The sequence below is a fragment of the Stenoxybacter acetivorans DSM 19021 genome (genome assembly GCF_000745895.1).
Taxonomy (GTDB): domain Bacteria; phylum Pseudomonadota; class Gammaproteobacteria; order Burkholderiales; family Neisseriaceae; genus Stenoxybacter; species Stenoxybacter acetivorans.
This window is the reverse complement of sequence record NZ_JQKE01000012.1, coordinates 1-57671: the sequence shown is the minus strand read 5'-3', so window position 1 is coordinate 57671 and position 57671 is coordinate 1. Positions and strand designations below refer to the sequence as shown.

Sequence of the window (57671 nt, the reverse complement as noted above, 5' to 3'; positions counted from 1 at the left end):
TGTTGTCGCTCACCCCTGCCAGCCACAGCACAAAAACCACCCACAACACACCGGATAATCCGCGCTCAACACCACTGCTAAACCATGTACCCGGAAATACTTCACGCAATATTGCCACGGCGATGCGCAAAAAAATCATCCAACGCGCCGCCATTGCCAACAGCAGCAGCCAAGCAGCCAAATGCCCTGTAAATCGCCACAAATAAATGGACAATACCGCACCAACAAGCAACAACACCGGCCACACCAAAAGGCGCGCCAAATGATACACAAACGGCCAGCGTACGGACTCTTTATTTGCAGACAGCCAGCGGCGGATAACAAGCTTGCCTGCATAAAAAGACAACACCAACACCGCCGCGCACACCGCCAATTCAATCCAGCCGCTCACGCTGTGAAAATTGCGCTCCAGCAGATGAGAAAACAATTGTTGCCGCGCAAATAAATCACCAAAAAACGAACTGACATGCTCTTCGGTTTGCGCCAATAATTGTTCTTTTTGTTCTGACAAATCAGCCATGCTGTTTTTTCTTTCTTACTTAAAAATAAAATGCTCAACTGCAAATTTAGAACCCATGTTCAAAAAAATTCTTAATAAAATCATATGATGTCAAAAAACGACTCAATCATCGCCCATTGGCTATCTGTCAAATCACTCGGGTACATAAAGGATTACCTACTATCTTGGTTTATCTGCTAATTATACGCCATATGATTTTATTAAGAATTTTTTGAATATTGGTTCTTAAATATTATTGAACATAGGTTCTTATGTTTAATCCCGCCTTATTCTAACAAAAATTACCGAAGTGACGATATTTCGGTTGCAGCTGAGGTAATGGGTTTATTTATTTTTTTCGGCAAAATCAGTAAAGATGAACCCCACTGTTTTTCACTCTTGTTTTAATTTTTTTTCAGCCTCGCCCAGCCGCTTCGAGCTTTGCACCATGCCTTGGATTTTTTTATCACCCGTGCCGATAAGGCTGTTACCAACACGTTTATAGCAGCCGTTCAGCTTCAGCGAAAACTGCGCAGAAGCCTGATTCAGCAGAGCGCATACCCAACGACACACTTAAAGAAGCCGCATTTGCCATAACATCCAACCATAAAAAAACCTGTCCCAAAGGACAGGTTTAATGATTTTGAAATTAAATTGGCAATAATTAAATTGGCAATATAAAATTAATTTAATAATTTAGATATTAAATGGGACACCACCACCCAAACAATAACCAACGGTACCGCCCAAGCAATAAGCAAACAGATAAGAAAACACACAAAGCGCATGACAAACACAATAGGATTAATTTTTTGGTTTTCCTTTTTCCCAATCCACATTTCATAAATTTTCATGGCAATATCTCTTTCATTTCATTCAGCCTGCCATTTTCCCGCCGAGCAGTGAAATATCGGAATCAGAACAAAGCAGCCGCATTGCCCGCACCTGTCCATTTTACCCACACCAACCTTCCCAGACAAGGAATTAAATCATTTAAAATCAATGTAATAATAATAGAAACAACCATAAAAAAATCAGAAGCCCCACATACAGCGGGTGTCGTGTACAATAGTCGCCCGTTTTCACGGTAATTTTTTATTTTCAGGCAGCCTGTTTACCAACAACAGGCTGCCTGAAAAATTGTTGGGCTATTTGTATGACAAAATTGGCTTTTTTCTTTTTGTACTGTTTGCACTTCCTGCCCTTGCGCCTGATTCACCTATTGGCACAAGGATTGGGGCGGCTTGCTTATTATGCCGTAACCCCGCGCCGCAAAATCGGCTTGACTAATCTCGGATTGTGTTTCCCCGAATGGACAGAAAAACAACGCCGCAATTTGCTGAAACAGCATTTTATCCACATGGCAATGTTGGTATTGGAATATGGTGTCTATTGGTACGGCAGTGCCACACGTTTAAAAAAAATGGTGCGCTATCAAGACAAACACCATTTGGACGATGCTTTAAACAACGGCGAAAAAGTGATTTTACTGTATCCGCACTTTACCGCGTTTGAAGCGGCGGTATATGCCTTAAATCAAGACGTGCCGCTCATCAGTATGTATTCGCACCAAAAGAATCCAACCTTAGACGCACAAATTTTAAAAGGGCGGCATCGTTATCATAATGTGTTTTTACTGGGGCGAAACGACGGTTTGCGTGCCATTATCAAGCAAATCAAAGCGTCGGCTGCACCATTTTTATACCTGCCCGACCAAGATTTTGGGCGCAAAGAATCAATATTTGTTCATTTTTTCGGCATTCCCACCGCCACCATTACCGGTTTAAGCCGCATTGCCGCCCTAACCGGCGCAAAAATTATCCCTGCCATTCCCATGCGTCATGCAGACGGCTTGGTAACACTGCGCTTTTACCCGCCTTGGGACGCGTTTCCGAGTAAAGATGCCGCCGCCGATACACAGCGCATGAACGACTTCATTGAAGCTCGAATTCGTGAAATGCCGGCACAGTATTATTGGCTGCATAAGCGTTTTAAAACGCGCCCTGAAGGTGAGCATTCTTTTTATTAAACCATTCATTTAATATATTTCCATAAGGATTTAAATACATGACTCAACAAACTGCTGAAACAAACTTAGCGCAAATGGTAGCCATTGCCGTTGCCGCTTTAGAAGACATCAAAGCCAAAGACATTTTGGTATTGGATACGGCGAAACACACACCATTATTTTCACGCATGATTATTGCCAGCGGCGACAGCACACGCCAAGTGAAAGCATTGGTCAATAATGTGGCGGTGGATTTAAAAGCCGCCGGTTTTGACATTCTCAGTACCGAAGGGCTGGAAAGCGGAGAATGGGCGTTGGTGGACGCGGGCGATGTTGTGATTCACGTAATGCAGCCCGCAGTACGCGATTATTACGACATTGAGGCACTGTGGGGCGGCGAAAAACCGTCTTCACCCAACAATGCCGCCAAACCGTGGCACGCAGCAGACTAATGACAAAAGCTGCCTGAAAGTGTTTCAAAACAGTCTTTGCCACCAATAAAGCAAAAAAAATATTCTGAAACCCTTGCCAAAAGATTATTTTTTTGTTTTAATAGCGAACTTAATTCGGCCAGATAGCTCAGTCGGTAGAGCAACGGACTGAAAATCCGTGTGTCGGCGGTTCGATCCCGCCTCTGGCCACCATTTACACCCAATTGAGTAATGAACGCATTGCTCAATATTTAAAATTTGAGCCGGTATAGCTCAGTTGGTAGAGCAGCTGACTTGTAATCAGAAGGTCCCGAGTTCGACTCTTGGTGCCGGCACCAAAATAAAAATTAAGTCAATCATTTGGTTGGCTTATTTTTTTGCCCATACAATATTGACGATATCTCACCTGTGCCGAATTTGCGCCGCGCTGACATCAATCTGCATTGATTTTCTGCAAGTATTCATAATCTGCGCCCGCCAATTGCACCAATCAAAATTCTCAATCTCTATATTGCAGTTTACTGCCTTTTAAGGTGTGCTTGATGTGCATCTAAATCCACGCATTGGCTAATGCCGATTGCCTTTAAAAAATCGGCATTGTGGGAAATCACCAGCATCGCGCCCGGATAGGCATTTAATACTTGAATCACATGATTTTGTGTTGTCAAATCAAGATTATTGCTGATTTCATCCAATAACAACAATTTCGGTGTTTTTGCCGCCAACAAAGCCAACGACAGCCGCGCCCGTTCGCCGCCGGATAAATATTGATTTTTCCGCTGCACTTCTTCGTTACGGCGGAATAAAAAATCATTCAAAAATAATCGGATTTCTTGATGACTGTATTGAGGAAGCACTTCGCTGATGGTTTCCAATACGGTTTTATTGTCGTCTAAATCTCGGTAATGCTGGTCCAGATAACCCACATCATTGTTGCTCGGTGTGTGCCATACGCCGCCTCGTGTCATGTCAGGGCTGTTTAATAAGGCTTGGAATAATGTGCTTTTGCCCGAACCATTGCTGCCGCCGATGCCCAGCCGTTCCCCGCCGGATAAAGACAGATTGATGTTTTGCAAAATCAGCCGATCCTCACGGGCAACGCTGCCGTCAATCACCGACACCAGCATTTTGCTGCCAATCTCTTTTGCCGTGAGTGAAAATTTGGGTGTTACGGTTTCAGGCAGCCGCACAGCGGATAACCGCTCGTTTAGGGCATGCCTTTTATCATTCAATTGATTGTTGTTTTTACCGCCCGCTTTTTCGGCAGCATTTTGCTTTAAATCACCCACAGCCGGCAGCCACCGCTTGTTTGCCACCATTTTTTCACCGTGTTTTTTACTTTTTGCCGCCCGTTCTTGCTCTTTCATCAACGCCTGATGCGCCGCTTGTTTTTCTCGGCGCAGACTGCCCAATTCACGCCTGATTGCGACATGTTCCTGACTCAGTGTGTTTTGGTAGTCATCGTATTGCCCGTGAAAAACACGGACTGTACCGTTGTCAATGTGCCACAGTGTATCCACACATGTACGCAGCAGTTCTTCATCGTGCGAAACCACAATCAGCGTACCAATATAGCCGTTTAACATTCTCATCAGCGATTGGCGGTTTTTTCGATCCAAATGATTGGTGGGTTCGTCCAGCAGCAAAATATCGGGCTCTGCCGCCAATGCCGCGCTGAACACCCGATGAAACCGCTCTGCACCGCTGATTTGTGCATATTCGCTTATCAACTGCGGCACTCGTCCGAAAACCACTTCGCCGCTTCGGTGAACCTCGCCCTCGCTTGGCTCAATATCGCCTTGAATGATGCGCAAAAGCGATGATTTACCCGCGCCATTGTCTCCGATAACGGCAATACGCATTCCATTGCGAATGGTGGTGCTGAAATCTTCAAAACAAATTTTATTGGGGTAATGCAAACCAATTTGTTCTAACACAATGGGTTTATGCATCAAATCACCTCCATTGCAAGGGCGCGGCAATCATGCCGAAACCAAAAACACGGCGTTCCTGTACTGTAGCATAATCAATCGTAACCGCGTTATAATCAAACAATATAATTTTCAAGTGGAGACAAAAATATGGATACTATTCGTGTTTATCGCTTTCATGCTCAATTACTTGATTATTGCTCGCCAACGTGGCGGCGTTTTGAAATTGACAGTGGCAAAACCGTGGCAGAGCTGGCTTATACCTTAATGAGCTTATTCAATATGAACGGCTCACACTTATTTTCGGTTAATGAAATTTTACAGGAATCAGCCAACCCACCGCGTTACCAATTGCCTTATGACCCTGATGAAGATATTTTTGATAATGAAGAATACTTCCGTGCTGACCAAATTACGCTGCGCGAAATCGAACGTGCCGACAATTGGCAACTGACCTTTTGCTACGATTTCGGCGATGATTGGCAAGTATTGCTGAAATTGGAAAGTGCAGAAGAGCGTGAAGCCGCGCTGCAGGATTTTCCGATGGTGTCAGAAGGCAAAGGTTGGGGTATTATCGAAGATTGCGGCGGTACATGGGACATGGAAGAATTACTGGAAAATGCCAAACAAGGTGATGAAGACGCACGCGAATACCTCAGTGTGTATCTGGATATGACAAAAATCAATTGGGCATCAATCGATTCTTATTTCATGCAGTTTGATAAAGATGAACACAACAAAAACATACAAGAGAATATTGAAATACTAAAAACCCATTATGAAGCAGATTTACCAAAACTGTTGCGTCAATAGGTAATTGAAAAGATGGTCAAACAACGAGCAATTCAAATAATAACACCATTGCCCTCATTGTAAGAATCAGCGAAGCAATCCGGATAAAAACTGCTCAGCACAGTAACAGCCGGATTGCCGCTTTTTACTCGTTATAAAGAATCTCTTTAATTTCACTCAGTATTTATACTCACTCGTCTTAATTTTTGAAAAAACCGCACACAAATATTTACCCATACCGTTTAAAATAAACAAGCAGATAAATAATCGCGTTTATTTTAAGCCGAAGCCGCATAAAACAAAACGGAAATCATGAGCGCAATTTTGCACCCGTGTTTTGGGCTGCCTGAATCAATTGCTGCACAAAAGCATCAACCGATTCATCGGTCAGCGTGGTTTCATCGTCTTGCACAATCACGCTCACTGCCATGCTTTTCATGCCTTCTTCAATGCCTGCACCGCGATATACGTCAAAAACATCAATACAGCGAACACGCTTATCTGCCGCACCGCGCAAAGCAGCCAGTAGTTGCCCTGCGGGTATATTTTCAGGCAGCACAAACGCCAAATCACGGCGTACCGGCTGGAATTTGGATACGGTTTGACAATGCACCGGTGCGCTTTGCAGCACCGCATTTAAATCAATTTCAAACACAATCGGCGCTTGCGGCAAATCGTATTGCTGCAACCATTGCGGGTGTAATTCGCCCAGCACACCAACCACTTGATTGTTCACCAACAGCTCAGCGGCGCGCCCCGGGTGTAAGGCAGGGTGCTGTATCGGACGGCAAACGACTGCGGCATGATTAAGTAAGGCAGCCACATCGGCTTTCACATCGTAAAAATCAATATTGCGGCTTTTTTCCGCCCATTGCTCAGGCAACGCCAAACCATATGCCAAGCCTGCCGCTTTTTCGGTTTGCACATATTCACCACCCGCTTGTTTACGAAATACGCGGGCAATTTCAAACACGCGGACACGGCTGTGTTTTCGGTTGAGATTGTATTGCAGGGTTTGGATTAAGCCGCCGATTAATGTAGAACGCATCACACTCATTTGACTCGCAATCGGGTTTTGCAAGCGAATCGGATCGGCATTGGCAGCAAAATCCCGCTCCCACGTCTCATCAACAAAGGCGTAATTCACCACTTCTTGATAGCCGCGCTGCGCCAGCTGCTGATAAACGGCAGCCCGCGGTTTTTGGGTTTCAGGCAGCCCAATCATTGACAATTGCCCGGCAGTGTAATCATCGGGAATATTTTCGTAACCATATACTCTGCCGATTTCTTCGATTAAATCTTCTTCAACGGCGATGTCAAAACGAAAACCCGGCGCGGTAACCACAAAGCCGTCTGCCGCTGCTTTCGGCTGTAAACCCAAATGACGCAAAATGGCTTCAACTTGCTCTGCTTTAAGGGATACGCCCAATATTTTTTCAGCGCGTGATAAGCGCACCGATACCTGACGCGCAGCAGGCAATTCACCCAATGCCTCACTGATTTCACCGACTTTACCGCCGCAAACATCAACAATCAAAGCCGTTGCCCGTTCAATGGCTTCGCGCTGTAATGTGCTGTCCACACCGCGCTCATAACGAAATGAGGAATCTGAACCAAAACCGTATTGACGCGATTTGCCCGCAATAATGTCGGGCACAAACCACGCACATTCCAAAACCACGTTTTCGGTATCTTCATTGACCGCGCTTGCCGCGCCGCCCATTAAACCCGCCATACTCAAGACTTGCGCTTCATCGGCAACCACCAAAGTATTGTCTTGTAAAATAACGGTTTTATCATTTAAACACACCAGCGTTTCGCCGTTTTCCGCACGGCGCACAATCAGGCTGCCTGAAAGTTTGTCTGCATCAAATACGTGCATCGGCTGACCCAATTCCAACATCACATAATTGCCGATGTCCACCAATGCACTGATGCTGCGCACACCGCTGCCCGCCAGCCGTTGACGCAGCCACAGCGGCGTTTGCGCCCGTGCGTTCACACCTTTAATCACACGGATCAGAAAACGGCCGCAATCGGCGGGTGCATCAATACGAATGGCTTGCGTGTCGTTAATATCCGCCGCTGCCGCTGTCATCACAACAGGCGTTACCGCTTGCTGCGTCAGCGCACCCACTTCGCGGGCAATGCCTTTGATACTCAAACAATCGGCACGATTTGGGGTGATTTTCAGCGTAAACAGGGTGTCGTCCAAATCCAAATAATCACGGATATTCTGCCCAATCGGCGCATCAGACGGCAATAACAGCAAACCGTCTTCGTTTTCAGGCAGCCCAAGTTCTTTGGCAGAACACAACATGCCGTTTGACACTTGTCCGCGCATCTTGGTGGGCTTGATTTTAAAGTTACCCGGCAACACCGCACTCGGCAAAGCACACGGCACTTTCACGCCCGCCGCCACATTGGGCGCGCCGCACACAATCTGAATCAACTCACCCGTACCGGCATCAACTTGGGTGATGTTCAAGCGGTCGGCATCAGGGTGTTTGGCAACGGATTTCACCTCCGCCACCACCACACCCGAAAACTCGGGTGCGGCAGGAGCGGTTTCTTCTACTTCCAAACCCGCCATGGTAAGCAGATGTGCTAATTCGTCGGCAGAAAGATTTGGGTTTACCCAAGTGTTCAGCCAGTGATAGGAAAATTGCATAAAAACTCCAGTTTTTATTTATATTTTAATTATTTAAATTTTTAAAAGATAATTCTACTATTATCAAAGTATTCATAGTATTACTGAAATGAATAAATATGATAAGTCTCCAGTATTACCGAAATCAACAAATACGATACCCAAAATGAAAATACCATCCATACCGCATACCCTGTTGTTGCCAAAATAGCAGAAATAGGAGATTGATTGTATTTAGCCTCTTTGTTCAATGACAAACGAGATATTATCGAAAAAATTAAATTCAATAAAGCTGATAACACCGTTGTAATGATATAAAATAATATAATCAGAAAATCAGCCCTTTCGCCGATTGGTCTAACAAATAGAAAAAACCCCCATAAAAAAAGCCAACAAACGGAAAGAACTACTCCGGCAGATACCGCTGCCGGCCGAAGAATCAGCATTGGCACAGCTGGCAGAAAAATAAATGGTGCATAACGCAGACCGCCCAGAGAGAAAGAATAACTATCTTCTAACAAATAACCTTTACCACTGATAACAGCGACAATTAATGGAAACTCCAGTATCAGAATAAAACAAATAAGCACTAAAGCAATGGCACAACGCTTTTCCGCTTTTGAATAAACAATATTACTTGTTTCTTCTTTTATCTTAACCACAGACATATTCACCTCCATGCTTACAAGCATATAAGCAGCAGCGACTGGGAAATTGTACAACAACACCAACTTTTTATTTATATTTTTAATTTACCCTTAAACTTCTAAGGATAAACTGCACCAATGAATACGACACAGTAAACGACAATACTGCCCAAACAACATATGATATCGCCGCCGTAATGGCAGCAGAGAACTGATTAAATTCACTCCTTAATGACAGCCAATAAACCACAATCGAAAAAATTAAATTCAATACAGCGGACAATACAACAGGGATACAAAATCAGAAAAACCGATCCACCACCAAAAGGACAACTTGTACCAATAAGTATGACACAGCAAACGACAATACCGACCAAACGGCATATATCGCCGCCGCAATGGCAGCAGAGGATCGATTGAATTCATTTCTAAACAACTGCCGATAAACCACAATCGAAAAAATTAAATTTAATACAGCGGACAGCACAGCAGGGATGATATCAAACAGTAGCATCATAAAACCAGATCCATCATTTGGCGTAACGATTAAATACCAGTGCCACAAAGAAAACCAACCAATAGAAACAATAGCCTCAGCAGACACCGCTACCGGTCGAAGAATAATCATGGGTACAACAGGCAGCAGGATAAATAAAACCTCCCACATAGCCGCAGACAAATATACCGAATAATTACTATCCAAAATATAATCTTCACTAACAATAGCGGCAATTAATGGATATATCAGCACCAGAATAAAACAAATAAGTATCAAGGTAATGGCGCAACGTTTTTCCGCTTTTGAATAATCTTTGTTACTTATTTCTTCTTTTATCTTAACCGCAGGCATATTTACCTCCATGATTATCAACAACAAAGAAACTTATTCATCAGCCTAAATTATGCAAATAGAGGAGGACTGAAAGCAGAACAAGCACCGTAAGCACAGCGGTAATCGCAGTTATTTGTATTGCGGGGGTCTCTGCTTGATTAAATACACTGTTTTTCAGCACAAATGCACCACAAAAATTGATTATTGCTACCGGCAGCAGTGACAAACCATAAAACCAGATTAGAAACCACTTATAAGTTTCTTCATCGGCATTCCAAAAAAGAAAAAAAATACCTGCCAATGACACCAGCAATACACCTGACATTGCCGCCGCGCGAACACCAACCATCGAATAAGGAACAGCAGGAAAAATCAGTATCATGGCATGAACAATTGACACAAGTAAGCTAAAAATCACACCTCCCCCATTATCAATACACCACCAAAATGATGTCGCATAGCAGGCAAATAACAATATATTTTTTAGCCGCCGCTCTATTTTTGAATAAGAGAACGATGTTGTTCCTTGTATCTTATTGTTCATTTTATACCGCCAAATCCTCGCTTCACATGCACCATCAGCAACGCCACCGCCGCAGGGGTAATGCCAGAAATTCTGGCGGCTTGTCCTACAGTTTCGGGGCGGTGTTGATTGAGTTTTTGCTGTACTTCTGCCGATAAGCCCTTAACTTGAGCGTAATCCATGTTTTCAGGCAGCCGAAGGTGTTCTAAATCGGCACGGCGGTTAATTTCTTCGTTTTGCCGCTCAATATAACCTTGATATTTAACTTGAATTTCTACCTGTTCTGCAACTTCTTCGTCCAATTCAGCCGTTTGGGCATTGGGTAAAGTCATTAAACCAACATAATTGACGTTGGGGCGGCGCAGTAAATCATGCAGACTGGCTTCTTTAGTCAATTTTTGCCCCAACACGCGAATTTGTTCGCTTTCTGCCAAGTTTTGCGGCGTGAACCAAGTATTGCGCAAGCGTTGAATTTCTTGTTCCACCGTTTCGCGCTTTTGTTCAAACAGCCGCCATTGCGCTTCGCTCACCAAACCCAAGCGATAACCCAATTCGGTTAAACGCATGTCGGCGTTGTCTTCACGCAATTGCAAGCGATATTCGGCGCGGCTGGTGAACATGCGATAAGGTTCGTTCACACCTTTGGTAATTAAATCATCAACCAATACGCCCAGATAGGCTTGCTCGCGGCGTAAAATCAGCGGCTCTTGTTCGCGTACATATTGCACCGCATTCGCACCAGCCAATAAGCCTTGTGCCGCCGCTTCTTCATAACCCGTTGTGCCGTTAATTTGTCCTGCAAAAAACAAACCGCTGATGGTTTTGGTTTCTAAACTGGCTTTTAAGTTGCGCGGATCAAAATAGTCATATTCAATGGCATAGCCCGGACGCAAAATATGGGCGTTCTCCAAACCGTGCATGGAATGCACCAAATCCAATTGAACATCAAACGGTAAACTCGTGGAAATACCGTTGGGATAATATTCATGGGTGGTCAAACCCTCCGGTTCCAGAAAAATCTGGTGGCTGTCTTTGTCGGCAAAGCGATTGACTTTGTCTTCAATCGACGGGCAATAACGCGGACCGACGCCTTCGATTTTTCCGGTAAACAGCGGGCTGCGGTCAAAACCGGCGCGGATAATATCGTGCGTGTGTTCATTGGTGTGGGTGATCCAGCAAGAAATCTGGCGCGGGTGTATGGCTTGACTGCCGCGCACAGAAAACACCGGCGTTGGCGTGTCGCCGGGTTGTTCCTGTAAACGGGTAAAATCAATGCTGCGCCCGTCAATGCGCGGCGGCGTTCCCGTTTTTAAACGCGCCTGCGGCAAGTTTAATTCTTTCAGGCAGCCTGATAATCTTTGCGCCGCAGGGTCGCCCGCCCGTCCGCCCGCATAATTTTCCATACCGATGTGGATTTTGCCTGCCAAGAATGTGCCCGCAGTCAGCACCACCGCGCGCGCGCGAAAAGTAACGCCCATTGCCGTCTTTACACCGCACACTCGGCTACCTGAAACCACAATGTCTTCCACTTGCTGCTGAAACAAATCCAAATTTTCCTGATTTTCCAGCATTTGGCGAATGGCGGTTTTATACAACAGACGGTCGGCTTGGGCGCGTGTGGCACGCACCGCCGCGCCTTTAGAAGCATTTAAACGGCGAAACTGAATTCCCGCATAATCCGCCGCCAATGCCATCGCACCGCCCAAGGCATCGGTTTCGCGCACCAAATGCCCTTTGCCGATGCCACCAATGGACGGGTTGCATGACATTTGACCCAGTGTTTCAATGTTGTGGGTGAGCAGCAGTGTTTTCGCGCCCATGCGTGCTGCCGCCAAAGCCGCTTCAGTACCGGCGTGTCCGCCGCCGACAACAATTACGTCGTACAAAGTGGGGTAATTCATTATTTTTCTGTCAATAAAAGAAATACAGCCGCAAACAACGTCTGTATTTGCGGCAAAACGGCATCATTTTACGCGAATGTGCATTGATTGTCAGGCTGCCTGAAACCCGTGTTGTCTTGAAAATCGAATCACAAACGGCAAACCGCTTTCACGGCGGCAACGTCATCGGCTGTTAATTGCGGCTCGGTGCTGTTTTCTTCAACACTGTAATTGTGGCTGGCACTCATAATATTGTGCTCGGCCGGTAAATGCTCAAGACCCAAGGCGTGTCCCAGTTCGTGAACGGCAACCAGCAATAAATCGTTGTCGTCATTGAATTGGTAAATTTCAACGCGTTTATCGCTGCCGTTTTGTTTATATACGCCGCGCTGAGTAAATTCCTGCTCACCGCCATATTGCTGGTTGTGCTGCTGCACCATTTGGTTGAATGTATCTGCGTCCATTTGAAGTTGGAATTTTTGCGTATCCAATTGGCTGTGCTGATCATTTAGATTTGCTTGCTTGATTTTCAAGCTGTCTGCCTGATAGCGCAAACGCCCCGCTTCTGCGTCATCGTGCTGATAAGCACGGTTAAATGCCGAAACTTGACTATTAAAATCAGTAACTTCTTGCTGATAATCATTGCGCCGCTCTTCATAAACATCAATTTCTTGCTGCAACACTTGTTTTTTAAACTCCAGCTGCAAACGCATCTCATTGAGGTTTGCCACACTGCGTTTCAGTGCCATCATGCTTTGCTGACGCTGATCAAAAACGAAATTAACCGGAAATCCTTTTGCCGCATCAAATTTCAATATTTCCTTACCCGCCGCCCTATTCCACTTTTCCGCGGCTTCCTGCAAGATTGCTTCGGCATGACCCGCATCCAGCTCAAAACGTGAATCAAGGCCACCCAAATGAAAAACCAAAGGGCGGCTGCAATGACCAAACGGCAGTTTGTCGGTTAATTTTTTCACGGCAGGTGATTCACCAAACAGCAGCCAGCCAATACACAAAGTTAAAATAATCAGTAAGGTTCGCATCATAATATTTATCAAATACAAATTGTTATGGTTAAAATATCCGGCAGTACATTGTGGCATTTTCTCACAAACTTACCTGTTTTATTCAAATCAAATGGTATTATTTGGTGTTTTGCAAAACAGCTGCCTGAAAAATAAAGTAGCCGCTCATGTGAATGGCACAACTCACGGTTTACCGCCAAGTGCGCCCGATGCGCTGTCTGCGTAAACGGAATGCTTTTTAATTGACACTGCCACAAAGCACTCAAAAAACCTTTTTTGGTTCAACCCATGACCATTTACCACCATTTGGCATTGAATGTACCGCTGCCGCATTTATTCACCTACACACACCCTGTCCGTTTGGCGGAGGGAACACGGGTAGCAGTGCGTTTTCGCGGCAAATTGGCAGTCGGTATTGTGTGGCGTTGTACCGATGAAGCCGATATTGATGCCAATAAAATTCTGCCGATTGAAACGGTGTTCACCAACGAAATGCCTTTTGACCGCGATTGGCGTTTGTTTTTGGATTTCACTGCCCGTTACTACCATTATCCTTTGGGACAAGCAGTATTTGCGGCACTGCCGCAGGTTTTGCGCACCCCAAAAGCAGCTGTTTTGCCGCCGTTGCCGCTTTATTACGTTTTATCCGAACTTGGTTTGACACAAACACCGCCGCCCATGCGGCATCAAAAAACACACGCTTTGTGGCAAGCATTATCTGCCGCACCGCGCTCAATCAGTGAATTAAAATCCATTCATACCCAAGCAAAAAAATGGATTGATACTTGGTTGGATAACGGCTGGCTGAAAACCGAAGCACCGCCGCAAAATGTGCTGCCGCAAAGCGAATATGATTTAAACGAAGAACAGTGCTCCGCATCAGATGCCGTTCAGGCCGCCTTAGGCGGATTTACATCGTTTTTGCTGCACGGCATCACCGGCAGCGGTAAAACCGAAGTGTATTTTGACATCATGGCTGCTGTTTTGACTTCGGGCAAACAAGTATTGTTCTTGCTGCCTGAAATCAACCTCACACCACAATTATTAACGCGTTTACAGCGGTATTTCCCCAATACGCCCGCAGTGGTGTTGCACAGCCAAACAGCAGCGGGGGAACGCGCTCATGATTATTTACGCGCGCAAAGCCAACAAGCATCTTTGATTATCGGCACACGTTTGGCTGTGTTTACACCATTGCCAAACCTTGGCTTAATTGTGGTGGACGAAGAGCACGACAGCTCGTTCAAACAAGAAAGCGAATTGCGCTACCATGCGCGGGATTTGGCCATTTGGCGTGCGCAACAAGCGGCGTGTCCCATTGTGCTGGGCAGTGCCACGCCCTCGCTGGAAAGTTGGCACAAGGCATCGCGCGGGCAATATCGGCTGTTCACTTTAAGCCGCCGCGCCCGTGAAACCGCCAAACCGCCGCAAGTACGTTTATTGGATACCCGCCGCCAATTATTGGATAACGGTTTTTCTGCCCCCGCCTTGCAAAAATTACGCGATAATTTTGCCGACGGCGGCATGAGCATGGTGTATCTGAATCGGCGCGGTTTCGCGCCCGTGTTGTTTTGCGGCGATTGCGGTTATGTATTTGGTTGTCCTCATTGTTCGGCAAAACTGGTATTGCATCAGCAAGCACGGCAATTGCGCTGCCACCATTGCGGCCATCGCCAACCCATTCCATCGATTTGCCCCGATTGCGGCAATCAAGATTTAAGCGCGGTGGGACAAGGCACGCAGCGTGCAGAAGATACTTTGCGCGCCTTACTGCCAACCGCCAGCATCGAACGCGTGGATCGCGACAGCACCGCCCGTAAAAGTGATTGGGCAAATTTGTATGCCCGTATTGAGCGCAATGAAATTGATGTATTGGTCGGCACACAAATGCTGGCGAAAGGGCATGATTTTGCGCGTTTGAATTTGGTTATTGTGGTCAATGCCGACGGCAGTCTTTACAGTGCCGATTTTCGTTCATCAGAACGTTTGTTTGCCGAATTGATGCAAGTGGCAGGGCGTGCCGGACGTGCTGATGCCATCGGTGAAGTGTGGGTACAGAGCCAATGGCCGGAGCACCGCGTGTTCCAAGCCTTGCAGGCGCAAGATTATGCCTTATTTGCCGACGAAGAATTGCGGCAGCGGCAGGAAATGGGTTTGCCGCCGTTTGCCTACATGGCAGCCATACGTGCCGATGCACCCAGTGCCGCAGAAGCTCAAGCCTTGCTGCGCGAAGTTCAGGCAGCCTTACAAAAACCATTGGCGGCTTTGACAACGGTGCGCCAGCTCGGACCTGTTCCCATGCTGATGGCTCGTCTGGCGGGCTGGGAACGGGCGCAAATTTTTCTGGAAAGTGAAAACCGCCGCGATCTGCACCACGCAATCAGCCTGTGGCAGCAAGGCTTAACCGCGGCACAAAAACAACACAAAAAAAGCAGGTGGTTAATTGATGTCGATCCTTTGGAAATGTAGCACCATGTTTTTAAAAAATATTATTAAAAAAGTAAGCCCTTATTTATTGTCGGCATCTTTGTCTTTCGGCATCTTTCAGCCTGTCCACGCTTTGAGCTTCGGACGCATCTTGCCTGAAGAAATCGCTATTTACACCCGTGATTTGCAAACAGGCGAAGTGCTCACCGCACATCGCGCCGATGTCAGCGTCAATCCCGCTTCGGTAATGAAATTGGTAACAACCTTTGCCGCTTTGAACCATTTGGGTGAAAACCACCGCTGGCGCACGGTTTGGAAAAGTGATGCACCCATTATCAACGGCACACTGATGGGTAATCTCTATTGGATCGGCAGCGGCGACCCTGTTTTTGACCAAGAAAGTTTACAAGCCATGCAGGCGCAATTGCGCTTAAACGGCATCAATCGCATTAACGGACAAGTGGTGTTTGACCGTAGCGTATGGGACAGCATCGGCAGTGCCGACGGTTTTGAAGCCGATGCCGCCGAAACGTTCACCACACCGCCCGACCCGCATCTGGTGGCTTATAAAGTAGCGTGGCTGCAAGCGGCTATTGATGAATACGGCAACCCGCAAATCATCACCGACCCGCCCTTGCCAGACATCAACACCGATATTCAAGTTACACGGCAAAACAGCTCTGCCGCTTGTTCGCGCTTATCCAATTATGTGCGTGCACAATACGATAAAGATACCTTGCGTGTCCGCGGGCAAATACCGATTTCCTGCTCCGGCAAAAAAATGTTTTTCAATATGCTCGACACGCAGACCTTTGCTCGTCAAAGCTTCCTCGGTTATTGGCTGGCAGACGGCGGCAATCGGGTAACGTTTGCCGAAGGCCGTACCCCGATAAATGCAAGAATCTTGGCAGTGCAAGATTCCAAGCCCTTATCGCAAGTGTTGGCAGACATGAACAAGTTTTCCAACAACACCATTGCCCGCACCGTGTTTCTCACCTTAGGGCAAAACAGCAACGGCAGCACCCTGCAAAACGCCAAAATCACGGCACGGCGCACACTGATTACCGCAGGATTGGACGATGAAACCTTGATATTGGAAAACGGCTCCGGCTTATCCCGCCGCGAACGCGTCAGCGCACGGTTTATCGGCGATATGCTGGAAAAAGCCTATCACGCCCCGTTCGCATCGGCATTTATCGACAGCCTGCCCATTGCCGGCTATGACGGCACACTAAAAAACCGCTTCAAAAAAATCGGCGGCAGTTTGCGTTTAAAAACCGGCACACTGGCGAATGTCCGCGCTTTGGCAGGCTATTGGCTGCCTGAAAACCCGCAGCAACACCCGCTGCTTATCGTGGTTATCATCAACTCTGTCGGTAGCAAAGCCTATTTGCCTGATTTGGATTACTTGGTAAGCGAAGTATTGCACCGCGCCCAAAACTGGGAAGAAGCCCATACAGTGCCGCAAGCACCCAAACAAAAACACACAACACCCGATAAGGATTAAAAAATACCCTACTTTTTGTGATTCATACACAGTGTTTGTGCGTTCAAAAACAATCTTACCAAATAAATTATTTAAGCCAATAAAACAACGTATTATATATAACATTATGATTTTTATATAAATATATGATTGATTATTTTTTAATCAATCATGTGTGCAGCATGGATTTCATTCACTTTTCTTGCCTCGTCCAACAGCTTATCCACAAACTTATCCACAGATTCTGTGGGCTATTTTTCAACTGCTTTCAAAATCAAAGGTTTCTTGTTCAGTCGTATTTTTCATCAAGATTAGGGTCTGTGGATATTTACCCATATAATGTATAATAAACAAATGGATAGATTAAAACTGACCGATACCCAATGGAAAAAAATAGAACCTTTATGTCTTGGAAAAGCAACAGACAGAGGGCGAATAGGGAAAAATAATCGTTTATTTCTTGAAGCAATTCTTTGGATAGCCCGAACAGGGAGTCCTTGGCGTGATTTACCCAAGTCGTTTGGTAAATGGAATACCGTTTACAGACGATACAACAATTGGTTAAAAAAGGTATTTTTAAGAATATTTTCAACATACTAAGTAATAAGCCGGACTTAGAATATGCCGCCATTGACGGCACAATATCGAAAGTACATCGTCACGGACAAGGTGCGGTGGGCGGGACGCGTAATCAAGCAATCGGTCATTCTCGCGGCGGAGTAACAACCAAGATTATGGCGTTGGTTGATGCTTTGGGTAATTTGGTGAAATTTGTTTTATTACCGGGTAACAAGCACGACATAGCCGGCGTTCTAGCGCTAATTGAAAATACGGATATTCAAGCACTGTTAGCAGATAAAGCCTTTGATGCAGATTGGCTTTTTCAGGAATTAGATGGGCGTGGCGTGAAAGCGGTTATCGCACAAAAATCCAACCGAAAAAATCCAACCGAAAAAATCCAACCGAAAAAATCCAAGAATATTGGATAAAGAGATGTATAAATGGCGGCATTTGGTTGAAAATTACTTTACCAAGTTGAAGGAATATAAGCGAATTGCGATGAGAGCTGATAAAACGGATTCGTCTTTTTTGGCTATGATTTATTTATGTGCTGCTGAAATCAATTCACGCTGAGCTTTAAATATCCACAGACCCTAGGCGGGTGTAAACAATACGGATTAATCTTAGTTATTTTTTTGCTGAAACAATTGTTTACATAACAGCGGCATTGTCGGCATTAAGTAAAAATTCTGTTTATTGTTATTCATTGGCGGCGGCAATTGGCTTATTACACGGTGAACACGTGAAAATGTTTAATGGCTAATTGCTGCCGATGAGTTTTCTTTAAGAGACTGACGGAAGAGTAAACGAGAAAAAAAGACTAAATGGCAGGCTTGGATATATTCTCTGTATTTACATATATTTATGGTGTTGTTTATGCTTAACCAAGCAAGCATATTAAGATAAAACACAAAAAAAATTCATAAATCACTTGCCACACGTTTGGGTTTATGGTTTAATACAGAAATTCGCTGAAGCGATTAGCGGGTGATTAGCTCAGTTGGTAGAGCGTCTGCCTTACAAGCAGAATGTCGGCGGTTCGACTCCGTCATCACCCACCAAGTTTCTTGTTTTTGGCGTTATTGCCGGAAAATGAAAAACGCGCGGTGGTAGCTCAGTTGGTTAGAGTACCGGCCTGTCACGCCGGGGGTCGCGGGTTCGAGCCCCGTCCGCCGCGCCACATTTCAAAAAATTCAAAGTAACATAAAAGGGTTGTTTCGGATAAACTGAAACAGCCCTTTCATTTTAACATGATTCAGCTATCTAAATAAATCCATTATCCACAGTTAATTGGGACACTCGGCTTTAAATTGTTGCTCCACCAAATCCCGCAAAGCCAATTTTTTGCTTTCACTTTGTGGTGATTTGTTTTTCTATAACTACCTTCTTGAATATTCAGTGCTTTCAGAAGCACAAAAGCGATCGCTGTATTGCCGAGCAATTACTGCGATGCACTGACATCACATGGCAATCCCAATCAAAGCGATGTTTCTAATAATCAACAACCGCTGACAACAGGTAAAACATACCACAAGTATTTTGCTCTTCGCTGAGTTTGAAATATTATTACAGAGCGAGGATATATTGATGACATACAACTTTACACCAAAGCAATTGCAGGACATCACAGATAATTTCGGGCAGACATTTGCAGACGCACTGCCTGTACGTCTGCACGGATATGCACAACAGTGGCGGCTGTCGCAATTTATATTCATTGAATATTACTCTGTAAACTGTCTGTTTATCTGCCGATCTGAACTGCACGGCAATTGTGTTCTGAAAATTTTCGGCGGTGAATTCAAATGGTATATCGGTGAAATCCGCGCGTTGCGTGAATTCGGCGGTAACTGCGGGTATGTTCGCGCATTTGAGTGTGATGAAAAAAACGGCGCGCTGCTGCTGGAACAGATTGTTCCGGGTACTGTGCTCAAAGCTGAACCGCCAAACATTCGGCTGTCTGTGTTTGCAGATGTATTCAAACACGCGCACACCGTTCCGAACAACGCGGCATTGTATCTGTCGTATCTGGCAACCGTTCGTCAAGCGGCGGAAATACAGTCTGAAGACTGCCGATTTCCGGATCTCAGGCGGGTATCGCGGCGAATGGAGGAGGAATGCAAATATTTATACGATAAATATTCGGAGCGATTGCTGCTGCACGGTGATTTGCATGGCGATAATCTGCTGAAAAACGCCTGCGGCGGATATGTAATCGTTGATCCTCATGCAAGAATCTGACCGTCCGTTTGCGATCTCGGACGATTTATTGCAAACGAGTATGACGATGCGATTAAGCACAATCAAAACGGAAAACATGCGGTAGAACGCGCCATTTCGTATATTGCAGATATGCTCGGTTTCCCAAAAGCCGATGTCGTTCGGGCGTTTTTTATCGATATAACGCTGATGAGATGCTGGGACGCGGAAGATGAGGACGACTTTGATTTATCCGGCGTTCTCTATGCAGAATCCCTGTTGTAATCGTCAAAGCCCGACTCCACGCTTGTGTTAAACACCGATGCTGTTTCAGATTGCACCAAAACATTCTTCAGGCAGCCTGAAACAGCAGCAAATCAAGGGAATCGGGCAAAACCGCGCGGTCATTTTTTAAGCACATGCAATAATATAAATGACCGCAGGTTTCGTTGTACAAACGCAACCGCTTTAGTGACTGCTGCCTGAATTTTTCTGAATAAATTCAATTTTATAACCGTCGGGATCTTCCACAAAAGCAATCACTGTACTGCCGTGCATCATCGGGCCTGCTTCGCGCACCACTTTACCGCCTTTTGCGCGCACTGCATCACACGCGGCGGCGGCATCGTCCACTTCAATGGCAATATGACCATAAGCATTGCCTAAGTCATAAGCTGCCGTATCCCAATTGTGGGTCAGCTCCAATACGGTGTGGTCGGTTTCGCTGCCATAGCCGACAAACGCCAAAGTAAATTTGCCGCTCGGGTAATCTTCTTTACGCAGCAAACGCATACCCAAAACATCTTGATAAAACGCCAGTGAACGATCCAAATCGCCCACACGCAGCATGGTGTGCAGTAATCTCATGGGTTTTCCTTTTATAAATTTTACAAAGCAGGTAATATTTTAGCAGACGATGCTTTTTAAAAAACATAAGCAACACCAGCCGATGTGCCAATCGCTCGTCATCAGATTAAGCTGTAAGCCGCTATTATTGCACAATCCGATAAATTGAAAACCAATGAATACCATTTCAATCATTACCGAATACAAGCCAAGCATGGGCATCGATTCGGTACAAAACCACCGTTTTCGGTTTATTCAAAAAAATGCTGTTAAATCATGTGTACATCAAAAGCAAAACCGAATTCAATTGGGTTCTGCCCTTTCATTTTGCGGTGTTTTATGTGAATATGCGCAAATTAAAAAAGCCGAAACAATGAAACAGCAATAATCGGCTTCATACACGGAGTAAAACAAATGAAAGTAAAAAAAATCAGTGGGTTTACGCTTATTGAGCTCATGGTTACCATTGTGGTTCTCGCTATTTTAACGGCGATTGCTTATCCGAGTTATCAAGAATATGCACGCAGGACACGTTTGTCTCAAGCCAGAAGCGCATTGTTGGAGAACAGCCAAGTAATGGAGCGTACCTATGCGCAACACAGTACGTTTAAAGGCATTCTCAAAGATCCCACAAAAGATATGAGCACGAGCAACCCTCCCAAAGAACTACCTAAAAAAGAAACCAATCACTTCAATTTGAAGTTAATCAGTGTGGGAGATGAAACATACACCCTACAGGCAACTCCCAAAGATACGGCAGACTCCAACGTGTTAAGGGTCAATCAGGACGTTGTTGTCGTATTTTGTGAAGACGCGTCCGCCAGTAACACATGTACTGTGGAATAAACACATCACATAAACAAACTTAAGCTGCCATTTTTGTAAAACAGGCAGCCGAAGGAAACCGATGAAACTGGAAACCCAAGCCATACATGCCGGCTACACGCCCGAGCCCACCACCAAAGCTGTTGCCGTGCCGATTTACCAAACCGCCAGTTACGCATTCGACAACACCCAACACGGCGCGGATTTATTTAATCTTAACGTTGCCGGTAATATCTATACCCGCATCATGAACCCCACCACTGCCGTATTGGAAGCACGTTTGGCAGCGGTTGAAAACGGCTTGGCGGCATTGTGCGTTGCCAGCGGCATGGCAGCCATTGCCTATGCCGTTCAAACCATCACCGAAGCCGGCGACAACATCATTGCCACCAAAACACTTTACGGCGGCACATACAACTTATTTGCCCATACGCTGCCCAAACAAGGCATTGAAGTACGCTTTATCAACCCCAACGATCCACAGCAGATCGCTGCAAACACCGATGCACGCACCAAACTCGTATTTTGTGAAAGCATCGGCAATCCTGCAGTCAATGTCATCGATATTCCTGCCTTTGCCCAAGCAGCACACGCACAGGGATTGCCTCTGATTGTCGATAATACCGTTGCCAGCCCCGCATTGTGCCGCCCCTTGCTTTTGGGTGCGGATATTGTGATTGAATCGCTGACCAAATACATCGGCGGACACGGCACCAGTTTGGGCGGTGCAATTATTGACGGCGGGCGTTTTGACTGGGCAGCGCAAGGCGAACGCTTTAAAGTATTGACTACCCCTGACGTTTCCTATCACGGCGTAAACTACAGCGAACACTTCGGTGCTGCGGCGTACATCGCCCGTGCACGCGTTGTTCCTCTGCGCAATACCGGTGCCGCCATCAGCCCAATGAATGTCTTCTTGCTTTTGCAAGGCTTGGAAACTTTGGCTTTGCGTATGGAACGCCACAGCGACAACGCTTTAAAAGTAGCCGAATTCCTGCAAAACCACCCGCAAGTCAGCTGGGTAAACTACCCCGGCTTACCCAACAGCCCTTATAAAACATTAATCGCCCGCGATTTTGGCAATCGTGCTTCGGGTTTACTCAGCTTCGGTATTCAAGGCGGCAGCGAATCCGGTGCGCGCTTTATTGATGCACTTCAACTATTTGTGCGCTTGGTGAATATCGGTGATGCCAAATCATTGGCAACGCACCCTGCCAGCACCACCCACCGCCAGCTCAACCCGCAAGAGCTTGCCGCCGCCGGTGTCAGCGCAGACATGGTGCGTTTGAGCGTGGGCATTGAGCATATTGATGATTTATTGGCAGATTTGGAACAGGCTTTGGCAGCGGCGAAGTAAGGCTTTGTTATCATTTAAATTCAATAATAAAAAGGCTGCCTGAAACCATTCAGGCAGCCTTTTAATGTTCTTCTTCATTCCAAGTGAATTAAGCCAAATCAATTCAACAATAACCCAATCAATCTAAATCATGTATTTGGGCTGCCTGAAGCGTGTTTTCCAGCAAGGTGACAATGGTCATGGGGCCAACACCGCCGGGAACGGGGGTAATCATGGCGGCGCGTTCTTTGGCGGCGGCAAATTCCACATCACCGCACAAGCTGCCGTTATCCAAACGATTGATGCCCACATCAATCACCACCGCACCGGGCTTAATCCATGCACCTTTAACAAAATTGGGTTTACCCACGCCCACCACTACAATATCGGCGGCGGCAACTTCTTCGGCAAGGTTTTGGGTGGCACTGTGGCAAATGGTTACCGTGGCGCGAGCCAGCAGCAATTCCAAGGCTTGCGGTCTGCCGACGATATTGGACGCACCCACCACCACTGCCTTTTTGCCGACCACATCAACACCGTAAGCCGCCAGCAAAGTCATTACCCCTTTTGGGGTGCAGGGACGCATCAACGGCATTTTTACTGCCAGCCTGCCGACGTTATACGGGTGAAAACCGTCCACGTCTTTGTGCGGTAAAATCCGTTCCAATACTTTTTGGCTGTCAATGTGTTTCGGCAGCGGCAGCTGCACCAGAATGCCGTCCACGCCGTTATCGGCATTCATTTCATCAATCAAATTCAATAATTCGGCTTCTTGAGTGTTTTCAGGTAGCTCATAAGCGCGTGATTCAAAATTCACTTTTTCGCAAGCGCGTTTTTTGTTGCGCACATATACGGCACTGGCGGGGTCATTGCCAACCAATACCACTGCCAGACAAGGGCGGCGCAAGTTGGCAGCCTGCCGCTGCGCAACGGCGGCGGACACGGCATCAAGGCGTTGTTCGGAAATTTTTTTGCCGTCAATCAATTGAGCAGTCATGGTCAAAATCGCTGTTTTCACTGTTGTTCTTATGAAAAAGTCCTTGGGATCGGCACTTCCGCTATGAATATAGAAGCACGTACTGCCAAGGACGCTATGTTGCGCAACATTCTATACACAGAATAGATACACGGTTAAATTTGTTAAAATAATTTTCATTTCTTAATGTAAACTAACAAAACACTTACTCTGCTTTCTCCCCTTGCTTTTTCGCGGCCACTTGTATCCCCAGCTGTTTCAGCTTACGGTACAAATGGGTACGCTCCAAACCAACTTTCTTTGCCACTTTGCTCATATTGCCCCCTGCTTGGGCAATATGGTATTCAAAATAACGCCGTTCCAACTCTTCACGCAACTCCCGCAAGGGCAAGTTAAAATTAAAACCGGTATCGTTGGGTATGGCGGGAGAAGTGAACTGATCAAGCATGGCAAGCACTTCATCTGCATCAACTTCTTGTTTATCGCTGTTTAATGCCAAACTTTTCACAACGTTTTTTAATTGTTCCAAATTACCCGGCCAATCGTATTGGCGCAAAGCATTGAGCGCAGCGGAGGTGAATTTAACCGGTGGTATTTTTTGGGTTTCCGACAATTCCAACATCAGCTGGTCTACCAAAAACACCATATCGTCCAGCTGGGTGCGCAAGGGCGGAATGGATACGGTTAAAACAGATAGAGAATGTAATAAATCAATATCTTGGTTGCTGTCGCGCAATAAATCTTGTATCGGGCGGCTGCAAGCAAAAACCACTCTGACCTGATGCCGCGGCGCACGCGTTAATAAGATATTGATGCCGCGCTGAATCATCGGTTCATAGCGGTCAATATCGCCCAAATACAAAACACCGCCGCCGGCTTTTTTCAGCAGCCCAACCGCATCATCAATGATTTGAGCCGGCAAAGCAGGTTCTGTCCAAGCGGTATTAATCTTGTGAAAATAACGTGCCACCAATTCAAAAGGCGAACCGTTTTCACCCAATAACAATACGGGAGAAGCGGTTTTAGCAGCACGGGCAGCCTGTGCCAGCATGTCTTTAATCACTGCACAGTTGCCCAGTTTATCCAAAGACATTTTTGAGGCGGTTTGCATTTGCCCGTATTTGAGGGCGCGATCAACCGTGCTTAATAATTTTTGCAAGGTGATGGGTTTTTCCAAAAAATCCAACGCGCCGATTTTGGTGGCTTCCACAGCGGTGTCAATGTTGGCGTGTCCACTCATCATGACCACAGGCATGGTGAGCAGCCCTGATTTTGCCCATTCTTTTAATAAGGTAATGCCATCGCAATCGGGCATCCAAATATCAAGCAACACCATAGCAGGACGTGTTTGCAAACGCAAAGCGCGCGCGGCTTCGGCATTTTCCGCCACAGCAACGCCGTACCCTTCGTCTTGCAGAATTTCAGACAGCAATTCGCGGATACCGATTTCGTCATCAACAATTAAAATATCACTGCTTCGCATTTGATTCACCGGCTAAAGGTAAAGTTATTTTGATACATGCACGTCCTTCGGGCAGATTATTGATTTGTACACGCCCACCGTGTTCTTCTACAATTTTTTTCACCACAGGCAAACCCAAACCCGTGCCGCCGTTTTTGTCGGTGATATAGGGATCAAATGCCCGCGCCAGCATGTCTTGGCTGAAATTCTTGCCGTTGTTGCTAATGGCAATGACAGCGGTTTTGTCTTTTGCTTGAGTGCTTACCAATACTGTGGGCTCGGCATCAACGGCAGCGGCTTCCGCCGCATTTTTTAATACATTGTGCAATACTTGACGCATTGCGCCGTTGTCGGCATATATTAACAATGGCATATTACTTAAATTAACCAAAAATGTACAATGCCCGCTTTCATACAACACCAGAATTTCTTGTATCAATTCATTGATGTCCAATAAAGTTAAATTCAATGTGCGGGCGTGGGCATAATTGCGGAATGCTTCCACCAAATCTTTCATTGCCGATACTTGTTTGACAATGGTATCGGTGCTGCGCATTAAGATATGCGCATCTGCTTCATTGAGTTTACCGCTCAATTTATGCGCCAATCGCTCTGCCGATAATTGAATCGGGGTGAGCGGATTGCGGATTTCATGCGCCAAACGCCGCGCCACTTCACCCCAAGCGGCTTCTTTTTGAGCGCGTATCAGCGCGGTTACATCGTCAAATACCAATACGGTATCTTTACCGCCATCGGTGGGCAGCTCGGTGGCTTTGCCGATTAAGATAACCGCATCATCTTCACGGTTGTAGGTGAGCTGAATCGGGTTTTCTTGATTTTCGGTTGCCAAAAAAGCATTCAGCACTTCGGCAATTAACCACATTTGCGGCGAAGCAGCGGCAATTTCGTCAATATTTTGCTGTACCAATTTATCCAAGTCTTGCCCCAAAATCACTTGCGCTTTGTGGTTGTGGGTTTTCAGGCAGCCTTTACTGTCGAATGTAATCACGCCGGTATTCAGGCTGTTAAGAACATGTTCCAGATACAAGCGGGCGGCGGTTTGCTGTTCATGCGCACCCCGCAGCTGCTCGGTCATGTGATTGAATAATTTGGTGAGATTACCCAATTCATCATCATGAAAAATAGGACGTTTTTGACTTAAATCGCCGCGTGCCACTGCCAACGCGCCTTCCGACAAAGACAGAATCGGTGCAGAAAAACGCTTGGTAAAATAAAGTGCCAGCAATAAAGACAACATCACCGCCAGCAAGGTTGCCATGAACAAGGTCATCAGGAAAAAAATCTGCAACCCGCGTTTGGCATATTTGAGTTCGGCGTATTTGGCGCGGGTCAGCTCAATTAAAGTGGCATCTTCCGCCACATTTTTCGGAATAGGCTGCCTGAAAAATAAAGCGAGGGATTCACCGTTTTCAGGCAGCATCAACCAGCCTTGTGCGTATAACACATGGTTGATGTTTTCGCGTTCACTCAAAGAACCGGTTTGGGTCAGTTCTTTTAAACTTTCCTGACTTATTTCGGGATTGGATAAATTTTGCGGGTTATAGGCTGCCTGAATATGTAAATCCGTTAGGCGCACCAGCTGCAATTGGCTGAATGCCTCGGTTTTCCCGTATTCATGCAGCACAGAATCTGCCGTTGTCCCCATACTCACAGCGGCAATCAGCTGAACTTGCACAGCAGCGGCACGGCGAAAACTGTTGTCCGACGCAAAATCCAGAGCCGATTGGCTTAAATTCAAGCTGCGGTCCAGGGCTTCGGCAACATCGTTACCAAACCAAGAATTAATACTGTGGCTGATAAATTGGGCTGATACACCAAACAAAAACAAACCCGGCAACACCGCAATCAGGGTAAACATCAGTGCCAGCCGCCGTGCAATTTGCGAACCGAATGCTTGCCGGCGTTTGGTGTGAAATAACTGGCGGGCATAGAGTATTGTCCACGCCAGCAACACCAATAACAATACCGCGCCAAAACTGAATATCCACCAAAAATAATCCGCCAGTAAACCGCTGCTGCCCGTTGCGGCAGTGAGTATCAATAATGTGAATAAGCTCAGCAATACAGCAATCAACAAAGAGCGCGGCATGGCTAATTCACTTCTTCTTCAATGCTTAAATTGTGCCAGCCGGAATCCAATTGCCAATCACCGGAAGACAATACATTAATTTGAAAAGGTTTCGGCAATTGCGCCGTACTCAATTTCAATCGCGTCTGTGCTTCAATATCAGACAAGGCAACGTCAGATAACGCCTCTTCTGCCAATACCCGCCAATTGGCAGCCGCGCCCACGGCTTTGAGTGCGGCATCCAGATTAATATATTCTGTAGAAAAAGTGCCGATGCTGACACGGTAGCGGCGCGTAATCGGGTGGTAAGAAAGGCGGTATTGAATGGTGTCGCTGCGATTAAATAAATGGCTGATGCGATAGCGGTACGCCGTCAGCGATGGTTCGGTGAGCCGCCAGCTTAAGTCGAAAGTAATCGGCACACCGTTCAATAATGCCTGCTGCAAGGTTTCAGGCAACTGTGTATGAAAGCGGGTGCTGATGAGCAATTGCCCCCCATTGGTGCGTAAGGCTTGGTTACGCACGGGGCTAATATCATCGGCACGTGCCTGCGGCATCAGCAACAGCAAAAATAAGCTGCACAGCAACAGGCTAATTTTTGTGAATAAGCGCGTAGAAAAAACCATCTTGTTGTTCACTTGGTAATAGCACTCGGGTTTCACGGCAATCGGCATCGGCATGGCGTTGTAAAAAATGCGCCAGCTGAGTTTGGTTTTCTTCCTGAAAAACAGAGCAGGTTGCCAGCAGCAGACGCCCGCCCGATTTCAATACTTGCCACAGCGCATCAAGCAGCGGCACTTGTTGCGCAGCGGTTTGCGCAGCATCTTGTTCACGGCGCAGCCACTTAATATCGGGGTGGCGTTTGACCACGCCAGATGCGGTACACGGCACATCTGCCAGCACGGCATCAAAAAGCTGATTATCATACCATGCAGACAGATTTTGTGCGGCAGCGCAATGAATTGACGCTTGAAATCCCAATCGGTTTATATTGCTGCGCACACGCACCAATCGTTCGGCATCAATATCCAGTGCAGTAACATCACAATCAGCCCATTCCAGCAAATGCCCCGTTTTGCCGCCCGGCGCGGCGCAGGCATCTAAAACCCGCTCGCCTTTTTGCGGATTAAGCAAAGGCGCGGCTTGCTGTGCGCCGAAGTCTTGCACCGACACCCAGCCTTGTTCAAATCCGGGCAGCTGATGCACCGCCGATGCTTCGCTTAATGTTAATGCGTATTTATCCAATATCTGCGCATTCATATCGGCTGCCTGAAGCAAATCCAAATAACTTTCTGCGGTGTGATGCCGCCGATTAACCCGTAATGTCAGCGGCGGGTGTTGTTGGTAAGCATGGATAATCGTTTGCCATGCTTGCGGATAATCTCGGCGCAGACGGCGCAGCCACCAAGCAGGCAGATTGTATTGTGCGGTTTCATCACCCAAGGCCTGATTCAGCAAGGCATCTTGTTCACGCAAAAAGCGGCGCAGCACCGCATTCACCAAATGCTTGTATCGCCCTTTTTGTATGGCAGCGGCATTATTAACTGCTTCATTGACCACGGCATAGGGCGCATTACGGGTATAAAGCAATTGATACAACGCCACACACAGCAAGGTTTCAATATCGCGGTGTGCCGATTGTTTGAGCATTTGAGCCAACAGCTGCCGCAATAAACCGCGATAACGCAAACAACCATAGGCAAAATCGTACCACGCGCCTTTTTCGGCGGCAGAAAGCGCACATTGTGCGGCGGTTTCAGTCAAAACATCGCTTAAATTACGCCTTTGTTCCACCGCCAGCAAGGTTTGTGCTGCCAGCTTTTGCGCCCGTACCATGCTCATGGATTGGTATTCCTGTATGCAAAAACCTGCCCTGCTTCCACACGGTTTCCTGCCAAAAATGCACCAATCGGCATCGGTTTGCCGCCGGCAGGCTGCACCACTTGTAAAGACAATGCTTTTTCACCGCAGGCAACCACACATTGATTTTGACAAAGCAGTACTTCACCTGCTTTGCCTTTACCGTTCACCGCTTCGGCTTGCCAAATCTTCAGTATTTTTCCCTGATGCGTTGTCCATGCCCCTGGCACAGGATTAAATGCCCGTACCCGCCGTGCCAATACATCGGCAGGTTGCGTCCAATCCATTTCGGCTTCGGCTTTACTGAGCTTCGGCGCGTATGTGGCATTGCTGCCGTCTTGCGGTACGGCTTGCAAATCGTCCAAACGGTGTAAATCCGCCGCAATGGCGTGTGCGCCGATTTTTGCCAAAGCATCGTGTACGGTTTGTGCGGTGTCAAATGGTTGAATGTGATACACATGGCGGCTGACAACACCGCCGGTATCCAAGCCTTTGTCCATTTGCATAATACACACGCCGGTTTGCGCATCACCCGCCTCAATGGCTCGCTGAATGGGTGCAGCCCCGCGCCAGCGCGGCAGCAATGATGCGTGGATATTCAGGCAGCCTTTGCGCGGAATGTTGAGGATATTTTCAGGCAGCAACAAGCCGTAGGCTGCCACCACCATCACATCGGCGCGTTGTGCGGCCAATAAATCTGCGGCTTCAGGTGTGCGCAAGGTTGTCGGCTGCGCCACGGGCAAACCCAGCCGTTCGGCGGTCTGTTTTACGGCACTGGCTTGCAATGCCATGCCGCGCCCTTTGGGGCGGTCAGGCTGCGTCAGCACCAAAGGCACATCAAAACCCGCTTCAACAACAGCGGTTAAGGCGGCGGCGGCAAAATCCGGTGTACCGGCAAAAATGACTCGTGGTTTCATCACTGTTTAAAACCCATTACACATTAAACAAGAAATGAATCACATCGCCGTCTTGCACCACATATTCCTTACCCTCGGCGCGCATTTTGCCTGCTTCTTTGGCACGTGTTTCACCGCCCAAATTGACAAAATCATCATAAGCAATCACTTGGGCACGAATAAAGCCGCGTTCAAAATCGGTATGAATCACGCCCGCCGCTTGCGGGGCGGTGTCGCCTTTGTGTATCGTCCAAGCGCGTACTTCTTTCACACCGGCGGTAAAATAGGTTTGCAAGCCCAACAATTCGTAGCCCGTGCGGATTAAGCGGTTTAAACCCGGTTCTGCCAAACCCATTTCGCTTAAGAATTCGGCTTTGTCGGCATCATCTAATTCGGCAATTTCACTTTCCATAGCAGCGCACAGCACCACCACAGGTGCATTGTCTTTGGCGGCAAACGCATTGAGCTCGTCTAAATACGGATTATTCTCAAAGCCGTCTTCAGCAACATTGGCAACATACATCGCGGGTTTAACAGTAAGCAAACACAAGGGTTTAATCACCATTAATTCGTCATCACTCAATCCCGCAGCCCTGATTGGGCTGCCTGAAAGTAAATGCTGCTGCAATTTTTCCAATACAGACACCAATTTTTGTGCTTCTTTATCACCTGATTTTGCCCGTTTTCCTTCGCGAATCAAGGTTTTTTCCACGCTTGCCAAATCCGCCAGTGCCAATTCAGTGCCGATGACTTCAATGTCATTAATCGGATCAACTTTACCCGCCACATGGATAATATTGGGGTCGTCAAAACAGCGCACCACATTCACAATGGCATCGGTTTCGCGGATATTTGCCAAAAATTGATTGCCCAAACCCTCGCCTTTGCTGGCACCCGCCACCAAACCGGCAATATCCACAAACTCCACAATCGCCGGCTGAATTTTTTGCGGGTTCACGATTTCGGACAAAGCCGCCATGCGCGGATCGGGTACTTCGACAATGCCGACATTGGGTTCAATGGTGCAAAACGGATAGTTTGCCGCTTCAATACCCGATTGGGTCAGCGCGTTAAACAAAGTGGATTTGCCGACATTGGGCAAGCCGACAATACCGCATTTCAAACTCATGTTATTCCTTGAAAAAACTGTCAATAAAATGGGCATATTGTAGCACAAGGCGGGTTGTGCTTTAGCGAGGCGCGGGATAGTATAATGTACTGTTTTCAGGCAGCCTGCTTATGTAAGCGGCTGTAAGCAGCAATTCCATTGTTTACAATGCAGTACAAACATGCAGTACAAACCCGATGCAGCCGCTGCTTTTCAGGCAGCCTGCAAAAATAAAATGATTTCGGCAATACAATGTTTGTTATGAGATTATCCGATTATCCAAAACAAAAAATCTTGAACACCTGAATAAAGACATGGATTTATGAAATTGAATAAATTTTTAAAACAAGCCGCTTCGGTACTGCGCCGTTTAGATGCGTGGCTGCCGCCCGAAACGGTTGAGCCCGATTGGAATGCCGTGGCGTATCGCTGGCAAAGAATCGGCAGCAAAGGCGTGTTGGAAAGTTTACCGCGCCCGCATACGTTTTCATTAAATCGTTTGGCGGCAGTGAATACTCAAATGCGCAAATTGGTAAGCAATACCGAACAGTTTTTGGCTGGGCGCACTGCCAATAATGTATTGATGACGGGCGCGCGCGGCACAGGTAAATCATCGCTGGTCAAAGCCTTGCTGCACGAATACGCGGCACAAGGCTTGCGCTTGATTGAAGTGGATAAAAGCGATCTGCTGACGCTGCCGTATTTATTAACCATATTGGCACAGCGTACCGAAAAATTCATTGTGTTTTGCGATGATTTGTCGTTTGAAGAAGGCGATGAAGCGTATAAAGCCCTGAAAACCACTTTAGACGGCGGCTTGTCTTTGCGCTTGAATAATGTATTGGTGTATGCCACGTCCAACCGCCGCCATTTAATGCCCGAATACATGGACGAAAACCAAGCCAGCACCGGCATACGCGGCGAAGTTCACCCAAAAGAAGCCGTGGAAGAAAAAGTGTCGTTGTCTGACCGCTTTGGCTTGTGGCTGAGTTTTTACCCGTTTGCGCAAGAAGATTATCTGGCGGCGGTGCAAAGCTGGCTGGAAGATGCCGATTTACCCTTTGACGACACCGCCCGCCAAGCGGCTTTAAATTGGTCGCTGATGCGCGGCAGCCGTTCGGGGCGCGTGGCGTGGCAATTTGTGTGCGACTGGGCAGGCAGGCTGCCTGAAGCGCGCACGGCGGATTAACTTTTTTAATGTATTTTATTTTAATAATCAAATCAATTACATCATGACAACAACACAAAACAAAATTCTGATTCTGGACTTCGGTTCACAAGTAACCCAGCTCATCGCCCGCCGTGTACGTGAAGCGCATGTGTATTGTGAATTACACCCGTTTGATATGTCTTTGGAAGACATTAAAGCCTTTGCACCCGCAGGCATTATTCTTTCAGGCAGCCCAATGTCGGTTTACAACTCCGATTACCAAGCGGCAAGCGGTTTGCTGGATTTGGGTGTACCGGTATTGGGTATTTGCTACGGCATGCAATGGATGGCATACGTATTGGGCGGCACGGTGTCGCCGGGCGATCAGCGCGAATTCGGTTACGCCCGCGTGGCAACCGATGCCAATGCCTTAACCGACAGCATTTTCGACGGCGAACCCCATCAATTGGACGTGTGGATGAGCCACGGCGACAAAGTAACCGCCTTGCCGCCTGAATTTCGTGCGGTGGGGCATACCCCCAACTGCCCGATTGCGATTATGGAACACGCCGATAAACGGTTTTACGGTGTGCAATTCCACCCCGAAGTAACCCATACCAAACAAGGCAAGGCTTTGCTGAATCGTTTTGTGCTGGACATTTGCCAAGCCAAACCCTCATGGACCATGCCCAATTACATTGATGAAGCCATTGCCAAAATTCGCAGACAAGTGGGCAGCGATGAAGTGATTCTGGGTTTATCCGGCGGTGTGGACTCATCGGTTGCCGCCGCGCTGATTCACCGTGCCATTGGTGCGCAATTGACTTGCGTGTTTGTGGACAACGGTTTACTGCGCCACAAAGAAGCCGAAATGGTGATGGAAATGTTCGGCAAACATTTGGGCGTAAATGTGATTCATGCCGATGCCGCCGAAGCGTTTATGAGCAAGCTCTCGGGCGTTACCGACCCCGAACAAAAGCGAAAAATCATCGGTGCGGAATTTGTGGAAGTATTTCAGCAAGAATCAAAAAAACGAGTGAATGCCAAATGGCTGGCACAAGGCACTATTTACCCCGATGTAATTGAAAGCGCAGGCGCGAAAACCAACAAAGCACACGCCATTAAAAGCCACCACAATGTCGGCGGGCTGCCTGAAACCTTAAATTTAAAATTGCTTGAACCTTTGCGCGATTTGTTTAAAGACGAAGTGCGCGAATTGGGCATTGCCTTAGGGTTGCCGCCGGAAATGGTGTACCGCCACCCCTTTCCCGGACCCGGCTTGGGTGTGCGGATTTTGGGAGAAGTTAAAGCCGAATATGCCGATTTACTGCGCCGTGCCGACCATATTTTTATTGAAGAATTGCGCAATACGGTTGATGAAAACAATGTGTCTTGGTACGACAAAACCAGCCAAGCCTTTGCCGTGTTTTTGCCGGTGAAATCGGTGGGGGTAATGGGCGACGGGCGCACTTATGAATATGCGGTGGCATTACGGGCGGTGATTACCAGTGATTTTATGACTGCCCACTGGGCGCACCTGCCCTATGATTTACTCGGCCGCGTATCCAACCGCATTATCAACGAAGTGCGCGGCATCAATCGGGTAACCTACGACATCAGCGGCAAACCGCCTGCCACGATTGAGTGGGAATAAACAGCCAACCATGAAACGACACCCCGATTTAGCCCACTTTTCCCGCGAACATCACACCGCTTTGAGTTTGTGCAACTGCATTCGGCGCGAACCGAACGCCGATCACACAACGCAAATTGAAGCAGTACGCGATGCCATTTTGGCGCATTTTGATGCAGAAGAGCGGCAATTTTCCGCGTATTGGCACAAGCTCAATCAAGTGCATTTACAGGAACAATTTCTGCAAGAGCACCAAGAGCTGCGCCAATGTTTCAGGCAGCCTGAAAATGCAGCAGTGCTGGCAGAAAAGCTAACGGCACATGTGCGTTTTGAAGAAAGGGTATTGTTTCCGGCGTTTGAGCAAAATGGTTTGATTTAAATTGAATATTGATTGAATAAATTGATTGAATAAACGGTGTTATTTCTGCACACAACGGAAATAATACCGTTTTGTCTTTTATAATAACGATAATTCAAGTATCGGCAGTAAATTTAAAACAAAGTGTGTGCAGCCAAGATACTGCCAATATTGACCGCAGCACAATACAAAAAATAAAAAACACAAACCAACCATGAAACCGTATTTCTTCCCTGAACCGCCGGCAAACACGCCGAAAATCGGTGTACTGCTGTTGAATTTAGGCACACCGAAAACACCCGAAACCAAAGCGGTTCGCCCGTATCTGCGTGAATTTCTATCAGATCGCCGCGTGGTGGAATTACCGCGTTTTATGTGGCAAACCTTGCTCAACGGCATCATTTTGCCTTTACGCAGCCCCAAAAGCGCACACGGCTACCAAAAAATTTGGCTGCCTGAAGGTGCGCCCTTATTGCGGCATACCCAAAACTTGTGTATTAAATTACATCGCCAATTAGCCGATTTTGATGCCCAAATCATCACCGATTACGCCATGACTTACGGTGAACCGTCTGTTGAATGCGTAATTGCCAATTTAAAGCAGCAAGGCGTTGATCGTTTATTGGTGCTGCCGCTTTATCCGCAATACGCCGCATCTTCTTCCGCCGCTGCATTGGATAAAGTATGGCATGTATTGCTGCGCCAGCGCAGGCAAATGGCTGTGCGCTCTATTACCGGCTATGCCGATAATGCAAACTATATCGCTGCGCTTGCCGCGCAAATTGAACATCATTGGCAGCAGCATGGGCGCGGTGATAAATTATTGTTCAGTTTTCACGGCATACCGCAGGCACAAAACGACAACGGCGACCCCTACGCCCAAGAATGCCAAACCACGGTGCGTCTGCTGGCGGAAAAACTCAGGCTGCCTGAAAATAAATACCTGCTTGCCTATCAAAGCCGCTTTGGCAAGGCAAAATGGCTAACACCGTCCACCCAAGATTTACTGCAATCGCTGCCTCAATCAGGCGTTCGCAAGCTGGATATTATTTGCCCTGGCTTTGCCGCCGACTGTTTGGAAACTTTGGAGGAAATCGCCGTACAAGGACGCAATGATTTTCTCGCCGCAGGCGGTGTGCAATTTCATTACATTCCGTGTCTGAATGATGACAACAATGGCGTCAATGCGCTTGCCTCGCTGATAAAACAACATTTGGCAGGTTGGCTGGCTTGAATTCAGCGCATTCACACCGAATTTCAGCCTGGGTTTAAATCAGCAGTCAAGGCGTGTATCATCAGCAAAAATACCAAGCAAATCCAAAGTTAAACAATGATTTGTGCATCATTAAAATTAAATGAAAATACAAAGGTTGCATCATGACAAAGCAACAAACCAAAACCGCTTATTTACAATGGGCGAAAGCCGTTTTTGAAACCGAAGAAGCCGCTGTGCGCGAAGTGTGTGCCTCGCTGGATGAAAATTTCGCCCATGCCGTGGATACCATTTTGGCATGTCATGGGCGGGTGGTGGTAACAGGCATGGGCAAAAGCGGACACATTGCCCGCAAAATTGCCGCATCTTTGGCTTCTACCGGCACCCCTGCTTTTTTTATTCACCCCGCCGAAGCCGGACACGGTGATTTGGGCATGATTGTGGACGGTGATGTGATGCTTGCCATTTCCAATTCGGGTGAAAACGATGAAATCATCACCATGATTTCTGCCATTAAACGCAAAAACGTGGATTTAATCTGCATTACCGGCAAACCGCAATCACGCATGGCACAATATGCCGATGTTCATTTGCTTGCCGCCGTTTCTCAAGAAGCCTGCCCATTCGGTTTGGCACCCACTTCCAGCACCACAGCCGTTTTGGTTTTGGGCGATGCGCTTACGGTTGCCTTACTGCGCGCACGTCATTTCACTTCCGATGACTTTGCCTTGAGCCACCCCGCAGGCAGTTTGGGTAAACGCTTATTAACCACGGTATCTGACATTATGCACGGCGGCGATCGCTTGCCGTTGGTGAGTGAAGATACGCCCTTAAAACAAGCCATTGTTACCATGAGCGAAAAAGGCTTGGGTATGTTGGTGATAACCAACCCTGACGGTAAATTATCAGGCGTATTCACCGACGGCGATTTGCGCCGCTTGTTTCAAAGAGAAGACCACCTCATCGGCATGAACATGGCAAACATCATGGGCGGCAATCCCATTACCGTAACCACCAATCAGCTGGCGGTGGAAGCACTGAAAACCATGCAAAATAACAAAGTAAACGGCTTGGTGGTGGTGGACAGCAGCAATCGCCCCGTTGGTGCATTAAATATGCAAGATTTATTGCAAGCGCGCATTGCTTAAATTATGCCGTTTCAAAGTCGCCGTGGGCTGACGCAATTTCTGCAATTTGCTTGCGATAACAGCCATCTGCTGCCTGATGAACGCACACAATTGGTTAAACAGCTGCCCTTGCGTTTTCAGGCAACCGCTGTATTGTTGCCGTTTGATTGGCAAGACAACGGCAATGCTTGTGTGTGGCTGACCCAACGCAGCAATCACTTGCCCCACCACGCAGGACAAATTGCCTTTCCGGGCGGCAAAGTGGTGGCTGAAGACAGCAGCCATTTAGCCGCAGCCTTGCGTGAAACCCAAGAAGAATTGGGCGTATCGCCGGAAAACTGGCAAATAATAGGGCAACTGCCTGTGTGTTATTTGCCCAGCGGTTTTGCTGTTACGCCGTTTGTTGCTTTATACCAATCAAAATCCGCCGATTCACCTGTTTGGCAGCCCAATCCGGCAGAAGTTACCGCCGTTTTCTCCCTGCCCTTGCACATTGCCTTGGATACCCAACACTACCGAACAGAAATGGTTGTTCATCAGCAATACCGCTTACCGGTTTATCATCTGCATTTTGAACAATACGATATTTGGGGTGCCACTGCCGCCATGCTGTATCAATTGGCGCAAAATAATGCACATCGGCTGCCTGAACCTGAAACCAAAACGTACCGCTAATGGAATGTCATGAACTTTTACAGTCATTGGTTTAATCCGCCTGTTTTGTGGGCGGCAAACGGTGTTTGTCTGATACTGATGTTCATCACCTTCCCCGCCGCCTGCCGCATTATCCGCACCCACCATGCCGCGGTTGTATCGGCAACTTTAATGCTGGCTCTGTTTTGGGGATTACGCGCAAACATCACCGATGGTCATCTCGCAGGCATGAGCTATCACTTAATGGGCGTGGCTTTGGCTGCCTTAATGCTGGGTGCGGCGGGTGCATTGTGGTTGTGCGGTATGCTGATGTTGGCAGCTTGTGTGATTTTCGGCGGTATTGATAATTTAACAGCATGGGGAATCAACCTCATCTGCTGCATTATTCCCCCTGTGTTTATCAGCACCTTATTGCTGCGTTTCGCCCAAAAAAGGCTGCCTGAAAATGTGTTTGTGTATATTTTTGTCAATGGCTTTTTAGCGGCAATCATCGGCATGGCATTCATTGCCTTGTGCGTCGGCATCAGCCTTTATTCGGCGCAGGTATTCAATACCGAAACTTTATTGCAGCAAGTCTTGCCCTTGTTTATTCTTATTGCGTGGGGAGATGCTTTTTTAACCGGTTTGTTCAGTGCAGTTTTTATTGCATTTGCACCTCAATTTTTAAGTACCTTTAACGACGAACACTACCTGAAAAGACAAACAGACTGGTGAATCATTATTATTTATTCCGTTGCAGCCAATTTACCCATAATCAAACATTAATTCACTGTGCCGTTTTTGCACATTGATCAAAATTCAATCCGCCAATGTATTTTCCTAATATAACATTTATAACTACTGACTAATGTTTCAGAATGACGGATAATTTTAAACAAGCAATATCGTTTACAAAAATCGGCAGTTACCGACATCAATTGACTGAATAAATTGAGCCGCCAATCATTAAATTACCCGTTACCCCGCTTGTCGGTTTTATTTTAATATTTAAATAATCAAGGTGTTACGTTATGATTCAAAAACAACAAGATCTTTCTTATTTATATGGTGCCAATGCATCTTATATTGAAGAGTTATATGAAAGTTACCTGAAAGACCCTGATTCTGTCGGAGCTTATTGGAAAGAATATTTTGATGCCGTCAGCGCATTGCCCGGATCCACCGCCAAAGACATTGCTCACCGTCCAATTCAGGAATCTTTTGCCAATTTAACCAAACACAAAAATCAAGCAGGTGCGGCTCATGGTGATGTTGATTTCAACATGATGCAAAAACAAGTGTCGGTTTTAAACTTAATGACTGCTTACCGCCGTTTGGGTTCATACACCGCCAACTTAGACCCCTTGCAACGCCGTCCTAAAGAATATCTTTCCGAGCTTGACCCCGCACACTACGGATTAACCGATGCGGACATGGCTGTTCAGTTCCACTCGGGTACCAATTTATCCACCAGCATGAAGCTGCCGCTGTCTGAAATCATCAATAAATTACAACAAACCTATTGCCGCACCATTGGTGTTGAGTACATGCACATCAACCACCCTGAAGAAAAAAACTGGGTACAAAGCCGCGTAGAACACGATTTAAGCACACCGCACTACAATATCGACACCAAACGCCGCATTCTGAAACAACTCACTGCCGCCGAAACACTGGAACGGTATCTGCACACCAAATACGTCGGTCAAAAACGTTTCTCTTTAGAAGGCGGTGAAAGTGCGATTGTGGCGTTGGATTATTTAATTCAACACTGCGGCACGCAAGGCGTAGAAGAAATGAGCATCGGCATGGCGCATCGTGGCCGCCTGAATGTGCTGGTGAATATTTTAGGAAAATCCCCCGCGCTGCTGTTCAGTGAATTTGAAGGCAAATACACCATTAAGCTCCCCAGCGGCGATGTAAAATACCACATGGGTTTCAGCTCCGATTTAAACACGCAAAACGGCCCGATACACGTATCTTTGGCATTCAACCCCTCTCACTTAGAAATTGTAAACCCCGTGTTGGAAGGTTCTGTCCGCGCTCGTCAAGACCGCCGCGGTAAAACCGGACGTTCTGCCGTATTGCCTGTACTGATTCATGGCGATTCAGCATTTATCGGCTTGGGTGTTAATCAGTCCAACTTCAACTTATCACTGACTCGCGGCTACGGCACCGGCGGCAGTATTCATTTGGTCATCAATAACCAAATCGGTTTCACAACTTCTGATTTACGCGATGTCCGTTCTTCTGTTTATTGCACCGACATTGCCAAAATGGTAGATGCACCCATTTTTCACGTGAACGGAGACGATCCTGAAGCCGTGTGCTACGTGATGAGCCTGGCCATGGACTACCGCAAAGAATTCGGCAAAGACGTCGTGATTGATTTGGTGTGTTTCCGCAAATTGGGACACAACGAAGCAGATGACCCCACATTAACTCAACCCATGATGTACAAAAAAGTGGCAAAACACCCGGGCACCCGCGCTGTTTATGCCGACCGTTTAATCCAGTCCGGAGAAATCACCGCTGCCGAAGCAGACGGCTATATCCAAGAATACCGCGCCGCCTTAGACCGCGGAGAACACGTAGAACAAACCACAATTACCGATTACCGCCGCAAGTATTCAGTTGACTGGACGCCTTATCAAAACGGTGATCTCAATCAAGCAGTTGATACCGCCTTACCCGCTGCTGATATTAAACGTTTGGCAGACAAATTTACCACAGCACCTGAAGATTTCGCCCTGCACAACACCGCAAAAAAAACCTTGGAAGCGCGTGCGTCTATGGCTGTCGGTGAACAAAACATGGACTGGGGCATGGCAGAAACCTTGGCTTATGCCAGTTTGGTAACCAACGGCTGCGGTGTACGCATTTCCGGTGAAGATTCAGGACGCGGTACATTCTCACACCGCCATGCGGTATTGCACGACCAAAACCGCGAAAAATCCGATGCAGGCATATATATTCCTCTGCGCCACATGTCGCCCAACCAAGCACCGTTTTTGGTGATTGATTCCATTTTGAACGAAGAAGCTGTATTGGCATACGAATACGGCTATGCCTGCTCCGCACCCGACCAGCTGGTGATTTGGGAAGCACAATTTGGTGATTTCGCCAACGGTGCGCAAGTTGCCATTGACCAATTCATCACCTCCGGTGAAACCAAGTGGGGGCGTTTATGCGGCTTAACCGTCATTCTGCCGCACGGCTATGACGGACAAGGACCTGAACATTCATCAGGCCGTGTGGAACGCTGGCTGCAATTATCATCAGAACACAATATTCAAGTGATCATGCCGTCTGAAGCATCACAAATGTTCCACATGCTGCGCCGTCAAGTTTTGCGCAATGCACGAAAACCATTAATTATTTTCATGTCAAAACGCTTGCTGCGCCTGAAAAACTCCATGAGCCCCTTGGAAAACTTCACTGAAGGCAGCCGCTTCCGCAACGTCATTGGTGATGTCATTGAAGGCAATGAACAAAGCGTAAAACGCGTGGTTTTGTGTGCAGGTCAAGTGTATTACGATATTCACAACGCCCGTGTTGAGCGCGGCTTGGAAAAAGACATTGCCATTGTGCGCATAGAACAACTCTACCCCTTCCCTTATGACGAGGTGGAAGCCGAATTGGCACGCTATCCGAATGCCGCTGAAGTGGTGTGGGCGCAGGAAGAACCGAAAAACCAAGGTGCTTGGTATCAAATCCGCCATCGCATTGAACGCGTGATTGCCAACAAACAAAAACTCTCATTTGCCGGCCGCCCTACCAGTGCCTCGCCTGCTGTTGGTTATATGAGTAAACACACCGCCCAGCTGAACCAATTGATTGATGACGCCTTGGCATTAAAATAACCCGTTTTAAAATCAAAAATCTTTATTTTTAGGAGCACTCACATGATTATTGAAGTTACCGTTCCCACGCTGCCCGAAAGCGTTTCCGAAGCCACCTTGATGACTTGGCACAAAAAAGTCGGCGAAGCCGTTGCCCGTGATGAAAACCTGATTGATTTGGAAACCGACAAAGTGGTGTTGGAATTACCTGCCCAACAAGCCGGCGTATTGGTGGAAATCATTGAACAAGACGGTGCAACCGTTACTTCAGGTCAATTGCTGGCAAAAATTGATACCGCCGCCACTGCCGCTGCGCCGTCTCCCGCAGCAGCACCGGTTGCCGCGCCGACACCTGCACCCGCCGTTGCATCAACATCTGCTGCCGGCATTGCCCTGCCCGCTGCCGCCAAATTGGCTGCAGAACAAGGCGTGAATGTGGGCGCGGTTGCCGGTTCAGGCCGCGATGGACGCGTTTTGAAAGAAGACGTGAAAAGTGCCGCTGCTGCTTTAGCCGCTGCACCTGCGTTAAAATCCGCCGCACAAACGACCGCACCACAAATCATTGCCGGCGGCAACCGCACCGAGCAGCGCGTGCCGATGTCGCGCCTGCGTGCCCGTATTGCCGAGCGTTTATTGCAATCACAAGCCGAAAACGCCATTCTCACCACGTTCAACGAAGTCAACATGAAACCGGTGATGGATTTACGCAATAAATACAAAGAAAAATTTGAAAAAGAGTTTGGCGTTAAACTCGGCTTCATGTCTTTCTTTGTGAAAGCCGCCGTTGCCGCACTGAAAAAATACCCGATTGTCAATGCTTCTGTGGACGGCACAGACATTGTTTACCACGGCTATTTCGACATCGGCATCGCCATCGGCAGCCCGCGCGGCTTGGTTGTACCGATTTTGCGCAACACTGAAGACATGAGTATTGCCGAAATTGAACAAGCCATTGCCGATTACGCCGTTAAAGCCAAAGACGGCAAATTGGCTCTGGAAGATTTAACCGGCGGTACTTTCAGCATCACCAACGGCGGCACTTTCGGTTCTATGATGTCCACCCCGATTATCAACCCGCCGCAATCCGCCATTCTGGGTATGCACGCGACCAAAGAACGCGCTGTGGTTGAAAATGGTCAAGTGGTGGTGCGCCCGATGATGTATTTGGCTTTGTCTTACGACCACCGCATTATTGACGGCCGTGAAGCGGTGCTGACCTTGGTTGCCATTAAAGATGCACTGGAAGATCCTGCCCGTTTATTATTGGATTTGTAACCCACAAACAGGCTGCCTGAAAATGTTTCAGACAGCCTGTGCTTTTGTTGTTGTATTCACTAAAGGAATTAACAATGAAATGGCGTTTATTGGTTGGCTTGGCAATAACCATGTGCTCTTTGGCGGCTTGCCAAACCACACAATTATCTGCCGGTGCAATACCTCAGCCGCAATCAATCACTTCATTGGTTGCGGAAAAAATCAATCAACCGGATTTGTATTTTGATAAAACCGGTCAATACAGCAGCACACCGGTTAAATGCGGGTTTTACCGCAAAGTGTTGGGTAAAACCAAAGACGGCGGCTGGGTGGTTCAAGACTTTTATCAAGACAGCCAAACCAAACAAACCGATCCCATCGTGGTGTTCCACGCTGAAGGCTTGCGTGATTTTTCAAATGATGTCATTGACGGTTTGGTTATTTGGTATCGTCCCGACGGTAGCCGTGAATCCAGTGCCTACTTCATGCGCGGCAAACCAAAAAGTCGTTGGTTTGTGGTGGCTGTTGAGAATGTGCCTACTTCATGTGCGGCAAACCAACGGGCAGTGCCATGACGTATGACGAGCAAGGGCGTGTGCGCATTGTTGATGACCTAAATGCCGACGGCGAAACCCAGTCACTTCGTTTTTATACCGAAACCGGCAAACTCATCAAACAAGTGGCAGGAGTTGATGATGAAAAAGAAATCCGTTATTGGTACAGCAACGGCAAACCGGCAGCAATTTACAAAAACGACAATACTGAGGCTTGGGACACAGACGGAACTGCATTGCCCTTCGGACAGCCCATTTATTTAGCTTTGTATCTGGACAGTTTACTGTATGAAGAAAAAGATGGCGCATTTGGCAACATCCACACAGAGTGAAAAGGAATTAACAATGAAATGGCGTTTACTGATTGGCTCGATAATAACCGCGTATTCTTTGACAGCGTGTCAAACCACACAATTATCTGCCGGTGCAATACCTCAGCCGCAATCAATCACTTCATTGGTTGCGGAAAAAATCAATCAACCGGATTTGTATTTTGATAAAACCGGTCAATACAGCAGTACACCGGTTAAATGCGGGTTTTACCGCAAAGTGTTGGGTAAAATCAAAGACGGCGGCTGGGTGGTTCAAGACTTTTATCAAGACAGCCAAACCAAACAAACCGATCCCATCGTGGTGTTCCACGCTGAAGGCTTGCGTGATTTTTCAAATGATGTCATTGACGGTTTGGTTATTTGGTATCGTCCCGACGGCAGCCGTGAATCCAGTACCTACTTCATGCGCGGCAAACCAACGGACAATGCCATGACGTATGATAAGCAAGGGCGTGTGCGCATTGTTGATGACCTGAATACCGACGGCAAAACTCAGTCACTTCGCTTTTACACCGAAGCCGGCAAACTCATCAAACAAATGGCAGAAGTTGATGGTGCACAAGAAATCCGTTATTGGTACAGCAACGGCAAACCGGCAGTGGTTTACAAAAACGACAATACTGAGGCTTGGGATACAGACGGAACTGCATTGCCCTACGGACAGTCCATTTATTTAGCTTTGTATCTGGACAGTTTGCTGTATGAAGAAAAGGATGGTTCATTTGGCAACATCCCCTCAGAGTACAAGTGTGAGCAACCCTTAAGTGAATAAAGGAATTAACAATGAAATGGCGTTTATTGATTGGCTTGATAATAGCCGCGTGTTCTTTGACAGCGTGTCAAACCACACAATTATCTGCCGGTGCAATACCTCAGCCGCAATCAATCGCTTCATTGATTGCGGAAAAAGTCAATCAACCGGATTTGTATTTTGATAAAACCGGTCAATACCGCAGCACACCGGTTAAAGACGGGTTCTACCGCAAAGTGCTGGGCAAAACCAAAGACGGAGGCTGGGTGATTCAAAACTTTTATCAAGACAGCCAAACCAAACAAACCGATCCCATTGTGGTGTTCCACGCTGAAGGTTTGCGTGATTTCTCAAATGATGTCATTGACGGTTTGGTTATTTGGTATCGTCCTGACGGCAGCCGTAATTCCAGTGCCTATTTCATGCGCGGCAAACCAACGGGCAGTGCCATGACGTATGACGAGCAAGGGCGTGTGCGCATTGTTGATGACTTGAATGCCGACGGCGAAACCCAGATACTCCGTCATTACAATGAAGCCGATAAACTCATCAAACAAGTGGCAGAAGTTAATGGTGCAAAAGAAGCCCGTTATTGGTACAGCAACGGTAAACCGGCAGCCGTTTACACAAGCGACAAACTTGAGGCTTGGGACACAGACGGAACGGTATTGTCCGACATTCAATCCGGATATTTAATTTTTTATCTGGACAGTTCGCTGTATGAAGAAAAAGGTGGTTCATTTGGCAATCTCCCCACAGAGTGTGAATAAAGGAATTAACAATGAAATGGCGTTTATTGATTGGCTTGATAATAGCCGCGTGTTCTTTGACAGCGTGTCAAACCACGCAATTATCTGCCGGTGCAATACCTCAGCCGCAATCAATCACTTCATTGGTTGCGGAAAAAGTCAATCAACCGGATTTGTATTTTGATAAAACCGGTCAATACAGCAGTACATCGGTTAAAGACGGGTTCTACCGCAAAGTGCTGGGCAAAACCAAAGACGGCGGCTGGGTGGTTCAAGACTTTTATCAAGACAGCCAAACCAAGCAAGTCGATCCTATCGTGGTGTTCCACCCTGAAGGCTTGCGTGATTTCTCAAATAATGTCGTTGACGGTTTAGTCATTTGGTATCGTCCCGACGGCAGCCGTGAATCCAGTACCTACTTCATGCGCGGCAAACCGGACAATACCATGATATATGACAAGCAAGGACATATGCGCACTGCTTTTTTTGACCCGAATGCCGACGGAGAATACCAATCAATCCGTTATTACAATAAAACCGGCAAACTCATCGAACAAGTGGCAGAAGTTAATGGTGCACAAGAAATCCGTTATTGGTACAGCAACGGCAAACCGGCAGCGATTTACAAAAACGGCAATGCTGAGGAGGCTTGGGATACTGACGGAACAGTATTGTCCGGCATTCAATCCGAATATTTAATTTTTTATCTGGACAGCTTGCTGTATGAAGAAAAAGATGATGCATTCGGCAACACCCCCGCAGAAGCAGAATAAATACAGCAAATTAATTTCGAAAACACAATGATTTGCAACAACATGATTACACGCCTGCCAATAGTTTCAGGCAGCCTGAAATTATATGCAATCTCATTTATAACCAACTTGCTGATAATGGTTTATTAAAAGCAGCACATAACGAAAAGGAAAAAATATGTCTCAATTTGATGTCGTGGTCATTGGTGCCGGACCCGGCGGCTATGTTGCCGCCATTCGTGCCGCACAATTGGGTTTTAAAACCGCTTGTATTGATGCCGGTGTGAACAAAGCGGGCGATGCCCCCGCTTTGGGCGGTACATGCTTAAACGTGGGCTGTATTCCCTCCAAAGCCCTGCTGCAATCCAGTGAAAACTATCACGCCGCCCAGCATGACTTTGCCGAGCACGGCATTGATGTGAGCGTAAACGCGTTTGATGCAAAAAAAATGATTGCACGCAAAGACGGCATTGTTACCAAACTCACCAGCGGCATTGGCTTCTTGTTTAAAAAGAACAAAGTAGAAAGCCTGTTTGGCAAAGGTTCTTTTGTCGGTAAAAACGGCGATTTATGGCAAATCGAAGTGGACAACAATGGCACAAAACAAGTGATTGAAGCCAAACACGTGATTGTGGCAACCGGCTCTGTGCCGCGGCCTTTGCCGATTGCACCCGTGGACAACATCAACATTTTGGATAACGAAGGTGCGTTAAACCTGAATGCCGTTCCCGCCCGCTTGGGTGTGATTGGTTCAGGCGTTATCGGCTTGGAAATGGGTTCGGTGTGGAAACGTTTGGGTTCGGAAGTAACCATTTTGGAAGCCGCTCCCGCCTTTATGGCTGCTGCCGACCAGCAAGTTGCCAAAGAAGCCTTCAAAATCTTCACCAAAGAACAAGGTTTAAAAATCGAATTGGGCGTGGCGATTGAAAGCGTGAACAATGGCAAGGGCGGTGTAACCGTCAAATACGCGGTAAACGGCGAACAGCGCAGTGAAGCCTTTGATAAATTGATTGTTGCCATTGGCCGTGTCCCCAACACTGCCGGTCTGAATGCCGAAGCAGTTGGTTTGGAAAAAGACGAACGCGGTTTTATCAAAGTGGACGACGATTGCCGCACCAATTTGCCCAATGTCTGGGCAATCGGCGATGTGGTGCGCGGTCCGATGCTGGCACACAAAGCCAGTGAAGAAGGTGTTATTGTTGCCGAACGCATTGACGGACAGCTGCCGCATTTCGATTTCAACACCGTGCCTTGGGTGATTTACACCCACCCTGAAATCGCTTGGGTAGGCAAAACCGAAGAGCAGCTCAAAGCCGAAGGTGTGGCATACAAAAAAGGACAATCAGGCTTCGCCGCCAATGGCCGCGCTCTGGGCTTGGGTGCGGCACAAGGCTTCGTGAAAATATTGAGTGCCGCCGACAGCGACCGTATTTTGGGTGTTCACATTATTGGTCCGATGGCATCGGAATTGATTGCAGAAGCCGTGGTGAGTATGGAATTTTCTGCTTCTGCCGAAGACATCGGCCGCATTATCCACGCCCACCCCACTTTATCTGAAGTATTACACGAAGCGGCTTTGGCAGCGGATAAACGCGCTTTACACGGTTAATATTCTTGTGAATTAGCTTTGTGCTGTTGCCTTCAGCCATGAGTCATTATGATCAGCCCTTAAATCTTGGTATTTAAGGGCTGATTTTTTGCTGTTTTTATATCGGAATAAAGTGTCGTATTCGGCGTTGGCAAACAGAGCCAAGAGATTTCATGTGCGTCGGTGCGTTCGCAGCGAAAAAGCAATACACAACCAAATGACTTTCTTTTTTTATGACACCGTAATCCGAAACAACTCTATCCGTGCAATAGAAATCGGAATCATATTCTGTTAGAAAATTGCCTGAAAAAAGGCTGCCTGAAAACATTTTCAGGCAGCCTTTTCATTCAATATAAAATTATTTTATTTCGGGCGGCGGAAAGTATCATGGCAAGATTTGCAAGTTGCACCGGTATTGCCGTAAGCCACTTTAATTTCTTCCAAATTACCTGCTTGTGCTTTTTCATTCAAAACCACCACCGCATCGGCAAATTTGGTTTCTTCTGCTTTAAATTTTTCTGCGTCAGTCCAAATGTTCGGCAGTGAATCGCCGTCTTTGCCTTCACCGTCAGAAGTGAAGTGTTTAAATGGCTCTTGGCTCAATTGAGCAAAAGAAGCAGCGGCGGCTTTGAATTTTTCCGCATCATAGGCTTCTTCGCCTTTCACCATTTTGCCCATGCTTGAAAAATCAGGCATCATTTTTTTAAATGCAGCTGTACGCGCTTCGGCGTTGGGGCCTTTTGCCACTTCAGCAGGTGCGCCGCTACAGGCTGCCAAGCCAATTGATGTTGCCAAAGTCAGCAGTAAAGCAATTTTTTTCATAGTGCGTGTCCTTATGGTATGGTGTTTATTATTTAGCAAACATATTTCGGTATCGTACCGAATAGGCGATATTGTATCTATTTTTCGTATCAGCTATATTCCATTTGCACTTACTAACATTACTAAACAGTTTACGCACCAATCCGCATTCCGTTCATGACAAACCGTGCGGCATCACCTAAAATCCTGTTAAACCAGCACAATAAAAGAGATCTGAATATGATTATCGTAATGCAGCACCACGCCGATGATGATGCCATTGATGATGTTGTGTGTTTTATCCGTGAGCGCGGTTTGCAAGAACATATTTCGCGCGGCACTGAACGCACCATTATCGGTGCAGTGGGTGATGAACGCGTGTTTGAACCGCGTGAAATTGAGGTTTTGCGCGGTGTGGAAAAAGCCGTAAAAGTATTGCATGACTGGCGCATCATCAGCCGCCAAACCCAAGAAACCGACAGCGTCATTACCGTGCGCGGTGTCTCTTTCGGCGGCGTGCATTTTCATCGCATCGCCCCTGTTATCAAAGACAAACTGCCCGATACCGCCGCCATATTTTTCGACCCTTTTTTCCGGCCGAACACCCCTTATGCCCATGACAATGGACTGCCTGAAAATGAGCGGCTGGCTTATTTAAACCGCATTATCGCTGCCGCGCATCAAGCCGAAAAACCCGTGTTGGTACGTGTGCGCGATATTCGCCAGCTGAGTGCTGTTTTAAAAGCCGAGGCAGATTTTATTTATTTGGGCGGCGAACTCATGGCAGGGCGTGATTTACAAGAAGAAATCGGACGGCTGAATGTTCCCGTGGTGTTGTGCAAAGACAAACACCACCAAACAGATGACTGGCTGATTGCCGCAGAACACATCGCCCTCAAAGGCAATCACCACATTATTTTGGGTGAAGCAGGCACATTATGCCTTGATCGCGCCGCGCCCTACCGCTTGGATATTGAAGCCATGGTGAAAGCAAGACAAATCAGCCATTTGCCGATTATTGCCAACATTTTGCATCTGCCTCACGCCTATATGCGTGCCGACACTCTACTCGCCTTGAGTTTGGCTGCCGGTGCACATGGCGTAATTACTGCTGCTTAACCTTTCAGGCAGCCTGTTTCATACTTACCCCACAGACAATCCTTTCATATGACCCAAACTTTACACCACAACCTCACTGACATTGACAACACCATTTTACAGCGTTTGTGCGGCGCATTAGACGAACACATCACAGCCCTTGCCAAAGCATTGGATTTAGACATCAGCCGCCGCTTTCATCAATTTATTATCAGCGGCGGCAACCCGAAAATCGGCATTACGGCTTTAAACATATTGGCAAAAACCGCCGCAGAACGCGATTTGGACAACCACGACATTCAACTGGCGGCAGTAGAAGCCAAAACCCATACACAACAACACGAAAATCAAGGCGGCAATTGGCATTTCCGCACCCGCCGCGGCAACCTCAGCGGCAGAACCCCGCGCCAAAGCGGCTATATCCGCGCCTTACTCACTCACGACGTGGTGTTCGGATTGGGACCTGCCGGCACAGGCAAGACCTATTTGGCAGTGGCAGCAGCGGTTGATGCCATCGAAAAACACCAAGTGGAACGCATCGTATTGGTGCGCCCTGCTGTGGAAGCAGGTGAAAAACTGGGGTTTTTACCCGGTAATTTGGCGCAAAAAGTAGATCCCTATCTGCGCCCGCTCTACGATGCTTTATACGACTTAATGGGCTTTGACCGCGTAACCAAACTTTTGGAAAAAGGCTTAATTGAAATCGCACCTTTGGCGTATATGCGCGGACGCACCCTCAATGGCGCGTATGTGATTTTGGACGAAGCGCAAAACACCACGCCGGAGCAAATGAAAATGTTTCTCACCCGCATCGGCTTTGGCGCAAAAGCCGTGATTACCGGCGACATCAGCCAAATTGATTTACCCAAACACATTAAAAGCGGCTTAAAAGATGCCCGCGAAAAATTGCAAAATATCGACGGCATTTACTTTCACGTATTCACCAGTGAAGACATTGTGCGCCACCCGCTGGTACAAAAAATTGTTGATGCTTATGACAACGCAAATGAAGAGTAAAAAAATCGGCGAGCCAACCTCAATCGGCTTATGACAAGCAATAGCAAAAGTGCGGCAAGTCTACCTTTGCGGCTTGGTCAATCAACCGAAGCAATTTTCCCGTAAACCACCACTTGTCAAGAAAAACAAGGGATTTTTTACACAGCGTTTTATTGATGTCATGTTTTCAGCGCATTGACAATAAATGGTGATTTCAAAACAACATGATTATTTTAACATATTGATTATAAATAAATTATTTAAGCTGATTATTTTTTAATCAATTGGGCTTGAACCGTTTATTTTGGGCACTTTAACGCACCGACCAACAACTTATCAACAGACTTATCCACAGATTCTGTGGATTACTTTCTAAGCTGTTTAGAACAAAGATTTTTTGTTTATTCAGCCGATATTGCGCGGCGTTTCCCGCCAAGGTGCTGCCCAATGCAGCAGCAACATACCCGGTATTGCCAAAGCAAAACACAGCCAGAAAAACGACACATAGCCCAGCCACTCAATTAAATAGCCTGTGCCGGAATTGAAAAAAGTGCGCGGCACTGCGGCAAGGCTGGTAAATAAAGCCAGCTGAGTGGCCGTGAATGCGGGATTGGTTTCACGCGCCATATACGCCACAAATGCCGCCGTACCCAAACCAACACCCACCGCTTCGGCAGCAATCACCGCCGCCAGCATCCACTGCTCTGTTGCAGTAATGGTATCGAAATGCCCAAAACCCGCCAGCCAAACAAAGCCCAAAATGGTAACGACTTGCACCACACCAAACAGCCACAAGGCTTTATTAATGCCGATTTTCAGCATCCAAATACCGCCGACAATACCGGAAATCACCGCCGGCCACAGCCCCGCATTTTTGGCAATTAAGCCCACATCGGTTTTGGAATAGCCCATATCCAAATAAAACGGCGTTGCCAGCGCGGTTGCCATGCTGTCGCCCAATTTGTATAAAAAGATAAACAGCAACACCAGCAAGGCTGATTTGATGCCCTTTCTGCCAAAAAATTCAATAAACGACTCAACACTGGTTTGGTGCAAGGTTTTTGGGGCAATACTCGGCAATGTGGGTTCTTTTGCCAAAAACAGTGTCATCAGCAAACCCGGCAGCATAAACAGTGCAGTTATCATAAACACCGTCTGCCACGGATAAATATCCGCCAGCACCAAAGACAAAGAACCCGGAATTAAAGCAGCAATGCGATACGCATTAACATGAATGGCATTACCCAAACCCAATTCGCTGTCAGGCAGTATTTCGCGCCGAAACGCGTCCAACGCAATGTCTTGGCTGGCTGAAAAAAATGCTACTGCCAATGCCAAACCCATAATCCACCACAACATGCCGCTTTGCTTGGGGTCGAGCAGCGCAAATAAAGCCATCAATACCAGCAACATGATTTGCGTTACCGCCATCCAGCCGCGCCGCCTGCCCAAAAATGGCAAACGCACCGCGTCCATTAACGGCGACCACATAAATTTCCATGTAAACGGCAGCCCAATCAGCGAAAATAAACCAATACTTTTCAAATCCACACCTTCAGTGCGCAGCCATGCAGGTAATAAATTAATCAAAAAATACAGCGGCAAGCCTGAAGTAAAGCCCGTAAAAACACAAAGCAACATACGGCGGCTGAAAATTTGCTGCCGCAGGCGCGATTGGGTTTGAGAAGCGTGATTGGAATGGGGTATATTCATACGAATGGACAAAGGAAAAAATCGGGGAATCGGAAACAGCCGTCAGCAACAGCCGAATTTTGAAGACAGCGGCGCATTCTTCAGAACAGCACCGCCGTGATTTTAAAAGAAAATCATTGTTTTGACACAATCAGTGCCAATCGTAACACAAAGCCAGCAGCCACAAGATTGCCAACAAGATTAACACAATCATTTGCGCCGCCGAAGCCACGTCCTTGGCGCGTTTTGCCAAGGGGTGGTATTCGGTTGAGGTGTAGTCAACAGCGGCTTCCAGCGCAGTGTTAAACAATTCCACAATTAAGCTGAGCGCAGACGCCATAACCAGCATCATTCGCGAAGATACGCCCAGATCCAAAACCAAAACCAGAATCAGCAGCACACCATTGAGCCACAACAGCTGCCTGAATGCCGCTTCACTGCATGCGGCACGAAAACCTGCCAGCGAATAGCCGCAGGCATTGATGATGCGGCGAATACCTGTTTTGCCTTTAATCTGCTGTGCGTAATCGTTTACGGGCGATTGGGTCATGGTTTGCCATTTCCTGAAAAATTGAGAGAGGGGCTGCTCTGTTTTCAGGCAGCCGCAACCTGTGCCAGCGCATCGGTAAACACAGCGGCAACATTGCAATCGGTTTGCTGCATGATTTCCTGAAAACCGGTGGGGCTGGTTACATTGATTTCGGTTAAATAATCACCGATGATGTCTAATCCCGCCAATAAAATCCCGCGCTCGCGCAGCATGGGTGCTAAATTTTCAGCGATTTCACGATCACGTGCACTCAATGGTTGTGCCACGCCTTTGCCGCCCGCCGCCAAGTTGCCGCGCGTTTCGCCGCCTTGCGGAATCCGTGCCAGCGCATAGGGAATCACTTCGCCGTTAATCACCAGCACACGTTTATCGCCGGCGCGGATTTCAGGAATATAACGCTGCGCCATAATGGTGCGCGTATCCAAACGCATCAGTGTTTCCAAAATACTGCCGATATTCGGATCGTGTTCGGTGAGCCGAAAAATGCCCATACCGCCCATGCCGTCTAAAGGCTTCACAATAATATCGCCGTGCTCTGCCAGAAATTCACGCATGTCTGCGGCACGTGTGGACACCAGCGTTGGCACAATGAATGATTTAAACGGCAAAATCGCCAGTTTTTCATTGAAATCACGCATGGCTTGCCCGCTGTTGAACACTTTTGCACCTTGCTGTGCTGCTAAAGTTAATAATTGTGTGGCGTATAAATATTGCAAATCAAACGGCGGATCGGTGCGCATAATCACGGCATCAAATTCGTTTAAAGCCCGTTTTTCAGCCTGCTGATAACGAAACCACGCGTGGTCATGTTCGTTTTTTGCACCCAAAAAATCAAACACGCGTGTTTGTGCCGATACTTGGCTGCCTGAAACACTTAATTGTTCAGATAAAGTGTGCGACAACACCCAGCCGCGCGATGCCATTTCGCGCATCATGGCATAAGTGGTGTCTTTATAGGTTTTGAAGGCAGGTAAAGGGTCGGCAATAAATAAAATATTCATGAGCGGCATTTCAGGATAAGCAAATATTGAAACACATTATCGGGCAATACCTTCGGTTTTGAAAGATGTGTTCGTTTGAAGATTCAGGCTGCTTGTGATTTTTTCAGGCAGCCTGAATGTTTATTTGTACGCTGTCGCTATATTTAAAAACAAAAAGCAATGCAATCGCCCCGCTGTCATCTGTTTTCCGTGCGGGCAATGGTGTTTTTCATTGTGTTGCCGCAGCCTTAAACATAGCGCGCCGGTGATAAATCGCCATATACCACCTCCGGCTGAATACCGCTGATTAAATCCGCCAAAATTTTGCCCGCGCCCAAGCCCATAGTCCAACCCAAAGTACCGTGTCCGCTGTTAAGCGATAAGTTGGCAAAACGAGTCGCACCAATCAGCGGCGCGCTGTCAGGAGTCATTGGGCGCAAACCGCTCCAAAATTCAGCAGATTCCGTTTGCCCGCTGTTTGGAAACAATTCGTTTACCACCAAATCCAAAGTTTCTTTGCGTTTTGGGTGATGCTGTAAACGGTAACCCGATAACTCTGCCATGCCGCCAACACGAATGCGCCGATCAAAACGGGTAATCGCCACTTTATAGGTTTCGTCAAGCACGGTTGATACCGGCGCGGCGGCTTCGTTGTGTATCGGAATGGTGAGTGAATAGCCTTTAACCGGATAAATCGGCACGTTCATGCCCACGGTTTTCAACATCGGGCGGCTGAAACTGCCCAAAGCGCACACATAATGGTCTGCCTCAAAACGCTGTCCGTTTGCCAACACACTGCGTACGCGGCAGCCATTGGTTTCAATGGCATTGATGGTGTGCTGAAATAAAAACCGCACACCCAAACCCACACATTTTTCAGCCAGCCGCTCAGTAAACAAACGGCAATCACCCGTGCCGTCATTGGACAGATACAGCGCACCTGCCAAACGCGGCGCAATGTGTGCCAACGCAGGCTCGTATTCGGTGCATTGTGCGGGGTTGTCAATCACCGTAAGCGGCACGCCATACTCTTGCAGTACACCAATGTCTTTTTTTGAGGCGGCAACTTCTTTGTCGGTACGGAAAATTTGCAAAGTACCGCGTTGGCGGCCTTCAAAATCAATGTGTTCTTCTGCTTGCAATCGGCTCAGCATTTCGCGGCTGTATTCAGACACCCGCACCATGCGCTCTTTATTGGTGGTATAGGCATGTGCATTACAGTTGCGCCACATTTGCCACAGCCACAGCCATTGATACACACTGCCGTCCGGGCGAATAATCAGCGGCGAATGTTCTTTAAACAACCACTTCATCGCTTTTTTCGGCATTCCGGGTGCTGCCCAAGGCGTGGTATAACCATATGACAACTGCCCTGCATTGGCGAAACTGGTTTCCGCCGCGGCACTTGCCGCACGGTCTATTACTGTAACCTCATGCCCGTTTTTTGCCAAATACCAAGCCGTGCTGACACCAATCACGCCCGCGCCGAGAACCAATACTTTCATTGACATTGCCTTTTCACTGCCAATCAAAAAATGCGCATTATACGCCGTGAATACGATTGATTTGTTACTCTGCCGTTTTCAGGCAACCTGCTGCCTATTCCCGCAGCCCCACGCCCGAATCATAAACAATCCGCCCCCAGTGAAACATTTGCCGCGGCAAAATCACGGGCGGCAAGGGATTGACCGTTTCCGCTCGTTTACCCGCCGTATAAGCGTCCACCACCAATTGAGTACAGTAATAGGTGTCTGGCGTATTGATACCGATTAAGCCGCTCAGATTATAACGTTTGCCGATGTGAGAGCGAGCGCGTTTAACAGCCTGGACGGCGTTTTCAGGCGTATGCCACTGTGAACGAATAATCATTACCCGCTGCGATTTGGCAATAAAATCAGCCAATGGCGTGCTGTGTACACCAATGCCTTCCGCTTCAATCACTTCCTGATTCTCGGCATCATAAACGGCGGCATGGGATAAAGGCGCATTGGTTACGGCAGACACAAAATCATCGGTGGCATGAACACCGCGCACCACCAGCCAATCGCCGTGCTGCAATATGGGCTTTATTTCATCAATAACATCGGCTTGCTGTTCGGTGTTGGGTGAAGCGGTGTGAATACTCACGGCACACGCCGTTAAACCAAGCGCACAAACCATGATCAACACCAGCCGCTTCAGGCAGCCTGAACAGATTGAATACATCGTATCGAAACGCATCGCATTGCCCTCCCTGAATAAACAGGCTGCCTGAAAAAAAATCAATCGCCTTTAGATGCCAAAGCCGCCTGAATATATGCTGTAAACAAAGGGTGTCCGTTGCGCGGCGTGGAAGTGAATTCGGGGTGAAATTGGCTGGCAAAAAACCACGGGTGATGCGGCAATTCAATGGTTTCCACCAAATGTTCATGCCCTGCCGACACGCCGCCGATAACCAAGCCCGCCGCTTCCAATTGCGGCACATAATAATTATTGACTTCATAGCGATGGCGATGGCGTTCGCGAATGTGTTCATCGTGGTAGATGTGTTCCGCCAAGCTGCCGGGCTTTAACACCACTTCCTGCGCACCCAGCCGCATCGTACCGCCCAAATTGACATTGGCATCGCGTTTTTCGATTTGTCCGTCTCGGTCTTGCCATTCATCAATCAGAGCCACCACCGGATGCGGGGTTTTTAAATCAAACTCGGTGGAATTCGCACCGTTCAAACCCGCCGCATGGCGTGCATATTCAATCAAGGCGATTTGCATACCAAGGCAAATACCCAAATACGGCACTTTATTTTCCCGCGCAAACTGCACCGCACGGATTTTGCCTTCCACGCCGCGGCTGCCGAAGCCGCCAGGAACAAGTATCGCGTCCATGCCTTCGAGAACATCAACACCATTATTTTCAATGGATTCGCTGTCCACATAGACAATATCCACAGCGGTTTCGGTTTTAATGCCTGCGTGTTTCAATGCTTCAGACAATGATTTATACGACTCGGTTAAATCCACATATTTGCCGACCATGGCAACTTTGACTTTGTGCTTGGGATGCTCAATCGCATACACAATTTTCTTCCATTCAGTCAAATCCGCTTGCTGCACATTCAATTGTAGCTGCTCACAAATAATCGCGTCTATGCCCTGCTCATGCAGCATTTCCGGCACTTTATAAATGCTGTCAGAATCATAGCAGCCGATAACCGCCCGCTCTTCCACATTACAAAACAACGCAATTTTGCGTTTTTCATCTTCGGGCAATACCCTGTCCATGCGGCACACCAACACATCGGGCTGAATACCGATTTCGCGCAATTCTTTTACCGAATGCTGAGTTGGTTTGGTTTTGATTTCACCGGCAGCAGCAATATACGGCACATACGATAAATGCACATATAAAGTATTGTTCCGCCCCAGCTGACTGCGCATTTGGCGAATCGCTTCCAAAAACGGCAGCGATTCAATATCGCCCACCGTACCGCCGATTTCAACAATGGCAACATCATTGCCTGCCGCGCCCTCATGAATTTTTCGTTTGATTTCATCGGTAATGTGCGGGATAACCTGTACTGTACCGCCCAAATAATCACCGCGCCGCTCTTTGGCAATCACGCTTTCATAGACTTGACCTGAAGTAAAATTGTTGCGCTTAAACATCGTTGCATTGATAAACCGCTCGTAATGCCCCAAATCCAAGTCGGTTTCCGCGCCGTCGTCGGTAACAAACACTTCGCCGTGCTGAAACGGACTCATGGTACCGGGGTCAACGTTGATATAGGGGTCTAGTTTGAGCATGGTAACTTTCAAACCACGCGATTCGAGAATAGCCGCAACAGAAGCGGCGGCGATGCCTTTACCCAAAGAGGAAACAACGCCGCCGGTAACAAAGATAAATTTAGTCATGACAATTTTACCGTATTGGAATGGACTATTTTAACACAAATGCCCCCACAGCAGCAGAACCGCATGGGCATCGCTTTGATACAAGCCTTTAAAATAAAGGCTTCTTTTCAATCAAGAACGCGGTAATCAGATTAGTAAAAAACGACTACCATATTTTGTCAAAAAAATACAGCAGCATCACATACTTATTTGATACTAGTCAAACTTCATGAAAATTTTATATCTGATATATTTTTACAATCATTTGCTCAAAAAATACAATCACCTTATTTTAGTAACTTATGTAATAATCTAATTAAGAAATTAAACAAAGTAGATCTCAACATCTTCACATCTGTCTATAATGATGTCTGATGTCTGATGTCTGATGTCTGATGTCTGATGTCTGATGTCTGATGTCTGATGTCTGATGTCTGATGTCTGATGTCTGATGTCTGAT

The 57671-nt window shown here is 47.2% G+C and carries 52 protein-coding genes, 4 tRNA genes and 1 pseudogene (1 of these 57 running past the window's edge); 32 read left to right on the top strand and 25 right to left on the bottom strand.

Annotated elements, in window-relative coordinates; all coding sequences use genetic code 11:
* The 3 genes from Q384_RS01780 to Q384_RS13075 form a co-directional block, all read right to left on the bottom strand.
* Positions 1-520 carry the beginning of a mechanosensitive ion channel family protein gene (locus tag Q384_RS01780; protein WP_156956392.1) on the bottom strand. 887 nt of this gene lie to the left of the window's left edge, so 520 of the gene's 1407 nt are visible here — the first part of the coding sequence; the start codon lies at positions 518-520; the stop codon falls past the left edge of the window.
* Between the two features lie 372 nt (positions 521-892).
* Entirely contained in the window at positions 893-1072 is a 180-nt protein-coding gene (locus tag Q384_RS01775; RefSeq protein WP_037585577.1) for a hypothetical protein, read from the bottom strand.
* 110 nt (positions 1073-1182) lie between these two features.
* Positions 1183-1353: a hypothetical protein gene (locus Q384_RS13075; protein WP_156956391.1), complete on the bottom strand. Its 171-nt coding sequence runs from the start codon at positions 1351-1353 to the stop codon at positions 1183-1185.
* Between the two features lie 302 nt (positions 1354-1655).
* On the opposite strand from Q384_RS13075, the gene Q384_RS01770 reads away from it, so the two are divergent.
* The 4 genes from Q384_RS01770 (at position 1656) to Q384_RS01755 (ending at position 3276) form a co-directional block, all read left to right on the top strand.
* Positions 1656-2528: a lipid A biosynthesis lauroyl acyltransferase gene (locus Q384_RS01770; RefSeq protein WP_037585576.1), complete on the top strand. Its 873-nt coding sequence runs from the start codon at positions 1656-1658 to the stop codon at positions 2526-2528.
* 38 nt (positions 2529-2566) lie between these two features.
* The gene (rsfS, locus tag Q384_RS01765; RefSeq protein ID WP_037585575.1) at positions 2567-2959 is read left to right on the top strand and encodes a ribosome silencing factor; all 393 of its coding nucleotides are present in this window, start codon (positions 2567-2569) and stop codon (positions 2957-2959) included.
* A 116-nt stretch (positions 2960-3075) separates the two neighbouring features.
* A tRNA-Phe gene (locus Q384_RS01760) sits at positions 3076-3151 on the top strand.
* 49 nt (positions 3152-3200) lie between these two features.
* Positions 3201-3276 (top strand) — tRNA-Thr (locus tag Q384_RS01755).
* A gap of 180 nt (positions 3277-3456) precedes the next feature.
* On the opposite strand, the gene Q384_RS01750 is transcribed toward Q384_RS01755, so the two are convergent.
* Positions 3457-4890: an ATP-binding cassette domain-containing protein gene (locus Q384_RS01750; protein ID WP_037585574.1), complete on the bottom strand. Its 1434-nt coding sequence runs from the start codon at positions 4888-4890 to the stop codon at positions 3457-3459.
* Positions 4891-5019: 129 nt separating this feature from the next.
* Here Q384_RS01750 and Q384_RS01745 point away from each other — a divergent pair, with 129 nt between their 5' ends.
* Positions 5020-5682, top strand: coding sequence for a plasmid pRiA4b ORF-3 family protein (locus Q384_RS01745; RefSeq protein ID WP_037585573.1), 663 nt, complete (start codon positions 5020-5022; stop codon positions 5680-5682).
* A gap of 289 nt (positions 5683-5971) precedes the next feature.
* Here Q384_RS01745 and pheT read toward each other — a convergent pair whose 3' ends face one another.
* The 6 genes from pheT to Q384_RS01715 form a co-directional block, all read right to left on the bottom strand.
* Complete coding sequence (gene pheT / locus Q384_RS01740) at positions 5972-8332, bottom strand: phenylalanine--tRNA ligase subunit beta (protein ID WP_037585572.1); 2361 nt, start codon at positions 8330-8332, stop codon at positions 5972-5974.
* A gap of 80 nt (positions 8333-8412) precedes the next feature.
* Positions 8413-8979 carry a hypothetical protein gene (locus tag Q384_RS01735; RefSeq protein ID WP_037585571.1) on the bottom strand — a complete coding sequence of 189 codons (567 nt, stop codon included), beginning with the start codon at positions 8977-8979 and terminating at the stop codon, positions 8413-8415.
* 280 nt (positions 8980-9259) lie between these two features.
* On the bottom strand, positions 9260-9808 hold the full coding sequence (locus Q384_RS01730; protein WP_037585570.1) for a hypothetical protein: 549 nt from the start codon (positions 9806-9808) through the stop codon (positions 9260-9262).
* A 40-nt stretch (positions 9809-9848) separates the two neighbouring features.
* Positions 9849-10334 (bottom strand): hypothetical protein, encoded by a 486-nt coding sequence (locus tag Q384_RS01725; protein ID WP_037585569.1) that lies wholly within the window; start codon positions 10332-10334, stop codon positions 9849-9851.
* Complete coding sequence (mnmG, locus tag Q384_RS01720) at positions 10331-12214, bottom strand: tRNA uridine-5-carboxymethylaminomethyl(34) synthesis enzyme MnmG (RefSeq protein ID WP_037585567.1); 1884 nt, start codon at positions 12212-12214, stop codon at positions 10331-10333. Before mnmG ends, Q384_RS01725 begins: the two co-directional genes overlap by 4 nt.
* A gap of 128 nt (positions 12215-12342) precedes the next feature.
* On the bottom strand, positions 12343-13239 hold the full coding sequence (locus Q384_RS01715; protein ID WP_037585566.1) for a matrixin family metalloprotease: 897 nt from the start codon (positions 13237-13239) through the stop codon (positions 12343-12345).
* A gap of 267 nt (positions 13240-13506) precedes the next feature.
* Between Q384_RS01715 and Q384_RS01705 the strand changes: the two genes are divergently transcribed.
* The 7 genes and pseudogenes from Q384_RS01705 (at position 13507) to Q384_RS14225 (ending at position 20176) form a co-directional block, all read left to right on the top strand.
* Positions 13507-15687, top strand: coding sequence for a primosomal protein N' (locus tag Q384_RS01705; protein WP_037585564.1), 2181 nt, complete (start codon positions 13507-13509; stop codon positions 15685-15687).
* 4 nt (positions 15688-15691) lie between these two features.
* Entirely contained in the window at positions 15692-17152 is a 1461-nt protein-coding gene (gene dacB / locus Q384_RS01700; protein WP_037585562.1) for a D-alanyl-D-alanine carboxypeptidase/D-alanyl-D-alanine endopeptidase, read from the top strand.
* A 333-nt stretch (positions 17153-17485) separates the two neighbouring features.
* Positions 17486-18265 (top strand): annotated as a pseudogene (locus Q384_RS12855) (IS5 family transposase).
* 412 nt (positions 18266-18677) lie between these two features.
* A tRNA-Val gene (locus Q384_RS01685) sits at positions 18678-18753 on the top strand.
* A gap of 42 nt (positions 18754-18795) precedes the next feature.
* Positions 18796-18872, top strand: a tRNA-Asp gene (locus Q384_RS01680).
* 407 nt (positions 18873-19279) lie between these two features.
* Entirely contained in the window at positions 19280-19933 is a 654-nt protein-coding gene (locus Q384_RS01675) for an aminoglycoside phosphotransferase family protein (protein WP_037585560.1), read from the top strand.
* Positions 19934-20044: 111 nt separating this feature from the next.
* Positions 20045-20176, top strand: a complete 132-nt coding sequence (locus Q384_RS14225) for a hypothetical protein (RefSeq protein WP_281174488.1) — start codon at positions 20045-20047, stop codon at positions 20174-20176.
* A 183-nt stretch (positions 20177-20359) separates the two neighbouring features.
* On the opposite strand, the gene gloA is transcribed toward Q384_RS14225, so the two are convergent.
* Positions 20360-20758: a lactoylglutathione lyase gene (gloA, locus tag Q384_RS01670; RefSeq protein ID WP_037585559.1), complete on the bottom strand. Its 399-nt coding sequence runs from the start codon at positions 20756-20758 to the stop codon at positions 20360-20362.
* Positions 20759-20912: 154 nt separating this feature from the next.
* Between gloA and Q384_RS01665 the strand changes: the two genes are divergently transcribed.
* The 3 genes from Q384_RS01665 (at position 20913) to Q384_RS01655 (ending at position 22919) form a co-directional block, all read left to right on the top strand.
* Complete coding sequence (locus tag Q384_RS01665; protein WP_037585558.1) at positions 20913-21125, top strand: hypothetical protein; 213 nt, start codon at positions 20913-20915, stop codon at positions 21123-21125.
* A 26-nt stretch (positions 21126-21151) separates the two neighbouring features.
* On the top strand, positions 21152-21583 hold the full coding sequence (locus Q384_RS01660) for a type IV pilin protein (protein WP_051940275.1): 432 nt from the start codon (positions 21152-21154) through the stop codon (positions 21581-21583).
* A gap of 61 nt (positions 21584-21644) precedes the next feature.
* The gene (locus tag Q384_RS01655) at positions 21645-22919 is read left to right on the top strand and encodes an O-acetylhomoserine aminocarboxypropyltransferase/cysteine synthase family protein (protein ID WP_037585557.1); all 1275 of its coding nucleotides are present in this window, start codon (positions 21645-21647) and stop codon (positions 22917-22919) included.
* A 118-nt stretch (positions 22920-23037) separates the two neighbouring features.
* Here Q384_RS01655 and folD read toward each other — a convergent pair whose 3' ends face one another.
* From folD to ychF, 7 genes are all read right to left on the bottom strand, one after another.
* Entirely contained in the window at positions 23038-23895 is an 858-nt protein-coding gene (folD, locus tag Q384_RS01650) for a bifunctional methylenetetrahydrofolate dehydrogenase/methenyltetrahydrofolate cyclohydrolase FolD (protein ID WP_037585591.1), read from the bottom strand.
* A 184-nt stretch (positions 23896-24079) separates the two neighbouring features.
* Positions 24080-25357 carry a sigma-54-dependent transcriptional regulator gene (locus Q384_RS01645; protein ID WP_037585556.1) on the bottom strand — a complete coding sequence of 426 codons (1278 nt, stop codon included), beginning with the start codon at positions 25355-25357 and terminating at the stop codon, positions 24080-24082.
* Positions 25344-27446 carry a sensor histidine kinase gene (locus Q384_RS01640; RefSeq protein ID WP_037585554.1) on the bottom strand — a complete coding sequence of 701 codons (2103 nt, stop codon included), beginning with the start codon at positions 27444-27446 and terminating at the stop codon, positions 25344-25346. Before Q384_RS01640 ends, Q384_RS01645 begins: the two co-directional genes overlap by 14 nt.
* 2 nt (positions 27447-27448) lie before the next feature.
* Entirely contained in the window at positions 27449-28051 is a 603-nt protein-coding gene (locus Q384_RS01635) for a DUF4390 domain-containing protein (protein ID WP_037585553.1), read from the bottom strand.
* Entirely contained in the window at positions 28017-29267 is a 1251-nt protein-coding gene (gene rsmB / locus Q384_RS01630) for a 16S rRNA (cytosine(967)-C(5))-methyltransferase RsmB (RefSeq protein ID WP_037585552.1), read from the bottom strand. The genes Q384_RS01635 and rsmB overlap by 35 nt, the downstream gene beginning before the upstream one ends.
* Complete coding sequence (gene fmt / locus Q384_RS01625) at positions 29264-30202, bottom strand: methionyl-tRNA formyltransferase (protein WP_037585551.1); 939 nt, start codon at positions 30200-30202, stop codon at positions 29264-29266. Before fmt ends, rsmB begins: the two co-directional genes overlap by 4 nt.
* Before the next feature lie 16 nt (positions 30203-30218).
* Positions 30219-31310, bottom strand: coding sequence for a redox-regulated ATPase YchF (gene ychF, locus Q384_RS01620; RefSeq protein ID WP_037585550.1), 1092 nt, complete (start codon positions 31308-31310; stop codon positions 30219-30221).
* A gap of 301 nt (positions 31311-31611) precedes the next feature.
* Between ychF and Q384_RS01615 the strand changes: the two genes are divergently transcribed.
* The 15 genes from Q384_RS01615 to lpdA all read left to right on the top strand — a co-directional run bounded on the left by Q384_RS01615 (position 31612) and on the right by lpdA (position 47246).
* Positions 31612-32478, top strand: a complete 867-nt coding sequence (locus tag Q384_RS01615) for an ATP-binding protein (protein ID WP_037585549.1) — start codon at positions 31612-31614, stop codon at positions 32476-32478.
* A 43-nt stretch (positions 32479-32521) separates the two neighbouring features.
* A complete protein-coding gene (gene guaA / locus Q384_RS01610) occupies positions 32522-34093 on the top strand; it encodes a glutamine-hydrolyzing GMP synthase (RefSeq protein WP_037585547.1) in 1572 nt (523 codons plus the stop codon).
* A gap of 10 nt (positions 34094-34103) precedes the next feature.
* A complete protein-coding gene (locus Q384_RS01605) occupies positions 34104-34451 on the top strand; it encodes a tryptophan 7-halogenase (RefSeq protein WP_037585546.1) in 348 nt (115 codons plus the stop codon).
* 193 nt (positions 34452-34644) lie between these two features.
* Positions 34645-35664, top strand: a complete 1020-nt coding sequence (hemH, locus tag Q384_RS01600; RefSeq protein WP_037585544.1) for a ferrochelatase — start codon at positions 34645-34647, stop codon at positions 35662-35664.
* A gap of 143 nt (positions 35665-35807) precedes the next feature.
* Positions 35808-36791, top strand: a complete 984-nt coding sequence (locus tag Q384_RS01595; RefSeq protein WP_037585542.1) for a KpsF/GutQ family sugar-phosphate isomerase — start codon at positions 35808-35810, stop codon at positions 36789-36791.
* A 3-nt stretch (positions 36792-36794) separates the two neighbouring features.
* Positions 36795-37445 (top strand): CoA pyrophosphatase, encoded by a 651-nt coding sequence (locus Q384_RS01590; RefSeq protein WP_051940273.1) that lies wholly within the window; start codon positions 36795-36797, stop codon positions 37443-37445.
* 9 nt (positions 37446-37454) lie between these two features.
* A complete protein-coding gene (locus tag Q384_RS01585; RefSeq protein ID WP_037585541.1) occupies positions 37455-38138 on the top strand; it encodes an energy-coupling factor ABC transporter permease in 684 nt (227 codons plus the stop codon).
* 296 nt (positions 38139-38434) lie between these two features.
* Positions 38435-41266, top strand: a complete 2832-nt coding sequence (locus tag Q384_RS01580) for a 2-oxoglutarate dehydrogenase E1 component (RefSeq protein WP_037585540.1) — start codon at positions 38435-38437, stop codon at positions 41264-41266.
* Positions 41267-41308: 42 nt separating this feature from the next.
* Positions 41309-42520: a 2-oxoglutarate dehydrogenase complex dihydrolipoyllysine-residue succinyltransferase gene (gene odhB / locus Q384_RS01575; RefSeq protein ID WP_037585538.1), complete on the top strand. Its 1212-nt coding sequence runs from the start codon at positions 41309-41311 to the stop codon at positions 42518-42520.
* 74 nt (positions 42521-42594) lie between these two features.
* Complete coding sequence (locus Q384_RS12505; RefSeq protein WP_051940270.1) at positions 42595-43074, top strand: hypothetical protein; 480 nt, start codon at positions 42595-42597, stop codon at positions 43072-43074.
* Positions 43044-43385 carry a toxin-antitoxin system YwqK family antitoxin gene (locus Q384_RS01565; protein WP_156956390.1) on the top strand — a complete coding sequence of 114 codons (342 nt, stop codon included), beginning with the start codon at positions 43044-43046 and terminating at the stop codon, positions 43383-43385. Before Q384_RS12505 ends, Q384_RS01565 begins: the two co-directional genes overlap by 31 nt.
* Before the next feature lie 13 nt (positions 43386-43398).
* On the top strand, positions 43399-44157 hold the full coding sequence (locus Q384_RS12500; protein ID WP_051940269.1) for a hypothetical protein: 759 nt from the start codon (positions 43399-43401) through the stop codon (positions 44155-44157).
* A gap of 11 nt (positions 44158-44168) precedes the next feature.
* The gene (locus tag Q384_RS12495) at positions 44169-44906 is read left to right on the top strand and encodes a toxin-antitoxin system YwqK family antitoxin (protein WP_051940267.1); all 738 of its coding nucleotides are present in this window, start codon (positions 44169-44171) and stop codon (positions 44904-44906) included.
* 11 nt (positions 44907-44917) lie between these two features.
* Positions 44918-45658 (top strand): toxin-antitoxin system YwqK family antitoxin, encoded by a 741-nt coding sequence (locus Q384_RS12490; RefSeq protein WP_051940265.1) that lies wholly within the window; start codon positions 44918-44920, stop codon positions 45656-45658.
* 157 nt (positions 45659-45815) lie between these two features.
* Positions 45816-47246 carry a dihydrolipoyl dehydrogenase gene (gene lpdA, locus Q384_RS01545; RefSeq protein WP_037585536.1) on the top strand — a complete coding sequence of 477 codons (1431 nt, stop codon included), beginning with the start codon at positions 45816-45818 and terminating at the stop codon, positions 47244-47246.
* 342 nt (positions 47247-47588) lie between these two features.
* Here the strand turns inward: lpdA and Q384_RS01540 are convergent, their stop codons facing one another.
* Entirely contained in the window at positions 47589-48047 is a 459-nt protein-coding gene (locus tag Q384_RS01540; RefSeq protein ID WP_037585535.1) for a c-type cytochrome, read from the bottom strand.
* Positions 48048-48266: 219 nt separating this feature from the next.
* Between Q384_RS01540 and Q384_RS01535 the strand changes: the two genes are divergently transcribed.
* Both Q384_RS01535 and Q384_RS01530 read left to right on the top strand, forming a co-directional pair.
* The gene (locus tag Q384_RS01535) at positions 48267-49145 is read left to right on the top strand and encodes a chorismate mutase (RefSeq protein ID WP_037585534.1); all 879 of its coding nucleotides are present in this window, start codon (positions 48267-48269) and stop codon (positions 49143-49145) included.
* 48 nt (positions 49146-49193) lie between these two features.
* Positions 49194-50141: a PhoH family protein gene (locus Q384_RS01530; RefSeq protein WP_037585533.1), complete on the top strand. Its 948-nt coding sequence runs from the start codon at positions 49194-49196 to the stop codon at positions 50139-50141.
* Between the two features lie 384 nt (positions 50142-50525).
* On the opposite strand, the gene Q384_RS01525 is transcribed toward Q384_RS01530, so the two are convergent.
* The 6 genes from Q384_RS01525 to Q384_RS01500 all read right to left on the bottom strand — a co-directional run bounded on the left by Q384_RS01525 (position 50526) and on the right by Q384_RS01500 (position 57232).
* Positions 50526-51833: an AmpG family muropeptide MFS transporter gene (locus tag Q384_RS01525; RefSeq protein WP_051940263.1), complete on the bottom strand. Its 1308-nt coding sequence runs from the start codon at positions 51831-51833 to the stop codon at positions 50526-50528.
* A gap of 130 nt (positions 51834-51963) precedes the next feature.
* Entirely contained in the window at positions 51964-52362 is a 399-nt protein-coding gene (locus tag Q384_RS01520) for a diacylglycerol kinase (protein ID WP_037585532.1), read from the bottom strand.
* Between the two features lie 44 nt (positions 52363-52406).
* Positions 52407-53363, bottom strand: a complete 957-nt coding sequence (gshB, locus tag Q384_RS01515; protein ID WP_037585531.1) for a glutathione synthase — start codon at positions 53361-53363, stop codon at positions 52407-52409.
* A gap of 227 nt (positions 53364-53590) precedes the next feature.
* On the bottom strand, positions 53591-54853 hold the full coding sequence (locus Q384_RS01510; RefSeq protein WP_342665966.1) for a D-amino acid dehydrogenase: 1263 nt from the start codon (positions 54851-54853) through the stop codon (positions 53591-53593).
* A gap of 88 nt (positions 54854-54941) precedes the next feature.
* Positions 54942-55562 carry a YiiX/YebB-like N1pC/P60 family cysteine hydrolase gene (locus Q384_RS01505; RefSeq protein WP_037585528.1) on the bottom strand — a complete coding sequence of 207 codons (621 nt, stop codon included), beginning with the start codon at positions 55560-55562 and terminating at the stop codon, positions 54942-54944.
* A 41-nt stretch (positions 55563-55603) separates the two neighbouring features.
* Complete coding sequence (locus Q384_RS01500; protein WP_037585527.1) at positions 55604-57232, bottom strand: CTP synthase; 1629 nt, start codon at positions 57230-57232, stop codon at positions 55604-55606.
* Positions 57233-57671: the final 439 nt, after the last annotated feature.

Bases quoted from the DNA above. Each gene is read 5' to 3' on its own strand.
- Q384_RS01580 (WP_037585540.1), top strand. From the start codon at position 38,435: ATGATTCAAAAACAACAAGATCTTTCTTATTTATATGGTGCCAATGCA.
- folD (WP_037585591.1), bottom strand. From the start codon at position 23,895: ATGACTGCTCAATTGATTGACGGCAAAAAAATTTCCGAACAACGCCTT.
- Q384_RS01675 (WP_037585560.1), top strand. From the start codon at position 19,280: ATGACATACAACTTTACACCAAAGCAATTGCAGGACATCACAGATAAT.
- Q384_RS13075 (WP_156956391.1), bottom strand. From the start codon at position 1,353: ATGAAAATTTATGAAATGTGGATTGGGAAAAAGGAAAACCAAAAAATT.
- Q384_RS01535 (WP_037585534.1), top strand. From the start codon at position 48,267: ATGATTATCGTAATGCAGCACCACGCCGATGATGATGCCATTGATGAT.
- Q384_RS01655 (WP_037585557.1), top strand. From the start codon at position 21,645: ATGAAACTGGAAACCCAAGCCATACATGCCGGCTACACGCCCGAGCCC.
- Q384_RS01730 (WP_037585570.1), bottom strand. From the start codon at position 9,808: ATGCCTGCGGTTAAGATAAAAGAAGAAATAAGTAACAAAGATTATTCA.
- Q384_RS01735 (WP_037585571.1), bottom strand. From the start codon at position 8,979: ATGTCTGTGGTTAAGATAAAAGAAGAAACAAGTAATATTGTTTATTCA.
- rsmB (WP_037585552.1), bottom strand. From the start codon at position 29,267: ATGAGCATGGTACGGGCGCAAAAGCTGGCAGCACAAACCTTGCTGGCG.
- Q384_RS01640 (WP_037585554.1), bottom strand. From the start codon at position 27,446: ATGCCGCGCTCTTTGTTGATTGCTGTATTGCTGAGCTTATTCACATTA.
- Q384_RS01615 (WP_037585549.1), top strand. From the start codon at position 31,612: ATGAAATTGAATAAATTTTTAAAACAAGCCGCTTCGGTACTGCGCCGT.
- Q384_RS01595 (WP_037585542.1), top strand. From the start codon at position 35,808: ATGACAAAGCAACAAACCAAAACCGCTTATTTACAATGGGCGAAAGCC.
- Q384_RS12500 (WP_051940269.1), top strand. From the start codon at position 43,399: ATGAAATGGCGTTTACTGATTGGCTCGATAATAACCGCGTATTCTTTG.
- Q384_RS01525 (WP_051940263.1), bottom strand. From the start codon at position 51,833: ATGAATATACCCCATTCCAATCACGCTTCTCAAACCCAATCGCGCCTG.
- pheT (WP_037585572.1), bottom strand. From the start codon at position 8,332: ATGCAATTTTCCTATCACTGGCTGAACACTTGGGTAAACCCAAATCTT.
- Q384_RS12490 (WP_051940265.1), top strand. From the start codon at position 44,918: ATGAAATGGCGTTTATTGATTGGCTTGATAATAGCCGCGTGTTCTTTG.
- rsfS (WP_037585575.1), top strand. From the start codon at position 2,567: ATGACTCAACAAACTGCTGAAACAAACTTAGCGCAAATGGTAGCCATT.
- Q384_RS12505 (WP_051940270.1), top strand. From the start codon at position 42,595: ATGAAATGGCGTTTATTGGTTGGCTTGGCAATAACCATGTGCTCTTTG.
- Q384_RS01505 (WP_037585528.1), bottom strand. From the start codon at position 55,562: ATGCGTTTCGATACGATGTATTCAATCTGTTCAGGCTGCCTGAAGCGG.
- odhB (WP_037585538.1), top strand. From the start codon at position 41,309: ATGATTATTGAAGTTACCGTTCCCACGCTGCCCGAAAGCGTTTCCGAA.
- Q384_RS12495 (WP_051940267.1), top strand. From the start codon at position 44,169: ATGAAATGGCGTTTATTGATTGGCTTGATAATAGCCGCGTGTTCTTTG.
- Q384_RS01565 (WP_156956390.1), top strand. From the start codon at position 43,044: ATGTGCGGCAAACCAACGGGCAGTGCCATGACGTATGACGAGCAAGGG.
- Q384_RS01590 (WP_051940273.1), top strand. From the start codon at position 36,795: ATGCCGTTTCAAAGTCGCCGTGGGCTGACGCAATTTCTGCAATTTGCT.
- Q384_RS01705 (WP_037585564.1), top strand. From the start codon at position 13,507: ATGACCATTTACCACCATTTGGCATTGAATGTACCGCTGCCGCATTTA.
- gshB (WP_037585531.1), bottom strand. From the start codon at position 53,363: ATGAATATTTTATTTATTGCCGACCCTTTACCTGCCTTCAAAACCTAT.
- Q384_RS01745 (WP_037585573.1), top strand. From the start codon at position 5,020: ATGGATACTATTCGTGTTTATCGCTTTCATGCTCAATTACTTGATTAT.
- Q384_RS01530 (WP_037585533.1), top strand. From the start codon at position 49,194: ATGACCCAAACTTTACACCACAACCTCACTGACATTGACAACACCATT.
- Q384_RS01520 (WP_037585532.1), bottom strand. From the start codon at position 52,362: ATGACCCAATCGCCCGTAAACGATTACGCACAGCAGATTAAAGGCAAA.
- gloA (WP_037585559.1), bottom strand. From the start codon at position 20,758: ATGAGATTACTGCACACCATGCTGCGTGTGGGCGATTTGGATCGTTCA.
- guaA (WP_037585547.1), top strand. From the start codon at position 32,522: ATGACAACAACACAAAACAAAATTCTGATTCTGGACTTCGGTTCACAA.
- Q384_RS01635 (WP_037585553.1), bottom strand. From the start codon at position 28,051: ATGGTTTTTTCTACGCGCTTATTCACAAAAATTAGCCTGTTGCTGTGC.
- Q384_RS01510 (WP_342665966.1), bottom strand. From the start codon at position 54,853: ATGTCAATGAAAGTATTGGTTCTCGGCGCGGGCGTGATTGGTGTCAGC.
- Q384_RS01500 (WP_037585527.1), bottom strand. From the start codon at position 57,232: ATGACTAAATTTATCTTTGTTACCGGCGGCGTTGTTTCCTCTTTGGGT.
- Q384_RS01665 (WP_037585558.1), top strand. From the start codon at position 20,913: ATGAATACCATTTCAATCATTACCGAATACAAGCCAAGCATGGGCATC.
- Q384_RS01585 (WP_037585541.1), top strand. From the start codon at position 37,455: ATGAACTTTTACAGTCATTGGTTTAATCCGCCTGTTTTGTGGGCGGCA.
- Q384_RS01660 (WP_051940275.1), top strand. From the start codon at position 21,152: ATGAAAGTAAAAAAAATCAGTGGGTTTACGCTTATTGAGCTCATGGTT.
- Q384_RS01725 (WP_037585569.1), bottom strand. From the start codon at position 10,334: ATGAACAATAAGATACAAGGAACAACATCGTTCTCTTATTCAAAAATA.
- Q384_RS01770 (WP_037585576.1), top strand. From the start codon at position 1,656: ATGACAAAATTGGCTTTTTTCTTTTTGTACTGTTTGCACTTCCTGCCC.
- Q384_RS01715 (WP_037585566.1), bottom strand. From the start codon at position 13,239: ATGATGCGAACCTTACTGATTATTTTAACTTTGTGTATTGGCTGGCTG.
- ychF (WP_037585550.1), bottom strand. From the start codon at position 31,310: ATGAGTTTGAAATGCGGTATTGTCGGCTTGCCCAATGTCGGCAAATCC.
- Q384_RS01645 (WP_037585556.1), bottom strand. From the start codon at position 25,357: ATGCGAAGCAGTGATATTTTAATTGTTGATGACGAAATCGGTATCCGC.
- mnmG (WP_037585567.1), bottom strand. From the start codon at position 12,214: ATGAATTACCCCACTTTGTACGACGTAATTGTTGTCGGCGGCGGACAC.
- fmt (WP_037585551.1), bottom strand. From the start codon at position 30,202: ATGAAACCACGAGTCATTTTTGCCGGTACACCGGATTTTGCCGCCGCC.
- dacB (WP_037585562.1), top strand. From the start codon at position 15,692: ATGTTTTTAAAAAATATTATTAAAAAAGTAAGCCCTTATTTATTGTCG.
- Q384_RS01540 (WP_037585535.1), bottom strand. From the start codon at position 48,047: ATGAAAAAAATTGCTTTACTGCTGACTTTGGCAACATCAATTGGCTTG.
- Q384_RS14225 (WP_281174488.1), top strand. From the start codon at position 20,045: ATGCTCGGTTTCCCAAAAGCCGATGTCGTTCGGGCGTTTTTTATCGAT.
- Q384_RS01605 (WP_037585546.1), top strand. From the start codon at position 34,104: ATGAAACGACACCCCGATTTAGCCCACTTTTCCCGCGAACATCACACC.
- Q384_RS01750 (WP_037585574.1), bottom strand. From the start codon at position 4,890: ATGCATAAACCCATTGTGTTAGAACAAATTGGTTTGCATTACCCCAAT.
- lpdA (WP_037585536.1), top strand. From the start codon at position 45,816: ATGTCTCAATTTGATGTCGTGGTCATTGGTGCCGGACCCGGCGGCTAT.
- hemH (WP_037585544.1), top strand. From the start codon at position 34,645: ATGAAACCGTATTTCTTCCCTGAACCGCCGGCAAACACGCCGAAAATC.